This is a genomic window from Bradyrhizobium sp. LTSP857 (assembly GCF_000938285.1).
Classification (GTDB): domain Bacteria; phylum Pseudomonadota; class Alphaproteobacteria; order Rhizobiales; family Xanthobacteraceae; genus Bradyrhizobium.
In genome coordinates, this window is the sequence record NZ_JYMS01000027.1 from 91,068 (window position 1) to 146,951 (window position 55,884).

Below are 55,884 nucleotides of genomic sequence, written 5' to 3' on the forward strand. Positions count from 1 at the left end.
CGGAGCTCGCCGTCAGCGTCGGCGTCCGCGTCGATCTGCCGTCGGATATGCGCCGCCAATTGCTGCGCTCGGCGACGGATGCCGTGCGCACGAGATTGCTGTCGCGCGCGCCGCCGCATCTGTTCGAGGAAATCCAGGGCGCGATCGCCGCCGTCACCGTCGGCGTCGAGCGCGAGATGTCAGGGGTGCGCGATTTCGAGGGCGCCAAGCGGGCGATTGCGAATCTCAAGGCGGGTGGCCAGCTCAGCGAAACGACGCTGTTCGGTTTTGCCAGGCAGCGACGTTATGAAGAAACCGTGGCTGCCTTGGCGGCGCTGTCCGGATCGACCGTCGAAGTGATTCGCCCGCTGATGCAGAGCTTGCGCGAGGACGGCCTGCTCGTGCCCTGCCGCGCGGCGCAGCTCAGCTGGGAAACCACCGCCGCCGTGCTCGAAAGCCGCTTTGCGACAGGTGCGATGAAGCCAGCCGACATCGCGAGGGCGCAGGGAAATTTTGCCCGCATGACACCGGAGAACGCGCGGCGGACGCTGCGGTTCTGGCAGGTCAGGGCGTCGTAAGGCTCTCGCGACTTAAGCGCCCCGCATCCACACCCTCGGTGTCGTCCCGGCGAAGGCCGGGACCCATAACCACAGGGAGCAGTTTGACGACGACTGTCCGTTACTCTGCTTCGTTGGGACAAGCACCGCGCATCACCGAGAGATCACGCGGTATGGGTCCCGGCCTTCGCCGGGACGACGTTGGGGATGTAGCGCGTCGTAAACAACACCTGAGTTACGCAATGAGTCGTTCGCCATCGCTGCCGGTGATCCTTCGCGCCACGACACTCCCAACGCACTCGCCCGCAATCGCGACCGGCAGATAATGCTCCGTGCGCCCCTGACTCTCGCTCTCGATCAGCACATCGCGCGTCGCGTCGATTTCGGCTTGCAGCCGCTGACGCAATGCGCCTTCACCGGCAAAACGCAACCGCTTCGCCCGTTCTTTGATCTCCGGCCCCGCCACCTGCGGCATCCGCGCTGCGGGCGTGCCGGGACGCGGGGAATAGGGGAAGACATGCAGGAAGGTCAGGCCGCATTCCGCGACGAGATCCAGCGAGCGCGAGAACATTTCGTCGGTCTCGGTCGGGAAGCCCGCGATGATGTCGGCACCGAAGGCGATGTCCGGGCGCAGGCGTCGCACCTGGTCACAGAATGCAATCGCATCACCTCGCGAATGCCGCCGCTTCATGCGCTTCAAGATCATGTCGTCGCCGGATTGCAGCGACAGATGCAGATGCGGCATCAGCCGTGCATCGTCGGCAATGGCATCCAACAGGTCACTGTCTGCTTCGATCGAATCGATCGAGGAGATGCGCAGGCGCTTCAGCTCCGGCACATGCCGCAAAATCTGCTTGGTCAGCACCCCGAGCTTCGGCGCGCCCGGAAGATCGGCGCCATAGCTGGTTAGATCGACGCCTGTCAGCACGATCTCGGCGTGGCCGCGCTCCGCCAACGCCCGCACCTGATCGACCACCGCGCCCATCGGCACCGAGCGCGAATTGCCGCGGCCATAAGGAATGATGCAGAAGGTGCAGCGATGGTCGCAGCCGTTCTGCACCTGCACGAACACGCGCGGCAGGCCGGCGGCAAAGCCGTCGATGAGATGCGGCGCCATCTCCTTCACTGCCATGATGTCGCTGACGGCGACCTTCTCACTCGTACCGAGATCGAACGCATTGCGCGCCTCGCGCCACGCAGACGCGCGCATCTTGTCGTCATTGCCGACGACGCGATCGACCTCGGCCATATCGGCAAACATGCCGCTTTGCGTCTGTGCCGCGCAGCCGGTGACGACGATGCGCGCGCTCGGCCGCTCGCGCTTCAATTTGCGGATCGACTGGCGCGCCTGTGCCACCGCCTCGTTGGTGACGGCACAGCTGTTGATGACGATGGTATCGGAAAGGCCGGCGCCTTCCGCCTCGCGGCGGATGACTTCCGCCTCAAAGGCATTGAGGCGACAGCCGAAGGTGACGATGTCGACGGCCATCAGCCGACCGGCGCGAACAGCGCCGGATCGAAATTGCCCTCATATTCGAAGGTCGCCGTGCCCGTCATCAGCACGTGGTCATCGCGCTCACGCCATTCGATACCGAGCTTGCCGCCGGGCAACGTGATCTCGACGATACGGTTGGTGCGCTTCAGCCGCGCCGCGGCGACCGCGGTCGCGCAGGCCGCCGAGCCGCACGCCCTGGTCAGACCGGCGCCACGCTCCCAGGTGCGGATCGTGATGTGCTCGCGATCGACGATATGGGCGAGCGTGATGTTGGCGCGGTCCGGGAATATCGGGTGGTTCTCCAGCAACGGCCCGAAGCGTTCGAGATCATAGGCATTGACGTCGTCGACCCAGAAAATCGCATGCGGGTTGCCCATGCTCACCACGGACGGCGAATGCAGGATCGGATTGTCGATCGGCCCGATCTGCAATTCGATGTAGCGGGTATCGCGAAACTCTTCCGCCAGCGGGATATCGTGCCAGCCAAACTTGGGCGCGCCCATGTCGACGGTGTAGAGATCGGGCGCCGGACCCTGCCAGCAATTGAGAAGCCCCGCAGCGGTCTCGAAGGTCACCGCGGTCTGCCCAGTCTTCTCGAACAAGCGCCGCACCACGCAACGCATGCCGTTGCCGCAGGCGCCGGCCTCCGAGCCGTCATTGTTGTAGATGCGGATGAAGGCCTCGGTGCCGTCGAGCCGCGGCTTCTGGAGCACCATGAGCTGGTCGTAGGGCACGCCGCCTTGCGCGGACGCGACCGCGCGGGCGTCATCCGGCGTCACCGGCGAGGCGGAATCGCGCATGTCGACAACGACGATCTCGTTGCCGATGCCGTTCATCTTGGCAAATGCGTGGTTGTCCAGCGCGCTCATGAAAATTCCTGAATTTCGCCCGTCTTATATGGCGATCCTTGACGGCTTGGCCAGTGATTTGCCGCCAGGGGCCAAGAGGTCTGCCAAGACGTCTGCCATGACGCATCTGTCATGGGACGAATTCGGCGGTCGCGTGTTAGAACGGCGCAGTTCGCGCGAGGACCGGGACGCGCGGCCGAACTTAGGGGCCTTGGTGGGTTAAGGTCTTGATGGGCTTAGGCCTTCGTGAACTAAGCTTGGACTAAGACGTGGGGAGAATAGAATGAATCGTTTTTACCGTCTCGCTCTGGTCGCGCTGATCCCGGCGGCGGCCTTGTCGCTTGGAGTTTCCGGCGCTCCGGCGCAGACTCCGAGCCCGGCGCCCGCCGCATCGGCAAGTCCCTCGCCGGCTCCGTCGGCCTCGCCCTCCCCGGTCGCGAGCGCCTCGCCCGCGCCGGTCGCAACGCCCTCTCCTGCGGCCAGCGCCTCCCCCGCCCCTGCAGCATCGCCCTCGCCCGCAGCCAGCGCCTCACCAAGCCCGGCGGCACCGCCCCCCGCTGCGGCAGCGACGCCTGCACCGGTGCAGACCGCCGATCCCTTCGGCCTGGAGACCACGCTCGAGCCCAAGAAGGTCGTGATGGTCAAGGGCACCGCCAATTGGGATTCAGCCTTCGACACGCTGATCGACGCCTTCAAGGCGCTGAACACGCTGCTGGACAAGCAGGGTATCAAGCACGCCGGCAATTCGATGATCGTCTACACATCGACGGACGACACCGGCTTCACCTTCCTTGCCGAGATCCCGATCGAGCAGGATCCGAAAAACCTGCCCAAGGACATGAGCGTCGGCAAATCGCCGGAGGGCAAGGCGCTGAAATTCGTCCATCGCGGCTCCTACGACAACATGGACAACACCTATGAGGCGATCACCAATCACCTCGACGACAAGAAGCTGGAAGCCAAGGACACCTTCATCGAGGAGTACCTCACCGATCCCCTGAAGACGGCCGAGGACAAGCTCGTGATCAACGTGTTCGTGCCGCTGAAGTGAGACCGATGAAAAAGCCTGCCACCCTCGTCGCAATTTTCGCCGCCGCGCTGCTGGCAACGCCCGCGCTCGCCGACGATTTTCCGGCTGCCATCTCGGTAAGTGGCGAGGCGACCGTCTCGGCAGCACCCGATCTCGCGCAGATCGATGCAGGCGTCGCCAACGACGCCAAGACGGCCAAGGAAGCCTCCGACGCCAACAACGCCGCGATGGGCAAGGTGCTGCTGGCGCTCAAGGGCGCCGGGATCGCCGAGAAGGATTATCAGACCTCGCGATTGTCGCTTCAGCCGCAATACGGCCAGAACAAATCCACCGGCGCCACGCCGGTGGTCGGTTTCCGCGCCTCGAACCGCGTCACCGTGAAAATTCGCGACGTGACCAAGGTTGCGAGCATCATCGACACGCTGGTCGGCGCCGGCGCCAACGATATCGGCAATATTTCTTTCGAGGTGACGCAGGCCTCAAAGCTGCTCGACGACGCCCGCGAGCAGGCGGTCGTCGATGCGCGGCGCAAGGCGGAGATCTACGCCAAGGCCACCGGTGTGACGCTGGGTGCGCCGCTCAGTGTCTCGGAGGGCAACGCTCCGATGCCGTTGTTCAAGGGCCGTATGGCTGTTGCACCGATGGCCGCAGCGCCTGCAGCAGTCGCGCCGGGCGAGGAAACGCTGTCGGTGACGGTGAACGTGAGCTGGGCGATCAAGGCGGGGCAGTAGGCCGTAAGAGGCACGCTGCGCACTACAGCGATGGTGTCGTCCCGGCGAAGGCCGGGACCCATAACCACAGGGAGTGGTTTGGCGAAGACCGCCAGTTATCTCGTCACAGCGCGGTACTGCTATCGAATCATCCCCGATGGATCACGCGGTATGGGTCCCGGCCTGCGCCGGGACGACAGCGTGACTAAATCTCCACCACCTGCCCAGGCTTCATCGCCACGAACCGCTCCTGCGGAATCTTCGCAGCATCGAGCGCTTCGACCAGCGCCTTCGCCGGCGCATCGATCTCCTCATCCGTCAGCTGGAACGTCCCGTGATGATGCCCGAGCGCTTGTTGCGCGCCGCAATCGGCGAGCGCCTTCACGGCATCCTCCGGGTTCATGTGCTGATCACGCATGAACCAGCGCGGCTCGTAGGCGCCGATCGGGAGGATCGCCAGGCGTAACGGCCCATGCTTCTCGGCAACGCGGCGAAAGTGCCCACCGTCGCCATAGCCGGAATCGCAGACGACGTAGATTTTTCCCGCCGGCGTCTCCAGCACGAAACTCGCCCACAGCGCCTTATTGCGATCGAACATGCCGCGCGCCGACCAGTGCCGCGTCGGCACCAGCGTCACGGCGATACCGCCACCAAGCTCGACGCGATCATGCCAGTCGAACGCTTCCACCTTGATCGTGGAATCGGCGCTGCGCATCGTCACATCGTTGCCGAGCGGGGTGACCACGCGTGGCGAAAAGTTTTTCGCGAGCCGCGACAGCGTCGCGATGTCGAGATGATCGTAGTGCCCGTGCGAGACCAGCACGACGTCGATCTTCGGCAAATGATCGAAGGCGATGCCGGGATCGTTGTGCCGCTTCGGTCCGGCCCAGCCCACCGGCGAGACCCGCATCGACCAGACGGGATCGACGAGGAGGTTGAGGCCGCCGGCCTGGATCAGCCAGCTCGCATGGCCGACGAAGGAGAGCCGCACCTTGTCGCCATCAACGCGATCCGGCGGGGTGTCGGCATGAGGGCTCTGCGTCCAGTCCGGCCAGGCCGCACGCTTCCGTCCGCCGCCGAACTGCCAGCGAAAGACTTCGCCGAGCGATTTCGGCGGCGCGCCGTCAGGATCAAAGAAGTGCAGGCCGTCGAAATGGTCGGAGGCGGGACCGTCGTAGTTTTTCATGCGGGAGATCCAGAGGGACGGGACACCGACCAGCGCGCCCGCCCCGGCAAGCAGTCCGAAGATGCGGCGGCGGGTGATCGGCACGGGCGGGCTTCAGGGCTGGTCGGGGCGGCAAGACATCACCGCCTATATGGGCGGGGCCGCCGGAAAAGGAACCCATCGCCGGAAACGTCATGTTTTCAAGGCCTTGCCTTCCGAATCGGCTCCCGTACCCCTAACTTTCCTTGACTTTCGGCCGGGAGCGGCGTTTAACCCGCCCACTTTCTCGGAAAGGCTTTCTATTCGACCCGCCGACTGGCCCTGGAGGCCAGAGGTTAACGCCCGACAGCGCTATGCGCCCTCGGGCGTAAAGGTGTTTGGAGATTGCTATCCGACGTCGTCGGGAAACGAGGAAGTGGTCATCCCCCGCGAAGGCGGGGGATCCAGTATTCCAGAGGCATCTCGGTTTGAACCGAGAAGCCGCGGCGTACTGGATGCCCCGGTCAAGCCGGGGCATGACAGTGGTGAACGCGGCAACCCTGCGCGAGCAGAACAAGGAACAACGGCATTGTTCGACAATCTGTCGGAACGGCTTGGCGGCATTCTCGATCGTCTGACGGGGCGCGGTGCGCTGACCGAAAAGGACGTCGACGCCGCGATGCGCGAGGTGCGCCGCGCGCTGCTGGAAGCCGACGTCGCGCTCGAAGTGGTGCGCAGCTTCACCGAGCGCGTCCGCGAGCAGGCGATCGGCGCCACCGTCGTGAAGTCGGTGACGCCCGGCCAGATGGTGGTCAAGATCGTCCACGACGAGCTGATCAACACGCTCGGCGCCGAAAGCCAGACCATCGACATCAATTCCGTGCCGCCGGTTCCGATCATGATGGTCGGCCTGCAAGGCTCGGGTAAAACGACCACGACCGGAAAGCTCGCCCGCCGCCTGGTCCAGCGCGATAAGCGCAAGGTGCTGATGGCCTCGCTCGACATCTATCGCCCGGCGGCGATGGAGCAGCTGGCCGTGCTCGGGCGCGATCTCGACATTCCGACGCTGCCGATCGTCGCCGGCCAGCAGCCGGCTCAGATTGCGAAGCGCGCGCTCGAAGCCGGCAAGCTCGGCGGCTACGACGTCGTGCTGCTCGACACCGCCGGCCGCACCACGCTCGACGAAGACATGATGGCGGAGGCGGCTGCGATCAAAGCCGCCGCCAATCCGCATGAAGTGCTGCTGGTCGCCGATAGCCTCACCGGTCAGGACGCCGTCAATCTTGCCCGCGCCTTCGACGAGCGCGTCGGCCTCACCGGCATCGTCCTCACGCGCGTGGACGGCGACGGCCGCGGCGGCGCCGCGCTGTCAATGCGCGCGGTCACCGGCAAGCCGATCAAGCTGATCGGCACCGGTGAAAAGACCGATGCGCTGGAAGATTTCCATCCCGACCGTATTGCGGGGCGCATCCTCGGCATGGGCGACGTGGTGTCGCTGGTCGAACGGGCCGCCGCCAACATCGACGCCGAAAAGGCCGCGCGCACCGCCGAGCGCATGCGCAAGGGTCAGTTCGACCTCAACGACATGCGCGAACAGCTCTCGCAAATGGCGAACATGGGCGGCATCAGCGGCCTGATGGGCATGATGCCCGGCATCGCCAAGATGAAGAACCAGATCGCGGCCGCAGGGATCGATGACAAGATCCTGAAGCGCCAGGTCGCGGTGATCGATTCCATGACGCGCGACGAGCGGCGTCATCCCGACCTGCTCAAGGCCAGCCGCAAGAAGCGCATCGCAGCCGGAAGCGGCCAGAGCGTCGAGCAGGTCAACAAGCTGCTCAAGATGCACCGGAACATGGCCGACATGATGAAGGCGATGGGTTCGGGCAAGCGTGGCCCGCTCGCCGGCATCGCGCAGGCGATGGGCTTTGGCGGCGGCATGAAGCCTCCCTCACCGGAAGAGATGAAGGCACTGCAGGACAAGATGCAGGGCGGCGGTGGACAGGGTCTGCCCAGCCTGCCGAAGGATCTGCCGGCGGGTCTGCGCACAGGTCTGCCCAACGTTCCCGGACTGACCGGGCTGAGCGGCAAGCCGATGCTGCCGGGCCTCGGCGGATTTCCGGGCAAGAAGAAATGAGGAATTCGTCGCGGAGGATCGCAAGCATCCTGCGCAACGCGGAATACCAATCAACCGAACAAACCGTATTTTGAAGGAGAACTAAATGTCCGTCGTTATCCGCCTCGCTCGTGCAGGCACCAAGAAGCGCCCCGTTTATCACGTCGTCGTCGCCGATTCGCGCTTTCCCCGCGATGGCCGCTTCATCGAGCGTCTGGGCTACTTCAACCCGCTGCTGCCGAAGGACAACGAGACCCGGCTGAAGCTCGACATGGACAAGGTGAAGGCCTGGCTCGCCAAGGGCGCGCAGCCGTCGGACCGCGTGTCGCGCTTCCTCGACGCCGCCGGCGTCAAGAAGCGCGAAGCGCGCAACAACCCGGAAAAGGCCGTGCCGCGCAAGGAGCGCAAGGCGCAGGCCGAAGCCGCCGCGAAGGGTTAAGGCGAGAAGATGCCGGCGCTGATCTGCGTCGCGCGGATCGGCGCCGCGCATGGTGTGCGCGGCGCGGTCAAATTGTGGACCTTCACCGAAGATCCCCTGGCCGTGCGGCGCTACGGTCCGCTTCTGTCCAAGGACGGCAAGCGCCAGTTCGAGGTAGCAACGGCGCGCGAGGCCAAGGATCATCTGGTCGCGACGTTCAAGGGCGTCACGACCCGCGATGAAGCCGAACGCCTCAACGGCATCGAGCTCTACGTCGCGCGCGACAAACTGCCCGCGACCGACGATGACGAATATTACCACGCCGATCTGATCGGGCTCGCCGCCGTCACCACGGCGGGCGACGCCCTTGGCCGCGTACTCGCGATCCATAATTTCGGTGCCGGCAACATCATCGAGATCGCCCCGCCGAAGGGACCGACGCTGCTGCTGCCGTTCACCAATGCGGTGGTGCCCGAGGTCGATATCGCCGGCGAGCGCGTCGTGATCGCGCTGCCGCAGGAGATCGAAGGCGAAGAGCGTTAGCCCCGCCCGCGCTCAACCCGTCTGCCGACCTTGCTGCTCGAGCCAGTCGCAAAACACCGCGCGATGCGGATCATCGTCGCGCCCTTCCGGGAAGTACGCAAAATAGCTGCGGGCCGGCAGTCTGATGTTCGGAAACGGCGTCACCAGACGCCCGGCTGCGAGATCGTCGGCGATCAACGCCGTCGGTCCCATGGCCACACCGAGGCCGTCGAGCGCGGCCTGAAGCGTCAGATAGAAATGATCGAATGTCAGCGAGGACGCCGGCTCCAGTGCTGACTCGCCTGCATCAGCCAGCCAGTCGCGCCACAGTCGCGGCATTGATGTGACGTGCAGCAACGTATGCCGGCTGAGATCAGCGACCTCCGTCAGTGGCAATTGCGCGAGCAGAGCGGGACTGCACACCGGAAGCCGTTGCTCCGAGAGCAGGAAGCGCGATGCAAAGCCGTGAAAGGTGTCGGGGCCGCCGCGGATCACCACGTCGAAGAGTTCGGGCAAGGCATCCACCTGATCATTCGACGTCGACAGCCGCACCTCGATATCGGGATGCTCGGCGCGAAACCTGGTCATGCGCGGCAGGAGCCAGCGCAGACTGAATGTCGCCAGCGCATTGACGCGCAAGACCGCAGCCGGCGGGTCGCCGCGGCGCTTGCGATGCTGCTGCACGGCAGCCGAGATTCGATCGAGCGCGGGCGCGAACTCCGCAAGCAGGGCAGCACCGGCCGGCGTCAGCACCACCCGCCGCACCGATCGCCGGAACAGCGCCGGCGGCCCGAGCCATGTCTCGAGCAGGCGGATCTGCTGGCTGACTGCGCCGTGCGTCACGCCAAGCTCGACGGCGGCTTCCTTGAAACTGCCGAGCCGGGCGGCCGCCTCAAAGGCGCGGACGGCATTCAGCGGCGGCAGGCTGCGGCGGGGAACGAACATTGGGACATACAAGAGAATTTCTAGCGCATGACCCGACTATTACTCGTTTGTGACAGATTTTTAAAGGCCGCATAATGAGCACCAAAGCACTCACATAGCTCCATCTTTTGACAAAGCTGGGACCTGCGCCGTGGCCATCCTGCCTTTAGGTTTTCTGTCGCAAACGCAAACGACTGCCCGCGACGGGGAGGCAGCAATGCACAACAAGGCCCGCCGCACCCTCGCGGCAACCGGCATCAACCACGCCCTTCACGACGGCTTCACCGACCTGATCTACGTGCTGCTGCCGGTCTGGCAGACCGAGTTCGCCCTCAGCTACGGACTGCTGGCGGTGATGCGCGGGCTCTATTCCGGCGCGATGGCCGCGCTGCAAATCCCAGTCGGCCGCCTGGCCGAGCGGGTCGATGGAAAGATCCTGCTTGCGCTTGGCACGATGCTGGCCGCGCTCGGCTATGTCCTGGCCGGACTGTCCGGCAGTGTCGTGGGATTGGGCCTCGCGCTCCTGGTGTCAGGCGCCGGCTCCAGCACCCAGCATCCGCTCGCATCCGCCGCTGTGTCGCGCGCCTATGGCAAGGCGGCGCGCGGACCGCTCGGCATCTATAATTTCAGCGGCGATCTCGGCAAGGCGACGCTGCCGCCGCTCATCGCGATGCTGCTGGTGATCATGTCGTGGCGGCACGCGCTGTTGCTGGTCGCACTGGCGGGCCTGTTGGTTGCGCTCTGCCTGGCCGTGCTTATGCCGGCCGTCGGCAAGGGCTTTGCGCAAAAACCAGCGGTCACGACACAGAGCGCGCAGGCCGGCCGCGGCGGCTTCTCCTGGCTGCTCGCCATCGGGATTCTCGACAGCGCGGTGCGGATGGGCTTTCTCACCTTCCTGCCCTTCCTGCTGCGCGACAAGGGCGCCTCGCTGCCGACGAGCGGCTTCGCGCTCGCGCTGGTCTTCATCGGCGGCGCCGCCGGCAAGTTCACGTGCGGCTGGCTGGGCGAACGCGTCGGCACAATCCGCACCGTGCTTATCACCGAGGGCGGCACGGCAGCGCTGATCCTCGCCGTGCTCGCTTTGCCGTTGGTGCCAGCAATCATCGTGCTGCCGTTGCTCGGCGTGATGCTCAACGGCACATCCTCGGTGCTCTATGGGACGGTCCCCGAGCTCACATCGCCTGACCGCACCGAACGCGCCTTCGCGCTGTTCTACACCGGCACGATCGGATCGGGCGCGACCGCGCCGGTGCTCTACGGGCTGCTCGGCGACGCCGTCGGTCCGGTACTGGCAACGATAGCGACGGCCGTCACCGCCCTTGCCATATGTCCGCTCGCGCTTCTGCTGGCATCGCATCTCACCGACAGCCGGCGGGCCTGACCAATCCGAGGTCTCGACCTCCCGGCCGCAATGCCCTAACCAGCGGCCATGACGACTTCCTCACCCTGGCGCGCGACGGTGCTGACGCTGTTTCCGGAGATGTTTCCGGGGCCGCTTGGCGTGAGCCTGGCTGGGCGGGCACTGGCCTCGGGGCTCTGGCAGCTCGAGGCCCGAGACATCCGGGCCTCTGCGACCGACCGCCACCGCAGCGTCGACGACACCCCGGCCGGCGGTGGGCCGGGCATGGTGCTGCGGGCCGACGTTTTGGCTGCGGCCGTCGACGCGGCTGAAATCGGCTCGGATCGGCCGAAACTTCTCATGAGCCCGCGCGGTCGGCCATTGACCCAGGCCCGCGTCATTGAGCTGGCCCAGGGCCCCGGCCCCCTGATCGTCTGCGGGCGATTTGAGGGGATCGACCAGCGGGTGATTGATGCCCGCGGCCTGGAGGAGGTCTCGATCGGCGATTACGTGCTGTCCGGGGGTGAAATCGCCGCGCTGGCGTTGGTTGACGCCTGCGTCCGGCTGCTGCCGGGAGTGATGGGCAAGGAGGCCTCGGGAACCGAGGAAAGCTTCTCGGACGGCCTCCTCGAATACCCCCAATATACCCGCCCGCAGCTGTTCGAGGGGGTTCCGATCCCCGAGATCCTGACCTCCGGCGATCATGCCAAGGTCGCGGCCTGGCGACGGGCGGAATCCGAGGCCCTGACGGCGGCCCGGCGACCGGATTTGTGGGCCAAGATCCCGAGCAAGGTCCCGAATCGGCCCGGACGCCGAAAAACGCCAAAAAGCACGACAGACGGGTGACAAACGCTCCGGCTTGCCTTATAGCAGCGCCAAATCCGCAATAGCTGGATAAACGAATTTCGCGCAGCCCCCGTTTTCCAAGGCTGGGCGCGCCGATGGAGATTTACCCATGAACCTGATTCAACAGCTCGAAAAAGAGCAGTTCGACAAGCTCTCCGCCACCAAGGTCATTCCGGAGTTCGGTCCCGGCGACACCGTGATCGTCAACGTGAAGGTCGTCGAAGGCGACCGCACCCGCGTGCAGGCCTATGAAGGCGTCTGCATCGGCCGTTCCGGCGGTGGCCTCAACGAGAGCTTCACCGTGCGCAAGATTTCGTACGGCGAGGGCGTCGAGCGCGTGTTCCCGGTGATGTCGCCGATGATCGACTCGATCAAGGTGGTGCGCCGCGGCAAGGTGCGTCGCGCCAAGCTCTATTACCTCCGCCAGCTGCGCGGCAAGTCGGCCCGTATCGTCGAGAAGACCGAGCACGCCAAGGCCGTCAACGAGTAAGCTCCGCTTACAGACGAGTTTCGAACAGCGCGGGGCCAACACCCCGCGCTTTTTTGTTGCCTCAGCCGTGCGCGTCAAAGCCCTCGCGCTTCCAAATCTCCCTGCTATATATTCCTGGAATGTTTCCAGATCTGACCAGCTTCGCGACCATCAAGCGCATCGTCATCGACGATCGCTCGCGGCTGCCTGGCCGGTTCTTCGGACGCTTCGCGACCTCGGCAACGTCAGAGCTTAGTCCCGCAGCTTAAAGGCTGCGCTGAAGACGATTTTGTTGCCCCGCGCGCCACCCGCGCTCATCGCTACCACGCATTGTTTGGAGCTTAAGCTCATGTCCAAGCCCACCACATTGTACGACAAGATCTGGAACGACCATCTGGTGCACGAGGCCGATGACGGCACCTGCCTGCTCTACATCGATCGCCACCTGGTGCACGAGGTCACCTCGCCGCAGGCGTTCGAAGGTCTGCGCGCCACGGGCCGCAAGGTGCACGCGCCCGAGAAGACGCTGGCCGTCGTCGACCACAACATCCCGACCACCGACCGCTCGAAGCCGAACCCGGATCCTGAAAGCATCGAGCAGATGCGCGTGATGGCGGAGAACGCCAAGGAATTCGGCATCGAGTATTTTAACGAGTTCGACAAGCGCCAGGGCATCGTCCACGTCATCGGCCCCGAGCAGGGCTTTACCCTGCCCGGCACCACCATCGTCTGCGGTGACAGCCACACCTCGACGCATGGCGCGTTCGGCGCGCTCGCGCACGGCATTGGCACCTCCGAGGTCGAGCACGTGCTGGCGACGCAGACGCTGATCCAGAAGAAGGCGAAGAACATGCGCGTCAGCGTCGACGGCAAATTGCCGGAGGGCGTAACGGGCAAAGACATCATCCTCGCCATCATCGGCGAGATCGGCACCGCGGGTGGCACCGGCTACGTGCTGGAATACGCCGGCGATGCGATCCGCGCGCTGTCGATGGAAGGCCGCATGACGGTCTGCAACATGTCGATCGAAGGCGGCGCACGCGCCGGTCTCGTCGCGCCGGACCAGAAGGCGTTCGACTTCCTGCGCGATCGGCCGAAGTCGCCGAAGGGCGCGGCCTGGGACGCGGCGATGCGCTATTGGGAGAAACTCAGCTCCGACGAGGGCGCGCATTTCGACCACGAGCTGCGGCTCGATGCTGCAAAACTTCCGCCGATCGTGACGTGGGGCACAAGCCCCGAGGACGTCATCTCGGTGACCGGCTTCGTGCCTGATCCGGACAAGATCGCGGACGAGGCCAAGCGTCTCTCCAAGCATCGCGCGCTGAAATATATGGGCCTGACCGCGGGCACAAAGATCACCGACATCAAGCTCGATCGCATCTTCATCGGCTCCTGCACCAACGGCCGCATCGAGGACTTACGCGCCGCCGCCAAGATCGCGGAAGGCAAGCAGGTCGCAGGCAGCGTCAACGCCATGGTCGTGCCGGGCTCCGGCATCGTGAAGGAGCAGGCGGAGGCTGAAGGTCTGGACAAGATCTTCATCAAGGCCGGCTTCGAATGGCGCGAGCCCGGTTGCTCGATGTGCCTTGCGATGAACCCGGACAAGCTGGCCCCGGAAGAGCGCTGCGCCTCGACCTCGAACCGCAACTTCGAGGGCCGCCAGGGCTTCAAGGGCCGCACGCATCTGGTGTCGCCGGCGATGGCGGCGGCCGCCGCGATCGCAGGTCACTTCGTCGACGTGCGGGAGTGGCGCTGAGTCACTCGCTGCAATTTGAGCTAAAGCGGCAAAAGGCCGTTAAGCGGCATCGCCCACATTGCGTCCTCGCGACCGTTTCGCGAGGACGCGCGCCATGACCAACAAGCCTGAATATGTCGATCTGATCAGCGCTGCGACCCGCCAGCACCGGCGGCGCGCAACGCCGCTGCGCATCGTCGCCGAGCCTGAGATCGAAGAGACCTCGCGACTCAGCCGCTGGCCGCCGGCGATGTTCAAGCAGTGGAAGCTCGAGAATTTGATGCCGTGGAAATCGGCGTCGTGGAAGCTGAAGGATTGGCTCTGAGCCACGCGATGAACAAAGGGCGCCCTTGAGGCGCCCTTTTCATTTCAACCGATGAAGCTCCGCTTACCAATAGCGGTACGGATGATGCCAGCGGTGCCAATGATGCCAGTGGCAGATTCGGCGCGGGCCGTAATAGGTCCAGATGATCCGGCAGCGGCGCGGATGGTGGTAACTGGGATAGTAGCCGCCGTAGAAGCGCCGATGGAAGTGGCGATGCCCGTAGTAAGCGGGGCGATAGCCACCGTAGCGATGAAATCCGCCATAGTGGTGAAATCCGCCGTAGCGATAGCCGCCACCATGAAAGGCCGGCGCGGCGCGGAAACCGCCACCATGAAAACCACCGCCATGGAAGCCGCCGAAATGTCCGCCGCCACCATGGAAGCCACCACCGCCGCCGTGAAAGCCTCCGCCACCGTGGAAACCTCCACCTCCACCATGTCCGCCGCCACCACCACCGCCGCCGTGACGAACCTGCGTGATCATGTCGTCAGTCGTGGCTTTTGCCGCCGGCAACGCCGTCGGATTGATGGGTGTCATCGCTTCAGCGCGGCGCGCAGTCCCGGCCGACAGCATCAGCGTGGCAACGGCCGCAATCCCGAACAAGCGCATCGGGCTTGTCCCGAGACCCAAAATCCTCAGCATCGAATTCTCCCTGAATCTGAACAGCGGAGTTGCGACGCTGGTTTCCACCTCGCGTCATCCCTGCTCATGTGCGGTCGCTCCCAAGATTAAATTAGGGACAGCGACGTGAATGCCTCATGAATGAACAACGGCCGCGCGCCCCGCGCGTGACGTCACCACCACGGCCCGAAGCCGAGCACGAAAGGTGCGGGCACGCGGTAAGGATAAGGCCGGTAATAGACGGGCCGCGCGTAATAGTGAGGATCATGGCGCGGATAGGACCGCGCAATGTCGTCATGTCGCGCGTGTCGCCGCACATCGAAGATCGCGCGCCCCGCCGAGGCATCCGGCGTCGCCACCATCTGCGCACAGGAAGCGTGAGGCAGACTTGCAGCGAGCCCGACAACCACGGCCAAGACAATCCATTTCGGCATGACGACCTCCACAACCCTCAGCATGCGGGCTTTGCGAGGCTATCTGCAAGTTAAAACAGGCCCGGAATCCGGGCCTGTTCGTATCCAGCCTTCGTTCACCAACGACGGTGATGCCAGCGGTGCCCGCGCCAATGATGACGGCGCCAATGCCAACGAACTTCGGTCGTTGGTGCAACTTCATCCTGCACCGATTGCGCGGCACCGGGATTGATCAGCGACACTGCCTGCGCACGCTCGACTGGCGCCGCGATGACGAACAACGCACCGGCGGCTACAAGGCCGAACACTTTCAAGGACTGCATTTGGTTGGATCTCCTGACATCGTTTGCGGTGCACGCACTGATCAGACGTCGCGGCACGGGCGCGACAGAGAGCCGAACCTGGAACCATGGGCCTGAATCTGATATGGATGAACGCGCCCCGGGTTTGAATGCACAGAACGCGGGCAAGTTCCTGAGCATCGGCGCAACATTTCATGCGCCACCAAAACCAGCCGTCAGCGACGCACGTATCTTCTTGTCGAGCGAATGCAGGAGATGGTCATGGCACAGTTTCGAGCATTGCGAATATCCAGCCTCGCGATCACGGCGAGCGTTCTGCTCGGCGCGAGCTCAGCCCTTGCCTCGCAGGGGCCGGGCGTCGAAGGCGGCACTGCAAGCCCGCTGACGCAGCTGGTGATGGCGATCCTGGTCTATGGCGCGTCCGCGCTCATCGTCGGCGCCGGACTGATCGGCGCGCTGCGCAGGCATTGAACGAAGCGTCAGCCGCGGCGCCAGTAGCAGCTCATACGCGGCACGATCACCGTGCCGCTCGGCCTATATTCCTGCACATAGGTCGCGTTGCACTCGCGGACCGCATCGGGGCCGGGGTTGTAGCGCGGATAGACACCGTCCGGGCTGTAATAGGGCGTGACGCGCAAGCGCGTCTGGGGCCGCTTGCGCGGCGGCGGGGCATCGGGCGAGCCAGCCTGGGCTATACGAACTTCGGTGCCAGCCGTCTGGGCCTCCGCGGGGACGCAAAACTGCGAAAACAACCCCATGCACAGTAGCGTCAGCGCTGTTTTCGCTCGCATTTTACCGCCCACCTGAAAGGTCCCGTTCGAGGCCCACGCTCCCCGTTTTGGCGGCGCCCGTCAACCTCGCCGCGCTTATAAAGCCAGATGCATCAGCGGGAAAGCCGCGCTAAGAGGGGCCCATGTGGACGGAATTGAAAGCGCCCTCGCTAGCCGAGATGGAAGTGACGGCGTACGACATCTTCGAGCGGCTGCCAGCGGAGTTTCGCAGCCTCTGTGAGGGCGTGATCATCCGCGTCGACGACTTCCCCACCGAGGAGGTTTTGGACGAGATGGAATGCGAGAGCGAGTTCGACCTGCTCGGCCTGTTCCAGGGCGTCGGCCTGCCCCAGCAAAGCTTCGGCGATGTGGCGCGGCTGCCCAACATGGTCTGGCTCTACCGCCGGCCGATCCTGGACTATTGGGCCGAGCACGACGAGAGCCTCGGCCACATCGTCCGCCACGTCCTGATCCACGAGATCGGCCACCATTTCGGCCTCTCGGACGACGATATGGCCGCGATTGAGGCGCAAGCAGACTAGATCTGCCGAATTCGGCCTAGGATTCGGGCCCCGATCGCGATAAATACGCGGTCCCTAACCACCCTCGGGAAGCGCAACCATGGACAAGTTCACCACGCTGGAAGGCGTCGCGGCGCCGCTGAAGATCATCAATGTCGACACCGACATGATCATTCCGAAGCAGTACCTCAAGACCATCAAGCGCACCGGCCTTGGCAAGGGGCTCTTCTCCGAGCAGCGCTACAAGGACGACGGCAGCGAGAATCCGGATTTCGTGCTCAACCAGCCGGCCTATCGCAAGACGAAGGTGCTGGTCGCCGGCGACAATTTCGGCTGCGGCTCGAGCCGCGAGCACGCGCCCTGGGCGCTGCTCGATTTCGGCATCCGCTGCGTGATCTCAACCTCGTTCGGCGACATCTTCTACAACAACTGCTTCAAGAATGGCATTCTGCCGATCCGCGTCTCCCAGGAAGACCTCGACAAGCTGTTCGACGACGCCGAGCGCGGCGCCAACGCGACGCTGACGATCGACCTGCCGAACCAGGAGATCCGCGGTCCCGACGGCGGCACGGTCAAGTTCGAGATCGACCCGTTCCGCAAGCACTGCCTGGTCAACGGCCTCGACGACATCGGGCTGACGATGGAGAAGAAGGCCTCGATCGACACCTATGAGGAGAAGCTCAAGACCGAGCGCGCCTGGGCCTAAGCTCGACTTTTCGTTCAAGCCCCGGCGTCATCGGCGCCGGGGCTTTTTCTTTGCCTTCGATTTCCCTTATAGCTGACACCGATGCTGCCCGAGATCGTCACCTTCTGGCATGGCCCGATGGACGCACTGCGCCAGACCTGTCTGCGCTCGCAGCTTGCGGCCGGCCACAAGGTCACGGTCTACAGCTTCGACACGATTCCCGGCCTGCCCGCGGGCGTCGGCAACTCAGATGCCGAGGCGATCCTGCCGCATGCGTTCTCCGAACGGCTGCGGCCGCCGCAGCCGGACGGCAGCTGGCGCGACTGGACCACGCTTCAGTTCAGCGACTTCTTCCGCATGAAGCTGATGGCGAAGAGCCTCGGTCTCTGGCTCGATGCCGACGTACTGCTGCTCAAGCCCGCAACGATCGACCCGGCAAAACCCTACTTCGCCTGGGAGCGGCCGCGTCAGCTCGGCAACTCCGTGATCTATCTGCCGCCCGAGCACGGCATCGTCACCGCGTTCGAAGATCTGATGGAGCAGGAAGAGCTGACGCCAAACTGGCTGTCGCTGCGCCATCGCATCACCTTTGCGATGCGCCGCCTGCGCGGCGGTTCGAACCGCCTCTCGGATATTCGTGTTGCGATCTTCGGGCCGGCGGCGCTGACCGCACTCGCCCGCCGCACCGGCGAATTGCAGAACGCCCTGCCGAAGCAGTCGTTCTACGCCGTGCATGCCGAGCCAAAACTTTTCTTCGATCCCTCGAGCTATCTCGGCCTCGTCACCGACCCCGAGATCATCGGCCTGCACATCTCGCCCAAGGGGCGCGGCGGCGAGAAGCCGATCCCAGGCAGCCTGTATGCTTGGGCGGCGGAGCGGTTTGGTTAGGTCTCTTGCCCCGGACGCAGCGCAGCGCGAAGCGGTGCGATGCTGAGCCGGGGCCCAGTATTGCGGCGAGATGGGTCCCGGCTCTGCGGGGCGGCACTTCGCGCCGCACCGCGTCCGGGACAAGAGAGCATTTTGATCCAGCGCAACGCACATCTGCACCACTGCGCTCTAATTCGGCTCCAATCGCACGCGCCCAATGAAGCTTCGAGTCCTTGGCCGCCTGGCTAAAGCAGCGCCGCGAGATGAACGAGATGGGGCAGCTCGATCGCGCCGACCTCGCGCCGAGCTGAGGTCCAGAGCCTTCTATGTACGGCGGGACTTCAAGCGATCGAAGCACTTCTTCGCGATCGTGTCCGACAACGTCTCTCTGATCGCGCGGCCACGGGCGAGCCTCCAGCCCGCGCGCCAACCATCAAAAAAGCCGATAACGGACGCAACGAGCACGACGATGACCACGCCAAGAGCGATGAGAATCGTGACTGCAATAACGACCGGATTTTGGGTTGTTGAGGTGCTGGGCTCAAGAAACCAACTGAGAGCCGCGGCGAGCAGCAACATCACCATGACGGCCGGCAACGCCATAATTTGATAGGCAAACACAAAAGGAAATGTTGAGGCCATCGCCAGCGACATCGGCCATGCCGAAGAGCGTGTTCGCGGAGCCAGGAACATGAGACCTGCCGCGCACCAAATGATACATGCCACCAGGATCCACATAGCCAGCGCGGACATGTAGAGCACTATCTGCATACATCGGCGCCTTAATTTCCGATCGCAAGACTGACCGCAACGTCCTCACCCGTTCGCGCAAGTCTACGAACACGCGTCCTCTCAACCGCCGATGAAACTGCGCGAATCAAATCTATCACTTCAGGCGCCAGTTTGGTCGCATTCACGACCTTGATCACGTAGGGAGGCTTGAGCGCGTTAATGCCGCCTGCGACCATGGAGTCCACGAAAGCAACCACGTTTGAACCATGCCATTCCGGCGCTCCCAACGCCGCCTTGAGCGCTGACACAAAATCAGGAGGCGTTCTCCAATTGGAAGCGTCGAGCTCTATGGTGCGCATAGCAATACGATCAGCCTCCTCAGTTGGCCGCGCCTCAGCCCTTCCCCATCGCCGCAATCGCATCCGCAATCTCGATCGTGCGCTTTGCCATGTCGGCGTGCAGCCGCTCCACCATTGCGCCGTCGAGCCGGATCGCGCCGCGCGAGACGTTCTCCGGCAATTCGAACGCTGCAATGATCTTTCGGGCGCGGGCGACTTCCTCTTCCGGCGGCGTGAAGATCGCGTTGCAGGCCTCGATCTGCGAGGGGTGGATCAGGGTCTTGCCGTCAAAGCCGAGGTCGCGGCCTTGCGCGCATTCGGTGGCAAAACCGTCCGGATTGTTGATGTCGCTGTAGGGGCCGTCGAGGATTTCGAGGCCGTGGGCGCGCGTCGCCAGGATGCAGTGGGTGATCATCGGGATCATCGCGGCGCGACCGGGCAGCATCTTGATCCGCGTTTCGCGCGAGATGTCATTCGGGCCGAACACGAAGCCTGACAGTCGCGTCTTGGGATCACGACCGGCCTCGGCCAGCTCCTCGGCATGCAGCACAGCGCGCGCGGTCTCGATCATGGCCCAGACCTTTACGGTCGGCGCGGCGCCGAGATCGGCGAGGTGACGCCCGATCGTCTGGAGGTCCTCAATGCTTGAGACTTTTGGAACCAGGATGCCATCCGGCGAGGCCTTGGCGGCCATCGCGACGTCATCGGCCCACCAGGGCGCGTCGAGACCGTTGGTCCGGATCAAGATCTCCCGCTTGCCAAACCCCTTGGCCGCGATCGCGGCGGCGATCTGGTCGCGCGCGACCGCCTTCGCATCGGGGGCGACGGAATCTTCCAGATCCAGGATCAGGCCGTCAGCGGCCAGGTTGCGCGCTTTTTCCAGCGCACGGGGGTTGGAGCCGGGCATGAACAGGTGGCTGCGGCGCGGGCGGGTCATGCAAGCGTTCCTTCCGGTTTCCTCGTCTCTATTCTGACCGAAGCCGATAGCATCTGGCTTGCCTATTCGAAAGGCTTGTTCGTCCCTCTGGTCTATGGTTAGGCATAGGCCATGATCACATTCCCTGAGCACTTGCTGGAAGGCTACAAGGCCTTCGCCACCCAGCGGCTGCCGACCGAGCAGAGCCGCTATCGCGAGCTGTCGGTGAAGGGGCAGTTCCCGGAAGTGATGGTGATCGGCTGCTGCGACAGCCGCGTCTCGCCCGAAGTGATCTTCGATGTCGGGCCGGGCGAGTTGTTCGTTGTCCGCAACATCGCCAATCTGGTGCCGGTTTATCAGCCCGACGGCAACGCGCATGGCGTCTCGGCCGCGCTGGAATATGCCGTGACGGTGCTGAAGGTGAAGCACATCGTCGTGCTCGGCCACGCGCAATGCGGCGGCATCCGCGCCTTTGTCGACAAGATCGAGCCGCTCACGCCCGGCGATTTCATCGGCAAATGGATGCAGATGTTCATCAAGCCGGGTGAAGTGGTCGAGCAGCGCGAGCGCGAGACCATGGCGCAATTCGTCGAGCGCATCGAGAAGGCCGCGGTGTTCCGCAGCCTGGAAAACCTGATGACGTTCCCGTTCGTGCAGAAGGCCGTGGACTCAGGCCAGATGCAGACCCACGGCGCCTATTTCGGCGTCGCGGAGGGATCGCTGTTCGTGCTGGACAAGGTCGCGAAGGAATTCAAGAGCGTGCGCGACGCGGCGTGAATTCGTAGGGTGGGCAAAGGCGCAACGCGCCGTGCCCACCGTCTTCTTCAATTGAAACGCAGGTGGTGGGCACGCTTCGCTTTGCCCACCCTACGACAGCGGAGTTACGCCGCCTTCTTCTTCGCGCTGATCAGCTTGCGGTTGATCAGGACTTCCGCGATCTGGATCGCGTTGAGTGCGGCACCCTTGCGCAGATTGTCGGACACGCACCACAGCACCAGGCCGTTCTCCACGGTCGCATCCTCGCGAATGCGGCTGATATAGGTGGCGTCCTCGCCGGCTGCTTCATACGGCGTGGCGTAGCCGCCGGGCTCGTGCTTGTCGATGACGAGACAGCCGGGCGCCTTACGCAGGATGTCACGCGCTTCGTCGACGGTGATTGGATTCTCGAACTCGATGTTGACGGCTTCGGAGTGGCCGACGAACACCGGCACGCGCACGCAGGTCGCGGAGAGCTTGATCTTGGGATCAAGAATCTTCTTGGTCTCCATCATCATCTTCCACTCTTCCTTGGTGTAGCCGTCCTCCATGAAGACGTCGATCTGGGGAATGACGTTGAAGGCGATGCGCGCGGGGAATTTCTTGTTAACCAGCTCCTGGTTGGTGTAGACGGCCTTGGTCTGCGAGAACAGTTCGTCCATCGCGTCCTTGCCGGCGCCCGACACCGATTGATAGGTCGAAACCACGACGCGCTTGATGGTCGCCTTGTCATGCAAGGGCTTCAGCGCGACCACGAGCTGCGCGGTCGAGCAGTTCGGGTTGGCGATGATGTTCTTCTTCTTGAAGCCCGCCGCCGCATCCGCATTCACTTCCGGCACGATCAGCGGCACATCCGGATCCATGCGCCAGGCCGACGAATTGTCGATCACGACCGTGCCGGCGGCGCCGATCTTCGGCGACCATTCCCTCGACACGTCGCCGCCTGCCGACATCAGGCAGATGTCGACATCGGAGAAATCAAAGTGTTCGAGCGCCTTACACTTCAGGGTGCGGTCGCCATAGGAGACCTCGACGCCCATGCTGCGGCGTGAGGCCAATGCCACGACCTCGTCCGCGGGAAATTTGCGCTCATCGAGAATGTTGAGCATTTCCCGTCCGACATTGCCGGTCGCGCCGACGACTGCGACTTTGTAACCCATCGTTCACTCTCCGATGAAAAAGCTCGTTCCTGAAGCTGACGCTTAAACAGGAAGAGCAGCGCTTCTATGCGAGAACCGGCCTCAAGACAACGTTGGACCATGCCCGAAGGCCGTGGATGCAGTCGCCTGAGGCCAGCACGGCCGCAACCCCCGCCCAGATCCATCTTGCGCTCGCCAATTTCGCCGACGAGGTCGTCGGCACGCTGGCGCGCCTGTTCCTCTATGTGGGTGTGTTGGTGCTGTTTGCCATCCTTGGCCTTGCGGCGCTCGGCCAGCTGCCGGACCTCCGCGACGATGAGCCCGCGCAGAAACCCAGCTGGAGCGAGGCCTCCCATTCGCATCCGGCCTTCGCCGTCGGTCGAGCAGATTCATCAGAAAAAACAGCCTCTTACATCATCCTCAGGCACCCCGAAGGCGGCCGCATGGACGTGATGCGCTGGACCGGCGAGGCCGACAAGCCTGTCGCCGAGCTTGAAATCTACCGGGAAGGCGCCGAATTCGATGTGGCTCGCCCGGCGACCGCGGATTTGGCCATCCGGATGGGCTTGGACGCGGGTGCCTTGCTTGAGCAGGCCGGCCTGATCGACACGAAATTCGGACCCGTCGTGCTGTTCCGTCCCAGCGTCACCGCGAAGGGGACCCAGGCCTGCCTCGGCTATCTCAAGCGCAACGAGGAGCCCGCGCTCCAGATCTCCGGCTTCTCCTGCCAGGGCGACACGCTGCCCGCCCAGCGCGCGGCGATCGCCTGCACGCTGAACCGGCTGACGCAGCTCGCCTCGGGCAACGACCCGAAGCTGGCAGAATTGTTCGCCCATGCCGAGCTCAAGCGCCGCGCATGCGACCCGGCGGGGTCGTCTGACTGGTTGCTGGGCGCCGCGAACGCGCAATTGCGCGGGGCGCTCTAGATCGCCATCCAGCTCAAGTGGCTGGTTTGCATGCAACTTTTGACCGCACCCCTCATTATTCCGACGTGGTGTGACCCAATAGACCTAGTTGCAGCCACCCCGGCCGGGCTAGTATGGGCGTGAAATCGATTGGCGGCTTGCCGCTGAAGGGGACGTGATGAGCTCGAAATTCTCCGCGACTAATCTGGCGACCTGGCTTGCGGCGGGCGCCGTCATCGCCATGAGTCTCGCGACGCCGGCTTCGGCCGATACCAAGAAGCCGCGCACCGACGATCGCGGCCGGACCTATTACGGACCGAGCGGTCCCAACGCAGTCTATCAGCAGGGCCGCACCCGCCTCTATGTGAGCAAGCGCTCCTGGCTCGACGGCGGCACCGAGGTCAATCCGGGCGACCGCAAGTTCTCCGACTACGCGTTCCCGCCGGCCGTCGGCTATCCGTCGTTCGCCCGCGAGAACAACAACCGCCCGATCGATCGCCAGCCGCTCCCCACGCCGGCCGACCTCGGCGGCTATCCGCAGAATTTCCCGCTGTACTGAGGCGGACGCGACCTATCGAATCAAAATGGCCGGGCTCGCGCCCGGCCATTTTTGTTGGCGCCGTAGGGTGGGCAAAGGCGCCCTTGCGCCGTGCCCACGATCTCTCTCGATCGCGAAAAATGCGTGGGCACGCTTGCGCTTTGCCCACCCTACGATTCCTGTTCTACGCGTTGGCCGCCGGGTCATAACGCCTGCAAAATTCCTCGATCGCCTCGGAGCGGAAATCGCCGAGGCGATCGAAGATCAGCTCGTCTGGCCAATCCCACCAGGCAATGCGGCGCAGGCTTGCCGCGACCGAATCGTCAAAGCGCTTGCGGATGGCACGCGCGGGAACGCCGCCGACAATCGTGTAGGGCTCAACGCTGCGGCTGACGACCGCGCCAGCGGCGATCACCGCGCCGTCGCCAACCGTCACGCCCGGCAGCAGGATCGCAGCGTGTCCGATCCAGACATCGTTGCCGACGATCACCCGATCACCGCGGCGATCCGCAAAGAAGTCGCGATCGCGCGTCGCTGTCGCGTCGTAGTATTCGGGACAATAGGTGAAGCGGTGCTGCGACGGCCGGCCCATCGGATGGTTCGGCGCGCCGATCCGCACCGAGTTGGCGATGGCCGTGAACTTCCCGATTCCCGCGTCGGCGACCTCGCAATTCTCGCCGAGATAGGAGTAGTCGCCCAGCGCGGAATATTCGATCCGCGTGTTGGACAGGATTTCGCAACGCCGCCCGATCTGCGCCTCGCGCAGGCGCGCCGTTTCATGAATGATTGTTTCCGCGAGTTTGGGGCGGGGTTTATCCATGATGTAGCTCCGAGAGCAGGTGCCGTAGGGTGGGCAAAGGCGCAACGCGCGGTGCCCACCATCTCTATCCAATAGCTTGGAAGTGGTGGGCACGCTTCGCTTTGCCCACCCTACGATTGCGGTGCAAGCCTTACGCGTGCAGCTTCTGCAATTCCTTCAAGATCGCTTCGCCCATCTGCGTGGTCGAGGCAGCTTTGGTGCCTTCCGACTTGATGTCGGCGGTGCGCAGGCCGCTCGCGAGCACAGCGGCGATCGCAGCATCGACCTTGTCGGCGAGCGCGCCCATGTCGAAGGAATAGCGCAGCGCCATGCCGAACGACGAGATCATCGCGATCGGATTGGCGAGGCCCTGGCCGGCGATATCAGGCGCCGAGCCGTGCACGGGCTCGTACAGCGCCTTGCGCTTCTTGCTCTTGACGTCGACTTCGCCGAGCGAGGCCGAGGGCAGCATGCCGAGCGAACCCGTGAGCATCGCCGCGATGTCGGACAGCATGTCGCCGAACAGATTGTCGGTGACGATGACGTCGAACTGCTTCGGCGCCTTCACCAGCATCATGCCGCCGGAATCGGCGAGCTGATGCTCGAGCGTCACGTCCGGGTATTCGCGCTTGTGGATCTGGGTCATGACCTCGTTCCAGAGCACGCCCGACTTCATGACATTGCGCTTCTCCATCGACGTCACCTTGTTCTTGCGCTTCCGGGCAAGCTCGAAGGCGACGCGGCCGATGCGCTCGATCTCATAGGTGTCGTAGACTTGGGTATCGATGGCGCGCTTCTGGCCGTTGCCGAGATCGGTGATGGTCTTGGGCTCGCCGAAATAGACGCCGCCGGTGAGCTCACGCACGATGACGATGTCGAGGCCTTCGACGGCCTCGCGCTTCAGGCTGGAGGCATCGGCCAGCGCCGGATAGCACACGGCCGGACGGAGATTGGCGAACAAAGCAAGATCTTTGCGCAGGCGCAGCAGACCTGCTTCGGGGCGCACCTCGTAGGGCACCGCATCCCACTTCGGGCCGCCGACCGCGCCGAAGATGATGGCGTCGGCGGCAAGCGCCTTGGCCATGTCGCCCTCGGAGATCGACACCTTGTGGGCGTCATAGGCAGATCCGCCGACGAGCCCGGTGTCGGTCTCGAACTTGGCGATTCCGGCCGTATTGAGCCAGTCGATCAGCCGCTTCACCTCGCCCATCACCTCGGGGCCGATACCGTCACCGGGGAGCAGCAGCAGTTTGTGGGTCGCCATGGTCGTTTCCTCCGAGATCGAATTCGGCGGGAGTGCTAGAGCGGCGTTGCGCGCTTGGCAAGACACCATTGCCGGGGCGCGGCTGTGCAAGGGGAGCGGGGCCTGCCACACTGCGCACGCCGGAGTACCCCTTGCACGCCGCTCAAGACCGCCGTCCCCTCTCTGACGCGCACCCCGCGCGACTGATCCTGATCCTGTCGCTGGCGGCGACGGTCGGGCTCGGCATCGGCCGCTTTGCCTATGCGCTGGTGCTGCCGGACATGCGGGAGAGCCTCGGCTGGTCCTACTCGGCGGCCGGTTTCATGAACACCATCAACGCCGTCGGCTACCTCGTGGGCGCGCTTGCTGCGTCCCGGCTGATCCGGCGCGTCGGCTGGTCGGCGGCCATCCGCGGCGGAACCCTGGCCTGCCTCGCCGCGCTCGCCACTTGCGCGCTGACCGGGAATTTTGCCGCGCTGAGCCTGGCGCGGCTGGTGCTGGGCATCGGCGCTGCGGCCGGCTTCGTCGCCGGCGGCGCGCTGGCTGCCAACATCGCGCAGTCGCATCCCGAGCGGGCCAATTTCCTGCTCAGCCTGTTCTATGCCGGCCCCGGCGTCGGCATCCTCGCCTCCGGGCTGATTGCGCCCTTCACGCTGCAATGGTTCGGGCCGGGCTCGTGGTGGATCGTGTGGTGGGCGCTGACGCTGCTCTCGGCCGCAATGACCGTGCCGCTGTTCGTGATCCGCATCGAGAGCAGTGCGCGCTTCGCGGAAGCCAGCCACGCCGCCTTCGCGCTTCCGCCGGTGCTGATCTATCTCGCCGCCTATTTCCTGTTTGGCGCGGGCTACATCGCCTACATGACCTTCATGATCGCTTATGTACGCGACGGCGGCGGCGATGCGACGGCACAGGCTGCGTTCTGGGGCCTGATCGGCGCCAGCGCCTTCGTCACGCCTTGGGTCTGGCGCCGCGTGCTCGCGCTCGATCGCGGTGGCCTGGCGACCGCCATCATCCTCGGCACCAACGCGATCGGCGCCGGCCTGCCGATGCTCGGACATTCGACGGCGTGGCTTGCGGTCTCCGCGGTGGTGTTCGGTGTCGCCTTCTTCGCGGTCGTCAATTCAACCACCGCCTTCGTCCGCTTCAACTATCCGCATGAGGAATGGCCGACCGCGATCGCCGCGATGACGGTCTCGTTCGGCGTCGGGCAGACGTTGGGACCGATCGTGGTCGGCGCGATCACGGACGCGCTGGGGAGTTTGTCCTATGCGCTGAATGTGTCGGCTGCGTTGCTGGCGTTGGGAGCGGTGCTATCGTTGCTTCAACGGAAGGTGGGGCCGAAGGGCTCAGTGTCGTAGGGTGGGCAAAGGCGCGTAGCGCCGTGCCCACCATCGTTCATCAACGCGATGCCGAATTGGTGGGCACGCTTCGCTTTGCCCACCCTACAAGTTCGGAGCTCAACTCCCGCTAAACGAATTATACCCCTGGTCTTCCCAATAGCCGCCCTTGTAGTCGTTGGTGACTTCCATCGACATCACGTATTTCGGGTTCTTGAAGCCGAGCTTGGTCGGCACGCGGATCTTCATCGGGAAGCCGTAGGTGCGGGGCAGGATGTCGTTGGCGTATTTGAACGTCATCTGGGTCTGCGGATGCAGCGCGGTGCGCATGTCGAGCGGTGAGTTGTAGCCGTCCTTGTCGGCGCACTGGAACCAGACATATTTCGCGCGGGTGTCGGCGCCGATCAGCTTGAGGAAATCGCGCAAGGGCGTGCCGGTCCAGCTGCCGATCGCGCTCCAGCCTTCGACGCAGATGTGTCGGGTGATTTGCGTGAACTGCGGCAGCTTGTACAGCTCCGGAAGCGTCCACGACTTCTTGTTGTCGACGAGGCCGCGCACCTCGAGCTTCCAGGCTTCGCCATCGACCTCGGGCGCGTCGTCGAGATCGTAATAGGCGTTGAACGGGAACGGTTTTGTAATCGCGCTCTCGGGGAAAGTCGGCGCCAGCGCGTCGGGATTGAAGATGAAGGACTGCACCGCATCGTTGAACTTCGAGATTTTTGCCAACAGCGCATCGGCTGACGACGAGTCGACCACGTCGCAGCCGGTCAACAGCGTCAGCGCGCCGAGGCTGGCGCCGCCCGCGATGAAGCGGCGGCGGGTGACGTCCGGCATCGTCTTGATGGAATCCTTGATCAGCAGCCGCTTGTCGACGCCGGGGATCAGGAATGAACGTTTCGTCATGACTTCCTCCCTCTCAGCGGCCAATGATCATCGCACGCAGGCTCTTCGGCACCAGCAGCGCGAGCAGAACGTGAATGACAAGGAAGGCGCAGATCGCGGCCATGCAGAAGAAATGGACGTAGCGCGCGGTCGGATAGTCGCCGAACAGCGTCACCAGCCAATGCAGCTGCACGGGCTTCCACATCGACAAGCCCGACAGCACGATCAACACGCCAACCACGATGATGCCGGCATAGAGCACGCGCTGCACAGAATTGTAGACGCTGAGGTCGTCATGGCTGAGCTTGAAGGTCAGCGCCGCCTTGACGTCGTGGATCACGCCCGCCGGCGTGATCGGCAGCAGCTTCTTAGCGAAGCGGCCGGTGGCAAAACCGGTAATGAGATAGGCGAGGCCATTAACCATCAGCAGCCACATCGCCGCGAAATGCCAGAGCAGGCCGCCGCCGAGCCAACCGCCAAGCGTGTACTCGCGCGGAAAACTGAAGCCGAACAGCGGCGAGGCGTTGTAGATCTGCCAGCCCGACAGGATCATCAGGACCATGGCGACCGCGTTGATCCAGTGCATGACCCGGACCCAGACCGGCTGGATCACTTTGCCCGGGGTGGCCCTGACCTGCTGGTCGGATACGGTGAGGCTCGACATGGTGGTTCCGTCCTGTGAGATCGCGTTGACCATTATACGCCAGCGGCTCGGCGTTCGTTACATCAGCGCTTTCGCGAATCTGGCGCGCAGCTTCTCACAATAAAGCGAGCCGGGGGTACCCCCGACTCGCCTTGCCGTTCTTCCCTGCTCAGGGGGACTAAACAGGGTTCCGCGGTGTTACGTCGCCGGCATCAGCACGGTATCGACCACATGGATCACGCCGTTCGACTGGTTGACGTTGGAGATCGTCACCATCGAGGTGCCGCCCTTGGCATCGACGATCCAGACCTTGCCGTCCTGCTTCTTGACGGTGAGCTCCTCGCCCTCGACGGTCTTCAGCTTCTTGCCGTCGGTGAGGTCGGAGGCCTCGAGCTTGCCGGCCACCACATGGTAGGTGAGGATCTTGGTCAGGGTCGCCTTATTCTCAGGCTTGACCAGGGTGTCAACGGTGCCGGCCGGCAGCTTGCCGAAGGCGGCGTTGGTCGGCGCGAACACCGTGAACGGGCCCTTGCCTTCCAGCGTCGGGACGAGGCCGGCCGCCTTCACCGCTGCCACCAGCGTGGTGTGATCCTTCGAGTTGACCGCGTTCTGGACGATGTTCTTCGACGGGAACATCGCGGCGCCGCCAACCATGACGGTCTTTTCCTCGGCGCGGGCGGGCGCGACGACGGTCGCGGTGATGGCCAGCGCGCTGAAGGCTGCGGCGGTGAGATAGGCAATGCGCTTCGACATGGAGAAACTCCCGATTGAATTGTGACCGGCGATTGCCGGCGTTTGCGTTGGGCAACAACGGCGCCTGCGACAGTTTGACGTGAAGCAGTCACGCGTCGTTGGTCCGAACTACGGGACGGTTTGCGAAGCGGTTTCGGGGAATAACTTATTGTGATGCGTGAAACTATACGCGGGATGCTGCGTGGGGTGCGCGAGCGCGCCTCACGCTCCACTGTCGTCCCGGCGAAGGCCGGGACCCATACTCCCGAAAAGCAGTCGTAGCGCGAGACAGGTAACCACGAGTCTTCGCCAAACTACTTCCTGTGGTTATGGGTCCCGGCCTTCGCCGGGACGACGAGTTGAGATTGTCGCGCGTGCTAAGACTCAATCCCTGTTGTGCGGCGTCTGAATGAATCCGCGATTATGCGTCGGGCTGATCAGTAGTTCGTTGATGCAGACGCGTGGCGGCATGCTGGCGATGAAGGCGATGGTCCGGCCGAGATCCTCGGATTGCAGCATCTTGGCCTGCTCCTCCTCGCTCGGCACCACCGGGCGCAGCTTGAGGATCGGCGTCGCCACCTCGCCCGGCATGAGACAGCAGGCGCGCAGACCGTTGACGCATTCGTCCATGTTGAAGGAATGGGTCAGCGCCAGCACCGCATGTTTGGTGGTGGTATAGGCCGGGCCCGGCATCTTTGAGACATGGCGGCCGGCCCAGGACGAGACGTTGATGATCGAGCCGTCCTGCTGTTTGCGCATCGTCGGCAGCACCGCGCGCATGCAATAGAGCACGCCGTTGAGATTGACCTGGACGAGCTTGTCCCAGCCCTCCAGTTCCATGTCCTTCCAGCTCCGCTTGGGGACATTGATGCCGGCGTTGTTCACCAGAAGGTCGATCCGGCCGTGCTTCGCGACGATTTGATCGGCCGCCTTCTGGGCGTCGGCGGCGACCGCCACGTCCAGCGCGATCGCCTCGGCGGCCCCGCCGGCCTTGGCGATCTTCGCAGCCACGGTATCCAGAGCGTCCTTGCGCCGGCCGGAGACCACCACCGTCCAGCCATCGGCTGCGAGCGCCTCAGCACCGGCCTCCCCGATCCCGCTGCCGCCGCCCGTGACCCAGGCCACGCGTTTCCCATTTTTGGTCATGCCAACTGTCTCCGTTGCTTCTGCGGGGCGGTTTTTGCTAATCCAGCCCTCGGTTTTGACCGGCTGAGCGGTCGAGGAAATCTTGCATGAACCAAGCTGCCAACGCCAATTTGTTTTCCCGCCTGTTCGACGGCCTGGACAGCCCTGCGCGCCTCGCGATCGAGACCCATGACGGCGCGCATATCAGCTATGGCGATCTGATCGCGCGGGCCGGGCAAATGGCGAATGTGCTGGTCGCACGCGGCGTCAAGCCTGGCGACCGCGTCGCCGTGCAGGTCGAGAAATCGGTCGCGAATATCGTGCTGTATCTCGCCACGGTGCGGGCCGGCGCGGTCTATCTGCCGCTCAACACCGCCTATACGCTGAACGAGCTCGACTACTTCATCGGCGACGCCGAGCCGTCGCTGGTGGTCTGCGATCCCTCCAAGGCGGAGGGCCTCACCGCCATCGCCGCCAAGGTGAAGGCCAAGGTCGAGACGCTCGGGCCTGACGGCAAGGGCTCGCTGACCGAAGCCGCCGAGAAGGCGAGCAGCGAATTCGCGACCGTCTCGCGGGCGAACGACGATCTCGCCGCGATCCTCTACACGTCCGGCACCACCGGCCGCTCCAAGGGCGCGATGCTCACCCACGACAATCTGGCGTCGAACTCGCTGAGCCTAGTCGGCTACTGGCGCTTCACCGACAAGGACGTGCTGATCCACGCGCTGCCGATCTATCATACCCATGGCCTGTTCGTGGCGACCAACGTGACGCTGTTTTCGCGCGCGTCGATGATCTTCCTGCCGAAGCTCGATTCAGATCTCATCATCAAGCTGATGGCGCGCGCCACGGTGCTGATGGGCGTTCCGACGTTCTACACGCGCTTGCTGCAAAATCCCGCGCTGTCGCGCGAGACCACGAAGCATATGCGCCTCTTCATCTCGGGCTCGGCACCGCTGCTGGCCGAAACCCATCGCGAATGGTCGGCGCGCACGGGCCACGCGGTGCTCGAGCGCTACGGCATGACCGAGACCAACATGAACACGTCGAACCCGTATGACGGCGAGCGCGTCCCCGGCGCAGTCGGCTTTCCCCTGCCCGGCGTTTCCGTGCGCGTGACCGATCCGGAGACGGGCAAGGAATTGCCGCGCGACGAGATCGGCATGATCGAGGTCAAGGGCCCGAACGTGTTCAAAGGCTATTGGCGCATGCCGGAGAAGACCAAGGCGGAATTCCGCTCCGACGGCTTCTTCATCACCGGCGATCTCGGCAAGATCGACGGCAAGGGCTACATCCACATTCTCGGCCGCGGCAAGGATCTCGTGATCTCCGGCGGCTTCAACGTCTATCCGAAGGAGATCGAGAGCGAGATCGACGCCATGCCCGGCGTGGTCGAATCCGCCGTGATCGGCGTGCCGCATGCCGATTTCGGCGAAGGCGTCACCGCGGTGCTGGTCTGCAGCAAGGGCACCGATGTGACTGAAGCCGCGGTGCTCAAGGCACTCGACGGGCGGCTGGCCAAATTCAAGATGCCCAAGCGGGTCTTCGTCGTCGACGAGCTGCCCCGCAACACCATGGGCAAGGTGCAGAAGAACGTGCTGCGGGATACGTACAAGGATATTTTCGCGAAGAAATAGCGGCGACTTAGCCGCACGACCGCGCCACATCCTCGCAGTCGTCCTGGCGAAAGCCAGGACCCATTGCCCCAGGGAGAAGTTTGGCGCGAAGCTGGTGACCACGAGTCATCGCAAAACCACTCCCTGGGGCAATGGGTCCTGGATCGGCGCTCGCTACGCGAGCTTGTCCAGGACGACGATGGAGTTAGCATTGCGAGCACTCTCATCACCGTCATTGCGAGGAGCCCTTGCGACGAAGCAATCCAGACTGCGACCGCGGAAAGATTCTGGATTGCTTCGCTGCGCGCGCAATGACGGAGTTTGTGGCGCTTACTGCCCGCCTAGCAGGCTCATCACGAAGCGGCTGCCGACGATGAAGAGATAGCAGCCGAACGCCATCTCCAGCGTGCGCTTCGACATCGCGTGCGCCGCCCTCACTCCGAGCGGTGCAGTGACAAGGCTCATCGGCATCACCAGCACGGCGCCGATCAGCGAGACATAGCCAAGCGCGAACGGGACCTGCAGCGCGGCGACGCCGGGATAGGTCGCGGCCGCGGGCCAACCTGCATAGACGTAGCCGAGCGCACCCGGGATCGAGATCAGCACGGCGAGCGCTGATGAGGTCGCGACCGCCTGGTGGATCGGCCGGCCGTAAAACGTCATCAGCAGGTTCGAGAACAGGCCGCCACCGATGCCCATCAGCGTCGACAGGATGCCGACACAGAAGCCGTAGACGCGCATCAGCGGCCCCTTCGGCAGATCGTCGCCGAGCTTCCAGCTCTCGCGCGCGAAGATCAGTCGCACGGCGGCGGAATAGGCGACGCAGACGAAGACGATCTTGAACAGCCGCTCCGGCGCGTAGCGCGCGACCACGCTGCCGACGACGACGCCGATCAGGATCGGCAGCCACCACACGCGCAGAATCGACATGTCGACAGCGCCGCGTTTGTAATGCGCCTGGAACGAGCGGATCGAGGTCGGGATGATCACGGCGAGCGAGGTGCCGACGCAGAGCGGCATCCGCACCTCGAGCGGCACGCCGGCGATGCGGAAGCATTCGTAAAACACCGGCACGAGAATCGCGCCGCCACCGATGCCGAATACGCCGGCCAGAAATCCGGACAGCGCCCCGACTGCGATCAGCAGTAGCGCGAGCTCGACGAGCTCGTTGATATCAAGACCTGCAATCACCCGGATCTGCCCCGACAACTGGCCGCAACCTTTCCGATTCGTTCGTTCGGAATGAGCTGCGGAGCAAGCTGTAGGCGATCCGATTTGCGTGGTCGACACGCCACCCCTCCCGGCTGGGGTGGAATGCAAGGTGCGCATATCCGCCGCCTGACGGAAAATCGGTGCGCTAGGCGGAAATTGGAGAAGGCGCATCGGCCAACCGCGCCGCCGTGGGCGCCATGAACTGACTGGTTCGAACGGCGGCAGCCGGTCGGTGGCTTAGAGCCGTTCCAATAGTGATTTCAATGCGCCTCGGCCGTCGCCACAAAAGATGAATTACTGTTCTATCCTTGGTCGGTGCACCATCGCTCTGGTATACCAAGCCTCTGATTGGCCTGTTGCATCAACGGCGTAGTGCTGAACGCCGGTTCGATTTATGACGATTTGGAGATTGCGCAGGTGAAATCGACTCCGTAAATAGAGCCGACCTTTCGCGATCCCCGCGCGCCCTCTGCTGGGCCGCCATAAACATCAAAGCCCATGACCGCACGGATCGAACGACCGCTTTCACCACACATGCAAGTCTACCGCTGGACGCTGACGATGGCGCTGTCCATCGTCCACCGCGCCACCGGGATCGCCCTTTATGTCGGAACCCTGCTGCTGGTCTGGTGGCTGGTCGCGGCGGCCTCGGGACCTGCCGCCTACGCCAACGTCCAGGCCTTCACCGGCAGCATCATCGGACGCCTGATCGTGTTCGGCTACACCTGGGCGCTGATGCACCATATGCTCAGCGGCATCCGGCACTTCGTGTGGGACCTTGGCTATGGCTTCAAGGCCAATGAGCGCGAGGCCCTGACCTGGGGCGCGCTGATCGGCGGCATCGTGCTGACGGTGCTGATCTGGATCATCGCCTTCGCGATCGGAGGTGGACGATGAGCGCACCCGATACGCCAAAGCGCAGCATGCGCACCCCGCTCGGCCGCGTCCGCAATCTCGGCGCCGCCCATTCCGGCACGTCCGACTTCTGGCGCCAGCGCATCACCGCCGTCGCCATGACGCTGCTGATGATCCCGGCGCTGGTCATCGTCATGATGCTTCTCCGCAGCAACCATGCCGGCGCCGGGCAGATTCTCAGCTCGCCTCCTGTCGCCTTGATCCTTCTGCTCTTCATCGCTGCCAGCACCTGGCACATGAAGATCGGCATGCAGGTCGTGATCGAGGACTACGTCCATAACGAGAAGCTGAAGCTCGTCTCGATCATGCTCAACAATTTCTTCTCGGTCGCCGTAGCGCTCGCCTCGGCCTACGCGATCCTGAAGCTTTCATCCGGAGTGTAAGCCATGGCCACAGCAGCGAATGGCAAGGGCAACGGCGCACCCGCCACCAACGGAAAAGCCTATCCGATCGAAGACCACACCTATGATGTCGTCGTGGTCGGTGCCGGCGGCGCGGGCCTGCGCGCCGTGGTCGGCTGCAGCGAAGCGGGCCTCCGCACGGCCTGTATCACAAAAGTGTTTCCGACCCGCTCGCACACCGTCGCGGCGCAGGGCGGCATCTCGGCCTCGCTCGGCAATATGCACAAGGACGATTGGCGCTGGCACATGTACGACACCGTGAAGGGGTCGGACTGGCTCGGCGACCAGGACGCGATCGAATACATGGTGCGCAACGCGCCCGAAGCGGTCTACGAGCTCGAGCATTGGGGCGTGCCGTTCTCGCGCACCGAGGACGGCAAGATCTACCAGCGCCCGTTCGGCGGCATGACGCTGGACTACGGCAAGGGCCAGGCGCAGCGCACCTGCGCCGCTGCCGACCGCACCGGCCACGCCATGCTGCACACGATGTACGGCCAGTCGCTGCGACACGCGGCCGAGTTCTTCATCGAGTTCTTCGCCATCGATTTGATCATGGACGACCAGGGCACCTGCCGCGGCGTCGTCGCGCTCAAGCTCGATGACGGCACGCTGCATCGTTTCCGTGCCCAGACTGTGATTCTCGCGACCGGCGGCTACGGCCGCGCCTATGCCTCCTGCACCTCGGCGCACACTTGCACCGGTGACGGCGGCGGCATGGTGCTGCGCGCCGGCCTGCCGATGCAGGACATGGAGTTCGTGCAGTTCCACCCGACCGGCATCTACGGCTCGGGCTGCCTCGTCACCGAAGGTGCGCGCGGCGAAGGCGGCTATCTCGTCAACTCCGAGGGCGAACGCTTCATGGAGCGTTATGCGCCGTCGGCGAAGGACCTCGCCTCACGCGACGTGGTCTCGCGCGCGATGACCATCGAGATCCGCGAAGGGCGCGGCGTCGGCAAGAAGAAGGACCATATCTTCCTGCATCTCGACCATCTCGATCCCGCGGTGCTGGCCGAGCGGCTGCCGGGCATCTCCGAATCCGCCAAGATCTTCGCCAATGTCGACGTGACGCGCGAGCCGATCCCGATCGTGCCGACCGTGCACTACAACATGGGTGGCATCCCGACGAATTATCACGGCGAAGTCCTGACCAAGAAGGACGGCGACGACAACGCCATCATCCCCGGCCTGATGGCGATCGGCGAAGCAGCCTGCGTCTCCGTGCACGGCGCCAACCGCCTCGGCTCCAACTCGCTGATCGACCTCGTCGTGTTCGGCCGCGCGGCTGCGCTACGCCTTGCCGAGAAGCTTACGCCCAACGCCAGCCAGCCGGAGCTGCCGGCGAATTCGTCCGACCTCGCGCTCGGCCGCCTCGACCATTACCGCTACGCCTCCGGTGGCACGCCGACCGCAAAGCTGCGTGAAGGCATGCAGCACGTGATGCAGAACAACTGCGCGGTGTTCCGCACCGGCGATATCCTGACCGAAGGCCAGAATCTGATCGAGAAGGTCCACAGCGGGATCACCGACATCGCTGTGTCCGACCGTTCGCTGGTGTGGAATTCCGACCTGATCGAGACGCTCGAGTTCGACAATTTGATCTCGCAGGCCGTGGTGACGATGGACTCCGCCGCCAACCGCACCGAGAGCCGCGGCGCGCATGCGCGCGAAGACTTTTCCGCGCGCGACGACAAGAACTGGATGAAGCACACGCTGGCCTGGCTGGACGATTCCGGCAAGGTCAAGATCGAGTACCGCCCCGTTCACGACTACACCATGACCAACGACGTGCAGTACATCCCGCCGAAAGCGCGCGTGTACTGAGCGAACAGCGAAGGCCTTAATCGAAATGGTTGAATTCGCACTTCCGAAGAACTCCAAGATCACCGGCGGCAAGACCTGGCCGAAGCCCGCGGGCGCGACAGAAGTTCGCGAATTCCGCGTCTATCGCTGGAATCCGGACGACGGCAAGAATCCGAGCGTCGACACCTATTACATCGATACCCATGATTGCGGTCCGATGGTGCTGGACGGCCTGATCTGGATCAAGAACCACATCGACCCGTCGCTGACCTTCCGCCGCTCCTGCCGCGAAGGCGTCTGCGGCTCCTGCGCCATGAACATCGACGGCCAGAACACGCTCGCGTGCACCCGCTCGATGCACGACGTCAAGGACGGCGCGGTGAAGATCAATCCGCTGCCGCACCAGCCGGTGGTGAAGGATCTCGTTCCCGACCTCACCAATTTCTACGCGCAGTACGCCTCCATCGAGCCGTGGCTGAAGACGACCTCGCCGACACCGCAGAAGGAATGGCGCCAGAGCCATGAGGACCGCGAGAAGCTCGATGGGCTCTACGAGTGCATTCTCTGCGCCTGCTGCTCGACCTCGTGCCCGAGCTATTGGTGGAACAGCGACCGCTATCTCGGCCCCGCCGCCCTGCTCCAGGCCAACCGCTGGGTCTCCGACTCCCGCGACGAGGCGACCGGCGAGCGGCTCGACAATCTCGAGGACCCGTTCAGGCTCTATCGCTGCCACACCATCATGAACTGCTCCAAGGCCTGCCCGAAGGGCCTGAACCCGGCGGAAGCTATCGCCGAGCTCAAGCTCAAGATGGTCGAGCGGCAGATCTAGGCGTCATTTGTGCTGCGACCCCGGCCTGAGCGGCCGGGGCATTCCACCGCCGGCGCCAATTTAAGTAGAATTTTTCACTAACCCGCGCAGCGAGCGATCCTGCGGACCGCAACCTCCGGTTCTCGCCATAAGCCGCTTCCTTCCCGGCGCGAAATTCAAGTAAGCTCGCCGGTCTGGGACCGGAGCGACTGTGCAGGGCGCGCAACGCAACTCGCTGAGACATTTGCAGTGGATGATGGCTGCATCCCTGGCGCTGCCGATTGCGCTGTTCGCCATCGCCTCCACGATCTCCTACACCTCCACACTGGACATCGCCGACCGCGAGATCGAGCGCACGCTCGATGTCGCGCATGAGCATGCGCTCAAGGTGTTCGAGACCATCGACCGCAGCCTCGCCGAGCTCAACGAAGTCGTGCGCAGCCTTCCCGACGACAACATTCGCGCGCGCGAACCTGTGCTGCACCAGCGCCTGAAGCAGCTGAGCGACTCCCTGCCGCAGCTCAAATCGGCCTGGATCTTCGATGCGGACGGAAAGGCCCTGGTCAACAGCCTTGCTTCACCGCCGCAGGACCTGAGTTTCGCGGACCGCGATTATTTCTACGCCCATGTCGACCAGACCATCGGCACCTTCATCGGCGCCTCGCTGACGCCGCGGCCGCCCTATCAGGGTGCGCGCTTCTTCGGCGTGAGCCGCCGCCGCGATGCTGAGGACGGCAGCTTCATCGGCGTGATCCAGGCCTCCGTCCTCCCGGAATATTTCGAGAGCTTCTACGCCAGGATCGGCTCCGATCCCGGCAGCTTCTTCGCGATGGGACGCACCGACGGCACGCTGCTGGCGCATTTCCCGCGGCTCGACCGCGACCTCCGGCTCGATCCGAACGGGCCGGTCGGCCGGAACATCGCAGCCCACCCGGATCACGGCCTCATCACCATCGCCTGGCCGTCGGACGGGATCGAGCGGCGCATCGGCTACCGGCGCATCGCCGAATACCCGATCTATATCAGCGCAGGGCTGGAGACGTCGGCGATCCGCGCGCGCTGGCTCGCCACCATGAGCCAGCATCTGGTGTTCGGCGTTCCCGCCACCGCGCTGCTGTTTGTTCTGCTGGCCTTCGCATTCCGGCGCACGCAGCATCTCCAGACGGAGGCCGCAAGGCGGCGCGAGGCCGAGGAGGCACTCAAGCACAGCCAGCGCCTGGAGGCGCTGGGACAGCTCACCGGCGGCGTCGCGCATGACTTCAACAACCTCCTGACCGTGATCCGCGCCTCCGTCGATCTGTTGAACCGGCCGCAACTGAGCGAGGAGCGGCGGCAGCGCTACATCACCGCCATCGCGGACGCGGTCGCGCGGGCGGCCAAGCTGACCTCGCAGCTGCTGGCCTTTGCGCGGCGGCAGACCCTGAAGCCCGAAGTGTTCGACGTCGGCGAGCGCTTGCAATCGTTGCACGACATGCTGGCCACGCTGCTCGGACCGGCGATCGAGATCGTCATGCGACTGCCGGCGGAGTCCTGCCTCGTCAATGCCGATGCCGGCCAGTTCGAAACGGCGCTGATCAACATGGCGACCAATGCGCGCGATGCCATGCAGGGCAAGGGCCGGATCGTCTTCACGGTTCAGGCCGCGACGAATGTTCCGGATACGCTGGCTCATCTCACCCGCAGTCATAGCTTGGGTAGTCATGGCTCGGGTAGTCATGGCTTCGTCAGCATTGCCGTCGGCGACACCGGCATCGGCATTCCCGCAGGCCGATTGGGGCGCATCTTCGAACCGTTCTTCACCACCAAGCAGGTCGGCCAGGGCACTGGCCTCGGCCTGTCGCAGGTGTTCGGCTTCGCGCGACAATCCGGCGGCGAGGTGACGGTGACGAGTGAAGTCGGCCAGGGCAGCACCTTCTCGCTCTATCTGCCGCGCGTGCCGCCGGATCTCTTGCCGCGGAGTCAGGCGCCGACCACGGCGCCGGCGGTGGCCGGCAGCGGCATGTCGGTTCTGGTGGTCGAGGACAATATCGAGCTCGGCAATTTCGCCGCCGACGGGCTGACCGAGCTCGGCTACAGCATCACGCTGATCGACAATGCCACCGACGCGCTCGCCGAGTTGCTCGTCGATGCGGATCGGTTCGACGTCGTGTTCTCGGACGTGGTGATGCCTGATATGACCGGGCTCGATCTCGCGCAGGCGATCCGCGATCGCAGCATTGGCGTGCCGGTCGTGCTGACCACGGGTTACAGCGAGGCACTGTCACAGGAAGGCAGCCTCGGCTTCGACCTCGTGCAAAAGCCCTATTCCATCGACGAACTGTCGCGCGTGCTGCACCGGGCGGCGCGGCTACGGCGGGTTCGCGACGGCGCCGCCGAATGAACCACGGCACCGGAACTCGCGGGAACCGTTTGATTTCTTTTGCGTTATCCGGCCATGCAAAAGCCGGCCGGAAAAAATGAGCAGGGCAGGAAGCCGCCCATTGTCGAAATCACTGGCGAGAATGGCGAGGACGTCGCTCCGCCGCCGCCCGAACTGGTCGAGCCCGATCCCGAGCTATCGCCTGAAGAGGCCGAGCAGGCGCGCAAAGACTATCTGCTGACGCGCTTCTGGATCAGCGCCCGCGGCTTCTGGGGCCGCAAGGGAGACCGGCTGGCGTGGCCCTACTCGATCGGCCTCGGTGTGCTGATCGTCCTCACCGTCGGCTTCCAGTACGGCATCAATGTCTGGAATCGCGCGATCTTCGACGCGATCGAGAAGCGCGATGCGACGGCCGTCTTCCATCTCTCCGCGGTGTTCTTCCCGCTCGCGATCGGCAGCATCGTGCTCGGCGTGGCGCAGGTGTTTTCGCGCATGGGCATCCAGCGGCGCTGGCGCGCCTGGCTCACGGCGAGCGTGCTGACGCGGTGGCTCGGTCATGGCCGCTACTATCAGCTCAACCTCGTCAGCGGCGATCACAAGAATCCGGAATACCGGATCGCCGAGGATCTCCGCATCGCGACGGATTCGCCGGTCGATTTTCTCGCCGGCGTGACCTCGGCGTTGCTGTCGGCGGCAACCTTCATCGTCGTGCTCTGGACCATCGGTGGCGCGCTCACCGTCACGCTCGGCGGCTCGGCGATCACCATTCCCGGCTTCCTTGTGATCGCCGCGATCCTTTACGCCGCGATCGCCTCCGGCTCGATCCTGGTGATCGGCCGGCGCTTCGTGCAGATCTCCGAGGACAAGAACCAGGCCGAGGCCGATTTCCGCTACACGCTGACGCGCGTGCGCGAGAACGGCGAGAGCATCGCGCTGCTCGGCGGCGAGGAGGAAGAACGCGGCGGCATCGATCGCAACTTCACCAACGTGCTGCGGCAATGGGCGCGGCTCGCCGGCCAGCACATGCGCACCACGCTGGTGTCGCAGGGATCGAGCCTGGTGGCTCCCGTGGTCCCTCTCTTGCTCTGCGCGCCAAAATTCCTCGACGGCAGCATGTCGCTCGGACAGGTGATGCAGGCGGCATCCGCCTTCACCATCGTGCAGAGCGCGTTCGGCTGGCTGGTCGACAATTATCCGCGGCTCGCCGACTGGAACGCCTGCGCGCGCCGCATCGCCTCGCTGATGATGTCGCTCGACGGCCTCGAGCGCGCCGAGCAGGGCGACGGCCTCGGCCGCATCAAACGCGGCGAGACCAGCAATGACGCCATGCTGGAGCTGAACGATCTCTCGGTCACGCTCGACGACGGCACCGCCGTGGTCGGCGAGACCGAGGTGGTGGTCGCGCCCGGCGAGCGCCTGCTGGTCGCCGGCGAATCCGGCACCGGCAAGAGTACACTGGTGCGCGCCATCGCAGGGCTATGGCCGTGGGGCGGCGGCAGCGTCAATTTTCATCCCGACCGGCGGCTGTTCATGCTGCCGCAGCGCCCTTACGTGCCGTCCGGCAGCTTGCGCCGTGCGGTCGCCTATCCCGGTGCCGAGGATGACTGGAGCGTGGAAGAGATCGGCGAGGCCCTGCACAAGGTCGGCCTCGACCATCTCAAGGAGAAGATCGCGGAGGAAGCGCCATGGGACCAGACCCTGTCCGGCGGCGAGAAGCAGCGTCTCGCCTTTGCGCGGCTGTTGCTGCACAACCCCGACATCGTCGTGCTTGATGAAGCGACCTCGGCGCTCGACGAGAAGAGCCAGGACAAGATGATGAAGATGGTCACCGACGAGCTGCCCAAGGCGACCATCGTCAGCGTCGCGCATCGTGTCGAGCTGGAGGCCTTCCATAGCCGCAAGATCGTGCTGGAGCGCCGCAAGGGCGGCGCAAAACTCGTCAGCGACATCGACCTGATCCCGCGTAAGGGCAAGCGCAAGCTGCTCGGCCGCTTCCTGCGCCAGCGCAAGCCGGCGCCGAAGAAGGCGGCGTGAGGCGTTGTATCTCTCTCCTCGTCGTCCCGGCGAAGGCCGGGACCCATACCGCGTGATGTATCGTGGGAAGGTGGTGCACGTACCGCGGCAAACCATTTAACTGCTAGTCTTCGCCAAAATCCTCCCTGTGGTTATGGGTCCCGGCCTTCGCCGGGACGACATCGAGATTGTGGTTCGGATCGAGCGTTGGAGTCCCCGGTAAAACCGGCTATGCATGCGCCGCTTGCAACGAGGATCCTTGGCTTGACGCCCGACAACGCCCCATCGTCCGCGCCGTTCGGCGCGTTCGCACCGAACACGGCGCAGGCCGCGATCATTCGCCTCGCACAGCGATCGGGGCTGAAGCGCGGCGCATTCCGGCCCTGGATGTCGCGGCTGGTCAATCTGCTGCGCGGCGGTCCGATCGACGTGCAATATCAGGGCGCCTCGTTCCGCTTCTATCACCAGGGCAGCGCGACCGAGCGCGGCGCGCTGTTCAATCCCGACTATAATCTCGATGAGCTCGACTTCCTGCGTCAGTACACGAAAGCGGGCGGCGTGTTCGTCGATGTCGGCGCCAATGTCGGCACCTTTGCGCTGGTGATGGCTCGGCAGGTCGGGCCCGCGGGCAAGGTGGTCGCGATCGAGCCGCATCCGATGACCTTTGGACGGCTCTCGTTTAATCACGGCGCGTCGAAAGCGACCCAGGTGCGCCTGGTGCAGGCGGCTGCGGGCGACAGCGACGGCGAGCTGATGATCGAGACCGATGGCGTCAATCTCGGCGCTACGCACGTCGTGACTGGCGCGGCCAGCGCCGATGCCATCAAGGTCCCGTCGCTGCGGCTGACACGCATCCTCGACGAGACTGGTGTCACGCAAGTCGATGCGCTCAAGATCGACGTCGAGGGTTTTGAGGACCGCGTGCTGATCGGCTTCTTCCGCGATGCGCCGCCCTCTTTGTGGCCGCGCGCGGTTGTCATCGAGCATCTGTCACAAGACGAATGGCGGGACGATTGTATTGCAGACATGGTCGCGCGCGGCTTTGCTGTTGCGCGCAAGACGCGGAGCAATACGTTCCTGTCACGCTGACGACGACGAACAACGGAGGTTGCGATGATCGATCATATGGGCTTCTCCGTCTCGGACTATGAGCACGCCAAAGCGTTCTACACCCGGGCGCTGGCGCCGCTCGGCTACAGCCTGATCAAGGAAGTGACGCAAGAGCAGACCGGGCACGATCCGGCCGCGGGCTTCGGCGCCGACGGCAAGCCGGATTTCTGGATCGGCGGCGAAGGCGCGCTCAACAAGCCGGTGCATGTCGCGATCCTGGCGAAGGACCGCGCCACAGTCGAGGCCTTCTACAAGGCGGCGATGGCGGCCGGCGGACGCGACAACGGACCACCCGGCATCCGCGCGCATTATCATTCGAACTATTACGGCGCGTTCGTGCTCGATCCCGACGGCCACAATATCGAAGCCGTCTGCCACGCGCCCGAATAAGACGGCGACACGAGACGGAACATCGGCGCGGCATCATCGTTGTCGTTCTCCCGACAACTGATCTCGATGATGCCGATGCCGATCGAACCGCCCGAGATACCGCCGTCGACACCCGGCACGCCCACCGAACCGCCGCCCGGAATTCCGCCGGGCAATCCGCAGCCTGAAATTGCGCCGCCGGTGCGCGAGCCCGGCGAATCACCACGGCCCGACGAATTGCCGGGCCATATGCCTGAAGAGATTCCATCGCGAGGCCCGACTGGTCCTCTCACACCGAATCCAGCGACGGATGCCAATTCGCCGCAGGATCACACATCGGGCGAAGCATCACATGTGAGGCGATTGCAACCTGCCTCTGAATGCGCAATGAACGTCGCCAGCGTGACGTGATTTGCGTGCAGAAATAAATCGGGCCGCGACCTCTTCGCCCGCCACAATGCGGCCCAACGCGTAGCTGTTGATCCCAACACTTCGTCAAAGAACCTTCCGGGGAAGTTCACCATCATGACCAATCTTCGTTTCGTGCTGCTCGCCACGACGGCTCTGACCGCGATGCAATTCGCAAGCTCCGCATCACATGCGCAAAGCGCGCCGCTCGTGGTCGCGCAGGCCCAGCCAGAGACGGGCCCTGACGGAAAACCGAAGCAGCCTCCGAAGGAAGCGCCAAAGGCACCTCCGCCGGCCGCGCGCCCGGCAGCGCCGCCTCCGCCACCGCCTGCGGCTCCCGCACGCCCGACCGCACCGCCGCCGACGGCAGCACCTCCGCATCCTCCCGCAGCGCCCCCGCCGGCTGCCGCGCCGGCACGTCCGACGCCACCGCCGCCGCCGGCTCCGACTCATCAGGCACCTCCGCCGCCTCCGCCACCACCTGCTGCGCCCAAGGCACCGACGCCGCCTCCGGCCGCGGCCCCGCAGCAGCACGCGCCGACACCGCCACCCGCGGCACCAGCACGTCCTGCCACCACGCCGACGCCTCCGCCGCCCGCAGCCACGCCTCCTGCAGCGGCCCCTACGGCGCGACCTCTCCCGACGGCGCCAGCCCCAACGGCAACGCCCGCTCCGACGCCTGCGGCTCCCGCAGCTCGCCCGGCGACACCTGCTGCCCCGTCCGCCACACCCGCGACGCCGGCCCCCGGCAGTACGCCTGGCGCGCCGCCGCCTGGACGTCCCGGCGCTCCTCCGGCTGCTGGATCGCAAGCTCCCGGCGCAACCCCAGCTCCTGGTGGCGCGATGACGCCGCCTCCCGGACGTCAGGGCGGCACGACGCCCGCTGGCGCGCCGGCTGCTGCCGGAACGCCTCCGGCAGGCACACCGCCTGCAGCACCGCAGGCAGGCGTCCCGGCCCGACCACCCGCGCCGCCCGCCGGCGCCGCAGCGCCATCTGTTGTCCCTGGTTCGGCGGCGGCCGCGGTTCCGGCCAACAGGGCTCAGAACGCCCCGCCGACAGTCAGTTCGGCCTTCCGCGCCGCGCCTACGACCACCACACCGCTGCCGCCACCGCCGCGCCCACAGCAGCGTGACCTGACGCCGATTGCGATCGGCGCAGGCGTCGTCGCCGGTGTCGTGATCGGCGCCACCATCGCCGACATGCACAACCAGCGCCGTGAGGTCGTCGAGGGCGGCCGCACCGTCTACACCGAGCCGGACCGCATCATCATCCGCGATCCGGGCGGACAGGCCTATGTCCGCGGCAACGATCTCTATCGCTTCCGCTATGGCGCCCGCGACATCCGCACCGACACCGTCGGCGGCGAAACCCGCACCGTCGTGATCCGTCCTGACGGGAGTCAAATCATCACAGTGGTCGGTGCGGACGGATCGCTGCTGCGCCGAATCCGCCGGGACCCCCGCGGGCAGGAGCTCGTCATCATCGACAACAGCTATCGCGATCCGCGCGCGGTCGGCGGCTTCTATGTCGACGTGCCGCCGCCGGTGGTCAACATCCCCTATGATCGCTACATCGTTGACGCCGAGGAGGCTTCGCCGCAGGTGATCTACGAGACGATGGCAGCGCCGCCCGTACAACGAATCGACCGGCGCTACTCGCTCGACGAGATCCGCTACAGCCCCAACGTTCGCATGCAGATGCCGAGCATCGACGTCAACACGATCACCTTCGAGCTGGGATCGTGGACCATCCCGCCGGACCAGGCTGCGCGGCTGCAGGCGATCGCCGACGGCCTCAACCAGGCGATCCAGCGCAACCCACGCGAGGTGTTCCTGATCGAGGGCCACACCGACGCGACCGGCAACGACGTCGACAATCTGTCACTGTCGGACCGGCGCGCGCAGTCCGCGGCCGAATTGCTGACGCAGCAGTTCAATGTGCCCGCTGAGAACCTGACGTCGCAGGGTTACGGCGAGCAGTATCTGAAGGAGCAGACGCAAGGACCGAGCCGGATCAACCGGCGCGTCACCGTGCGCCGCATCACGCCGCTGCTCAACGGCGGCCAGGCCTCGCTGCCGCCGCCCCCGCCCGGCACCACGCCGCCGCGCTGAGGCGAAGTCCACAAATGCAAAATGGCCGGGAGCGATCCCGGCCATTTTTGTTTGAGGCGATTGCACGCGAGGCGGCGACACGGCGCGAACTCGTAGGGTGGGCAAAGGCGCGTTCGCGCCGTGCCCACCATCACTGCCGTCGTAGAAAGATGGTGGGCACGCTTCCGCCTTCGCTCTTCGAGCTACGGCGGACAAGTCGCTTTGCCCACCCTACGATTTCAGCCCTTGTCGTTCTCGAGCTTGAAAATCTGCGAGCCTTCGCTGCCCGAGAGCAGTCCGGTGTCGGTGTAAAGCTTCAGCTTCGTCCGCGTGTCGGCGATGTCGAGGTTGCGCATGGTGAGCTGGCCGATGCGGTCGGCCGGCGTGAAGGCGGCGTCCTCCACCTTCTCCATGCTGAGCCGCTCCGGCGCGTAGGTCAGGTTGGGGCTTTCCGTGTTCAGCAGCGAATAATCGTTGCCGCGGCGCAGCTCAAGCGTGACCTCGCCGGTGACGGCGCGCGCGACCCAGCGCTGTGCGGTCTCGCGCAGCATCAAGGCCTGCGAGTCGAACCAGCGGCCCTGATACAGCAGGCGGCCGAGGCGCATGCCGCTGATGCGGTACTGCTCGATGGTGTCTTCGTTGTGAATGCCGGTGACGAGGCGCTCATAGGCAATGTGCAGCAGCGCCATGCCGGGCGCCTCGTAGATGCCGCGGCTCTTGGCCTCGATGATGCGGTTCTCGATCTGGTCGCTCATGCCGAGGCCGTGGCGGCCACCGATGGCGTTGGCCTCGAGGAACAGCGCGACGGGATCGGTAAAGGTCTGGCCGTTCAGCGCCGTCGGCTGGCCTTCCTCGAAGCGCACCACGACCTTCTCGGCCTTGACGTTGCAGTCGTCGCGCCAGAACGGCACGCCCATAATCGGGTTGACGATCTTGATGCCGCTGTCGAGGCTTTCGAGGTCCTTGGCCTCGTGGGTGGCACCGAGCAGGTTGCTGTCCGTCGAGTACGCCTTCTCGGCGCTCATCTTGTAGGCAAAGCCCTGGGCAGTCATGAACGCCGACATTTCAGCGCGGCCGCCGAGCTCGTCGATGAACTGCTGATCGAGCCAGGGCTTGTAGATGCGCAGGCCCGGATTGGTCAAAAGGCCGTAGCGGTAGAAGCGCTCGATGTCGTTGCCCTTGAATGTCGAGCCGTCGCCCCAGATGTTGACGCCGTCCTCCTTCATGGCCGCAACCAGCATCGTGCCGGTGACGGCGCGCCCCAATGGCGTGGTGTTGAAATAGGTGATGCCGCCGGTCGAGATGTGGAAGGCGCCGGACTGGATCGCCGCGATACCTTCATGGACCAGTTGCGTGCGGCAATCGACGAGCACCGCTTTCTCCGCGCCAAACTCCATCGCCTTGCGCGGGATCTCGTTGTAGTCGGCTTCGTCCGGCTGGCCGAGATTGGCGGTATAGGCGTAGCAACGCGCGCCCTTCTGCTTCATCCAGAGCAGCGCCGCGCTGGTGTCGAGGCCGCCGGAAAAAGCGATGCCGACTTTCTCACCCTTGGGCAGGCTTTTCAGGATCGTGGTCATGGGGCTTCCAATCGGGTCTCAAGGGGCGGATGGCGGGTGTGGTTTGACCGCGCGAATATCAAATTTTGAGAGCCGGGGCACGCGTTTAATGGCGCCCCGGCAGACTCACACGGATGGCGCGGCGCCTGTTTTGCCACCGAACAGGCGCTGGCGGAGCCGGTAAGCGGGCCAGTTCAGCCGGGTCAGGGCGGCATCGACCGCCTCGTCCGAGAAGCGGGTCCGCGGCCAGCGGTAAATCAGCGCGTAGGCAAACCAGATCACGATGAAGGTGACGAGGCCGGCGATCGAGACATCGGTGAAGAAGTGTCCGCCAAAGGCCATGCGGAGCCCGCTGGTCACCAGACCAAAGACAACCGCGCCGGCATAGGCGAGCGGCCGCCATGCCGGCGGGGCCAGCGCGGCCGGCGCCAGCGTCCAGAACGCGGTCGCGCCCTCGCCGGAGAAGAACGAGCAGTTGCGCGCGCAATCGCCGCGCGGATCCCACCACGGCACGAATTGCTGATCACCGGCGAACTCTGTCACCACCACCGGCCGTGGTCGGCCCCAATAGGTCTTGAAGGTGAGATTGGTGAGAATGCCGGCCGACATGATGATCGTGACAAGCAGGAACACGATCGCGCGCCCCGACACCATCAGCGGCCGGTCGGGCCGGATCATCTTGACCACGAGCGCGATCAGCGGAGGCAGCACGAATGCCCAGGCAACCCACATTGCCGCGTCACGCGCAACACCGGCCCAGCCGATCAACTTGAGCGGAAACGTCTTCGTATCGGGGTCGAAGAACAGCGCGGCAAGTTTTAGATCGAGCTCGGGATAGAGGCCGAAGACGACGCCGATCACGAGCCACAGCGCCAGGGCGATGAAGAGTCCAGTACGGTTCATGGCGCGCGGTTTAGCGGAGTGGGGAGGGGATGAAAACCCCGGAATCGGTCGCGGCTGGCGCGGCAAGCCATAACGAAATTGTCAAAGCACGATGCCTCCACAACGTCGTCCCGGCGAAGGCCGGGACCCATAGCCACAGGGAGACGTTTGGCGAAGACTCGTCGTCCGGTACCGCTATCGAGCCTCTATGGATAGACCTCTCGGTATGGGTCCCGGCCTTCGCCGGGACGACACTGAGTATGTGGTCTTTGCTCCAGAGCAGCCGCGTACCGTCACGGTGCATCGGGCCGCGACTGCAGCGGCAGCGGCGGGGGTGGATTGCGCGGGGGCGGCGGATTGCGCCAGGCGCCGGCGTTGCGGCCGGCGATCAGCCAGTAGACCACGCCGGCGACGATGCCCGCACCGGTCATGATCTCGAGGTGACGCCGCACGATGCCTTCGAATTGCAGCGTATCGGAGTGAAAGGGAACGAGGCCGAGATAGCAGGCCAGCCCGACCAAGCCGCCGGCGACGGCATAAGCCAGCGCGCTGCGGATGTAGAGCGCTTCAGTGATCGCGACGATCACCGCCGCCGGCACCAGCGCAAAGCCCGAGACGAAGATGAAGCCGAAGCCAAGCAGGATATCGATCGTGCCCTGATCGACGGGGCCGGCGCCGAGATCGGAGAATTCCGGAAACAGCAGCGCGCCGACCACGATGATGCCGCCGACGAAGCAGGCGGCGAGGAAGCCGATGAAGATGACGACGAGGCGGCCGATCAGGGACATGACGGGAAAGCCAGCTTCGCCGTCATTGCGAACGCAGCGAAGCAATCCTGACTGTCTCTTCGCTTCGCTCGCAATGACGAGGATGCGACAGCGCGGGCACGCATCGTTAATCCGTCATCGCCATGGCGCGTAGCGCCTGGCGTTCGCGGACGGACAGTTTTTCAGTCTCCGACTTGAGCTGGCCGCAGGCGGCGAGGATGTCGCGGCCACGCGGGGTGCGCACCGGCGAGGAATAACCGGCGTTGAAGATGTATTCGGAGAATTTTTCGATCTGGTCCCAGTCCGAACATTCATAGGCCGTGCCGGGCCAGGGATTGAACGGGATCAGGTTGATTTTGGCGTGGATGCCCTTGAGCATCTTCACCAGGAGCTTGGCATCATCGAGCGAATCGTTGACGCCCTTGAGCATCACATATTCGAAGGTGATGCGGCGGGCGTTCGACGCGCCGGGGTAATCGCGGCAAGCCTGCAACAATTCAGCAATCGGATATTTGCGGTTGAGCGGCACCAGCTCGTTGCGCAATTCGTCGCGCACCGCATGCAGCGAGATCGCGAGCATCACGCCGATCTCGTCGCCGGCGCGCACGATGTTCGGCACCACGCCGGAGGTCGACAGTGTGATGCGGCGGCGGGAGATGCCGATGCCTTCATTGTCGCCGACGATCAAAAGCGCGTCGCGCACCGCGTCGAAATTGTACAGCGGCTCGCCCATGCCCATCATCACGATATTGGTGACGCGACGCGTGCCGTCCTCGCGATCGGCCCAATCATTCAGGCGATCGCGCGCCACCATCACCTGACCGACGATCTCGCCGGCAGTGAGATTGCGTACCAGACGCTGGGTGCCGGTGTGACAGAACGAGCAGTTCAGCGTGCAGCCGACCTGGGAAGAAACACACAGCGTGCCGCGATCATTCTCGGGAATGTAGACGCATTCGACTTCGTGCGCCCTCTCGACATTGTCGCCGCTCGGCAGCCGCAGCAGCCATTTGCGGGTGCCGTCGTTTGAGATCTGCTCGGCGACGACCTCGGGCCGGTCGACGGTGAAATGCTGGGCGAGATCGCCGCGAATGCCCTTGGAGACCGAGGTCATCTCGTCGAAATTCTGGGCGCCGCGGAAATACATCCAGTGCCACAGCTGCTGCACCCGCATCTTGCGCTGCGCAGGAGCGACGCCGATCTCGCCGAGACGATCGGCAAGCTCGTTGCGCGACAAGCCGATCAGCGACGGCTTTGCCGGCGGCACATAGACTTCGAGTGGGGTCTTCTCCACCAATGTTGCGTTGTGCGGCTCGGTCGTCGGTTGCATTGAATGGCCTAGTGTCACCGGTGTCTAAATTCGTCATGCCCAGCATGACCGTTCGAAGGACGGCGTCGCCGTGACGACAGAAAATCTGGAACCGCCCCTATATAGCAACCGGAACACCCGATTGCGACCGTGGCTGTTGCCTAGCCTTAAAGGCTTAAGCCTACGCCCTTAACGCCGGCAATCCTGCGAAATCCGGTCCAGCGCCTGGGCGAGGCCCTTCAGCGAGAAGGTGTCGGTCGTCTCCGTCCCCTTGGCCGAGACGCCCTTGACCACGAGATCGGCGGATTTGCGCATGGCTTCGACCATCCGCTCCTCCTCGGCCGCGTTCTTGATCCAGAGGCCGTCACCCTGGGTGTACATCGCGAAGGCGGCGCCGCCGACCTCGACCGACGATTCCGAGCCCGGCTTCAGCGCATAGCCGATCATCACCGAGACTTCGTTGTTCACCTTTTCCGCCGGCCGGGTCGAGACGAAGGCATAGGCGGGGTCACGCGGCCGATTCGGCGGATTGGTCTTGGACGACGAGGGCTTTGCCAGCGCGAAGCAGACTTTCTTACCATTGGGGGTCGCCGAATAGGCGCCCCAGGTGCCGAACTGGCCGATCAGGGTCGGGTCCGCACCGCCCGCAACCGCAGCGGGAACCGCCGCCGGCTTGCTCTCGGGTTTGGCGGCCGTCTTGGCAGCCGGAGCGGCCGGTTTTGCCGCGGCCTTCGGCGCCGGTTGCGGCGTCTGCGCTCGCGCGGAATCACTGATTCCACACGCCGTCACACCAATCATCAAAGCCAAAAATAGCGCCCGCCACATGCTGGAGTGGTTCCCTCAATATTGTGACTGGAAGATGGCCCGGCCGCGTTTTGTCCCCGAGCAGGGATAGCCGGGAAAGCCCAATTTGGGAAGGCAGTTAGCGGGACGACGCGGCTGGCGCTCGACTAGCTTTTGGCGCGCGCGGCACGCTGCTCGGCCCATTGCGCGTCGGTCCAGCGCAACAGATCCTCGGCGCCGGAACTGCGCAAATGCGCGCCGCCGTCGATCACCACCATCTCGCCATTGATGTAGCCGGCGCGATCCGAGACCAGGAAACTGGCGAGATCGGCAAGCTCGCTGTGCTCGCCGGTGCGGCCGAGCGGGTTGCGCGCGGTCCAGCCTTCGTCGCGGCCCTCGGGACGGAGCTGCCCGGATGCGCCGGCGGTCGGGAACGGGCCCGGCGCGATCGCGACGGTGCGGATGCCCTTCGGCCCCCATTCCACCGCGAGGCTCTTGGTCATCGCCAGCACCGCCGACTTCGCCATCGCGGACGGAACGGTGAAGGCGCGGCCGGTGATGGTCGACGTCGAGAGGATCGAGAGCACGACGCCCTTATGGCCGCCCTCGATCCAGCGCTGGCCGGCGGCGAGCGTGCAATACATCGCGCCATGCAGCGTCGGCGCCAAGATCGCATCCGCGGCACGGAACGACAGATGCTCGCTCTGTGCGATGAAGGTCGCGGCAGCATTGTTGACGAGAATGTCGAGCGGCCCTTCGCGCCAGATCGCGTCCATCATGCCGTCGACGGCGGCACCGTCGCGGATATCGCAGGCGATCGCGGTGACCTTGCCGCCGGTCTCTCCGCGCATCTCGGCTGCCGCGGTCTCCAACCGATCGAGCTTGCGGCCGCAGATGACGAGCTCCGCGCCAAGCGAAAGGAAGCGCCGCCCCATCGCGGCGCCGAGGCCCGAGCCGCCGCCGGTGACGAGGATGCGCTTGTCCTTGAGCAAACCTGTTTCAAACATCGTTTGAATCCTCCCTTTTCTTCTTACTTCGTCATTGTGAGCCAACGGGTCCGCGCGACGCGCGGCCCGATGACAGGCTCCGCGAAGCAATCCAGAGTCCGTCCTGCGGAAATAGCCTGGATTGCTTCGCTGCACTCGCAATAACGCGAGGATAGGCTTGCGCATCGCTTTGGGCAAAGAAACCGGATTGTCGCCCGTGCTTAAATCCGGCAGAAACAGCCAACTATAATTCTGCCTCGAAACGCCAAGTGCTCTCAAGAAGGTGTCGCCATGAAAGCCATCCTCTGCTCGCAATATTGCCAGCCCGACGATCTCGTGCTCGCGGACATACCGGATCCGGTAGCGGGTCCCGGCGAAGCCGTGATCACGATCAAGGCCGCGGCGCTGAACTTCTTCGACATCCTGATGATTCAGGGCAAGTACCAGATCAAGCCGCCGTTCCCGTTCTCGCCGGCCGCCGAAGTTGCCGGCGTGATCGAGAGCATCGGCCCCGGCGTGACTGAGGTGAAGGTCGGCGATCGCGTCGTCGCGTCCTGCGGCCACAACGGTGCGCGCGAAAAGATCGCGTTGCCCGCAGCCTCGATCGTGAAAATCCCCGACAATCTCGATTATGACCGCGCGGCCGGCATCATCATCATCTACGGCACGGCGCTGCATGCGCTGGAAGATCGCGCGAGCCCTAAGCCGGGCGAGACGCTCGCCGTGCTCGGTGCTGCCGGCGGCACGGGCCTGGCTGCCTGCGAGCTCGGCAAGCTGATGGGCCTGAAGGTGATCGCCTGCGCCTCGTCGGACGAGAAGCTTGAGTTTGCGAAGGCGCATGGCGCCGAGCTGACGCTGAACTACGGCAAGGAAGATTTGAAAGAGGGCCTGCGCAAGCTCACCGGCGGCAAGGGCGTCGACATCATCTTCGATCCGGTTGGTGGTACGTATGCCGAGCAGGCGTTGCGCTCGATCGCCTGGGAAGGCCGCTTCCTGGTGATCGGCTTTGCCGCCGGCGACATTCCGAAGATGCCGCTGAACCTCGCGCTGCTGAAGGGCTGCGACATCCGCGGCGTGTTCTGGGGCGCCTGGACAAGGCTCAACCCGGCAAAGAACCGCGCCAATCTCGAGAAGCTCGTGCAGTGGACGGCCGAAGGAAGAATCTCCTCGCATGTCGACCGCACCTTCCCGTTGGCGCAGACGGCGGATGCATTGAAGGTGCTCGCAGGACGTCAGGCCATGGGCAAAGTGATTTTGCATCCGTAATCGCGGTGCTGCTTCTACACACTCAACTGTCATCGCCCGCGAAAGCGGGCGATCCAGTATTCCAGAGACAGTGCGAGGATACGGAGAAGCCGCGGCGTACTGGATTCCCCGCCTTCGCGGGGAATGACAGCGAGCGCGGGACACGCGGTGTGTCCACCACCGCACGGTAAAAACGCCGTCAACCATGGCCGCCAAAATTGCGGTGCATTCCGCGGGCTCGCCCCAATCAAACCCAAATATCTCCCGATTCGCGCCAACCGCCGTCGTTTTTTGGGCTGATTCAAATTGCGATTTACCGGTTCCATTTTGCGGGGCGCTCCTGGACAACAACAACAAGACTGAAGCCTGGAAGGCCCTCGCGTTGCGTCAGTAATGGGGAGCATCACCATGGAGACGACGGCGTACCGTCCGTCCAGGGAGTCGAGGGCGTTCGACTCCGATCGATCTGCATCACATCCGTCCACCGCGTCTTACATCCGTGCGCACGCCGAGCGTGCCGGTCTTTCGCACGACGATCCAGTTCCACTCTTCCTGTCCGATCCGCTCGGCGCGCCCGACCCGCGGGAATATGCGCCGCGGGAGTTGCGCCTGGGGTCCCGACTGGTCCCACGCATTCTCGCCGGCGTTCTGGCGATATCCACCATGGCAATCCTGGTCGGGCTATTTCAGCCCGATCTTCGCAGCCTCGTCACCGCCAATGCCGGTGGCGCGACGAGCACAGCTGCTGATCAGCCTGTGGCTCCGCCGAGCGCACCAATTGCACGGCAGGCTCCGATCAAGGACCCGGCCCGCGTGACCAACACGAGGCTGGCGAGCGCCGACGCGCAGGACCTTCCAGCACCGTCGACGCCAAGCCGCGAAGCGATCGCGACCGCCTACCAGATTGCGCTGCAAGCCCAGGCGCCTGTGACCGCGCCCGTGCCCGTCGCCGTGCAGCCTGCGCCGCCTCAACCTGCACCGCCTCAGCCTGCGAGAGCGCTAGACGCCGACACGCTGGCAGGACTGATGACGCGCGCGAAGAGCCTGATCGGCGTTGGCGATATCGCCGCCGCGCGCCTGCTGCTCGAACGCGCGGCCAATGCGCAAGATGCAACGGCAACACTTTTGCTGGCCCAGACCTATGATCCGGCAGTGCTCCGCACCAGGGATTCGCGAAGCGTCAACGCCGACGCGACCGCGGCACGCGACTGGTACCAGAGAGCCGCAGCCCTCGGATCCGCAGACGCGCAGCAGCGCCTCGCTCAGCTCTCGAACTAGAACTTATCAGGGGACATCATGCGTAACGCTTTGAGAATGGCGCTTGCCGCCATCATGACCATCTGTGCCTTCGCGGCACGCGCCGAGCAGACCGAATATGATCCGGCCAAGGTCTCGGACAGCCTGAAGGCCATCTTCCAATTCGGCTCGACCTCGACCAAGCAGGCGCTGAACGCCAACACCGTCACGCTGATGACCGGCACGATCGGCGGCACCTATGTGCAATTCGGCGCCGACCTCGCTTCCGTGCTCGACGACGGCAACAAGATCCGCGTGCTGCCGATCGTCGGCCGCGGCTCGGTGCAGAGCGTTGCCGACATCCTGTTTTTGCAAGGCGTCGATCTCGGAATCGTGCGGGCCGACACGCTCGACTATCTCGAACGAAAAGGCTTCGCCAACGACATCAAGCGGCAATTCACCTACGTGACCAAGCTCTACAACGAAGAGATGCAGGTGATCGCACCGAAATCGGTCGCGACGCTGAAAGACCTCGAAGGCAAGACGGTGAGCGTCGACCTGCCCAACGGCGGCACCTTCGTCACCGCGCTCACCGTGTTCGAACGGCTCGGGATCAAGGCGAAATTCGTCTATGTCGAGCAGCGCATCGCAATGGAGAAGCTGAAGGCCGGCGAGATCGACGCCGTGATCGTGGTCGGCGGCAAACCTTACAAATCGGTCTCGACCTTCGGCAATGACGGCCGCTTCCACCTCGCCCGCGTGGATTATGCAAAGCCGCTCCAGAGCGACTATCTGCCGGCGACGCTGACCGCCAAGGACTATCCGAACCTGATCAAGGACGGCGAGAGCGTGGACACCATCGCGGTGCCGGCGGTGCTCGCGGCGTATAATTGGGCGCCCAACACCGAGCGCTACCGCAAGCTTGCGCTGTTCGTGGACGCGTTCTTCACCAAATTCCCGGCACTTCAGAACCCGCCCTTCCATCCGAAATGGAAGGAGGTTTCGCTGGCGGCACCTCTGGCGGGCTGGAGCAGATTGCCGGTGGCGCAGCAATGGCTCGACCGGCACGGCGTCGAGCCGGTGACGCAGCAACGCTTCGAGGCGTTCCTGAAGCAGAGTCCCACGGCCGGAAAAGTTTCCGACGCCGACAGGGAGACGCTGTTCAGGCAATTCCAGGCGTGGGATGCGGACAAGGCACGGGCGGAGAAGAAGTAGCGGGCGACCACACGCTCGCTGTCGTCGCCCGGCTTGACCGGGCGATCCAGTACTCCGTGACGCCCGTTATTGAATCGAGAAG

The 55,884-nt window shown here is 64.4% G+C and carries 57 protein-coding genes and 1 pseudogene (1 of these 58 cut by a window edge); 33 read left to right on the top strand and 25 right to left on the bottom strand.

The genetic code is table 11. The annotated features are described in order from the left end of the window. Positions 1-557: the 3' portion of a DUF2336 domain-containing protein gene (locus UP06_RS17825; RefSeq protein ID WP_045004402.1), read on the top strand. The gene continues 553 nt to the left of window position 1, outside the view; 557 of the gene's 1,110 nt are visible here — the last part of the coding sequence; its start codon lies beyond the left edge, outside the window; its stop codon occupies positions 555-557. Positions 558-771: 214 nt separating this feature from the next. Here the strand turns inward: UP06_RS17825 and mtaB are convergent, their stop codons facing one another. Then, positions 772-2,025 carry a tRNA (N(6)-L-threonylcarbamoyladenosine(37)-C(2))-methylthiotransferase MtaB gene (gene mtaB / locus UP06_RS17830; RefSeq protein WP_045004404.1) on the bottom strand — a complete coding sequence of 418 codons (1,254 nt, stop codon included), beginning with the start codon at positions 2,023-2,025 and terminating at the stop codon, positions 772-774. Next, positions 2,025-2,900: a diaminopimelate epimerase gene (dapF, locus tag UP06_RS17835; protein WP_045004406.1), complete on the bottom strand. Its 876-nt coding sequence runs from the start codon at positions 2,898-2,900 to the stop codon at positions 2,025-2,027. Before dapF ends, mtaB begins: the two co-directional genes overlap by 1 nt. A 262-nt stretch (positions 2,901-3,162) precedes the next feature. Between dapF and UP06_RS39955 the strand changes: the two genes are divergently transcribed. Beyond that, entirely contained in the window at positions 3,163-3,930 is a 768-nt protein-coding gene (locus UP06_RS39955) for a GyrI-like domain-containing protein (RefSeq protein WP_082081469.1), read from the top strand. 5 nt (positions 3,931-3,935) lie between these two features. Further along, on the top strand, positions 3,936-4,640 hold the full coding sequence (locus UP06_RS17850) for an SIMPL domain-containing protein (protein WP_045004409.1): 705 nt from the start codon (positions 3,936-3,938) through the stop codon (positions 4,638-4,640). Positions 4,641-4,824: 184 nt separating this feature from the next. On the opposite strand, the gene UP06_RS17855 is transcribed toward UP06_RS17850, so the two are convergent. Then, entirely contained in the window at positions 4,825-5,889 is a 1,065-nt protein-coding gene (locus tag UP06_RS17855) for an MBL fold metallo-hydrolase (RefSeq protein WP_045004411.1), read from the bottom strand. A gap of 463 nt (positions 5,890-6,352) precedes the next feature. Here UP06_RS17855 and ffh point away from each other — a divergent pair, with 463 nt between their 5' ends. From ffh to rimM, 3 genes are all read left to right on the top strand, one after another. Then, the gene (gene ffh, locus UP06_RS17860; protein WP_045004413.1) at positions 6,353-7,900 is read left to right on the top strand and encodes a signal recognition particle protein; all 1,548 of its coding nucleotides are present in this window, start codon (positions 6,353-6,355) and stop codon (positions 7,898-7,900) included. 85 nt (positions 7,901-7,985) lie between these two features. Beyond that, positions 7,986-8,318 (top strand): 30S ribosomal protein S16, encoded by a 333-nt coding sequence (rpsP, locus tag UP06_RS17865; protein ID WP_014438992.1) that lies wholly within the window; start codon positions 7,986-7,988, stop codon positions 8,316-8,318. Positions 8,319-8,327: 9 nt separating this feature from the next. After that, on the top strand, positions 8,328-8,840 hold the full coding sequence (rimM, locus tag UP06_RS17870) for a ribosome maturation factor RimM (RefSeq protein ID WP_045004416.1): 513 nt from the start codon (positions 8,328-8,330) through the stop codon (positions 8,838-8,840). A 12-nt stretch (positions 8,841-8,852) separates the two neighbouring features. On the opposite strand, the gene UP06_RS17875 is transcribed toward rimM, so the two are convergent. After that, positions 8,853-9,764: a LysR substrate-binding domain-containing protein gene (locus UP06_RS17875; RefSeq protein ID WP_045004418.1), complete on the bottom strand. Its 912-nt coding sequence runs from the start codon at positions 9,762-9,764 to the stop codon at positions 8,853-8,855. Positions 9,765-9,960: 196 nt separating this feature from the next. Here UP06_RS17875 and UP06_RS17880 point away from each other — a divergent pair, with 196 nt between their 5' ends. From UP06_RS17880 to UP06_RS17900, 5 genes are all read left to right on the top strand, one after another. After that, a complete protein-coding gene (locus UP06_RS17880; protein WP_045004420.1) occupies positions 9,961-11,124 on the top strand; it encodes an MFS transporter in 1,164 nt (387 codons plus the stop codon). Between the two features lie 48 nt (positions 11,125-11,172). After that, entirely contained in the window at positions 11,173-11,928 is a 756-nt protein-coding gene (gene trmD, locus UP06_RS17885; protein WP_045004422.1) for a tRNA (guanosine(37)-N1)-methyltransferase TrmD, read from the top strand. Positions 11,929-12,037: 109 nt separating this feature from the next. Further along, positions 12,038-12,418 (top strand): 50S ribosomal protein L19, encoded by a 381-nt coding sequence (rplS, locus tag UP06_RS17890; RefSeq protein ID WP_045004424.1) that lies wholly within the window; start codon positions 12,038-12,040, stop codon positions 12,416-12,418. Between the two features lie 328 nt (positions 12,419-12,746). Beyond that, complete coding sequence (gene leuC / locus UP06_RS17895) at positions 12,747-14,153, top strand: 3-isopropylmalate dehydratase large subunit (protein WP_045004426.1); 1,407 nt, start codon at positions 12,747-12,749, stop codon at positions 14,151-14,153. A 94-nt stretch (positions 14,154-14,247) separates the two neighbouring features. Beyond that, positions 14,248-14,457, top strand: coding sequence for a hypothetical protein (locus UP06_RS17900; RefSeq protein WP_045004427.1), 210 nt, complete (start codon positions 14,248-14,250; stop codon positions 14,455-14,457). A 63-nt stretch (positions 14,458-14,520) separates the two neighbouring features. Here the strand turns inward: UP06_RS17900 and UP06_RS17905 are convergent, their stop codons facing one another. The 3 genes from UP06_RS17905 to UP06_RS17915 all read right to left on the bottom strand — a co-directional run bounded on the left by UP06_RS17905 (position 14,521) and on the right by UP06_RS17915 (position 15,814). Continuing rightward, positions 14,521-15,099: a hypothetical protein gene (locus UP06_RS17905; protein WP_045004429.1), complete on the bottom strand. Its 579-nt coding sequence runs from the start codon at positions 15,097-15,099 to the stop codon at positions 14,521-14,523. Positions 15,100-15,251: 152 nt separating this feature from the next. Continuing rightward, positions 15,252-15,512: a hypothetical protein gene (locus UP06_RS17910; protein WP_045004986.1), complete on the bottom strand. Its 261-nt coding sequence runs from the start codon at positions 15,510-15,512 to the stop codon at positions 15,252-15,254. Between the two features lie 95 nt (positions 15,513-15,607). Further along, on the bottom strand, positions 15,608-15,814 hold the full coding sequence (locus tag UP06_RS17915) for a hypothetical protein (protein WP_045004431.1): 207 nt from the start codon (positions 15,812-15,814) through the stop codon (positions 15,608-15,610). A 240-nt stretch (positions 15,815-16,054) separates the two neighbouring features. Between UP06_RS17915 and UP06_RS17920 the strand changes: the two genes are divergently transcribed. After that, on the top strand, positions 16,055-16,264 hold the full coding sequence (locus UP06_RS17920; protein WP_245305500.1) for a hypothetical protein: 210 nt from the start codon (positions 16,055-16,057) through the stop codon (positions 16,262-16,264). Positions 16,265-16,272: 8 nt separating this feature from the next. On the opposite strand, the gene UP06_RS17925 is transcribed toward UP06_RS17920, so the two are convergent. After that, positions 16,273-16,551 (bottom strand): hypothetical protein, encoded by a 279-nt coding sequence (locus UP06_RS17925; RefSeq protein WP_045004433.1) that lies wholly within the window; start codon positions 16,549-16,551, stop codon positions 16,273-16,275. 155 nt (positions 16,552-16,706) lie between these two features. On the opposite strand from UP06_RS17925, the gene UP06_RS17930 reads away from it, so the two are divergent. The 3 genes from UP06_RS17930 (at position 16,707) to UP06_RS17940 (ending at position 18,657) form a co-directional block, all read left to right on the top strand. Next, a complete protein-coding gene (locus UP06_RS17930; RefSeq protein ID WP_045004434.1) occupies positions 16,707-17,105 on the top strand; it encodes a metallopeptidase family protein in 399 nt (132 codons plus the stop codon). 79 nt (positions 17,106-17,184) lie between these two features. Continuing rightward, positions 17,185-17,790 (top strand): 3-isopropylmalate dehydratase small subunit, encoded by a 606-nt coding sequence (gene leuD / locus UP06_RS17935; protein WP_045004436.1) that lies wholly within the window; start codon positions 17,185-17,187, stop codon positions 17,788-17,790. A gap of 81 nt (positions 17,791-17,871) precedes the next feature. Then, positions 17,872-18,657, top strand: a complete 786-nt coding sequence (locus UP06_RS17940) for a glycosyltransferase family 32 protein (RefSeq protein WP_045004438.1) — start codon at positions 17,872-17,874, stop codon at positions 18,655-18,657. Positions 18,658-18,960: 303 nt separating this feature from the next. Here the strand turns inward: UP06_RS17940 and UP06_RS17945 are convergent, their stop codons facing one another. The 3 genes from UP06_RS17945 to UP06_RS17955 are packed head-to-tail and all read right to left on the bottom strand — an operon-like array spanning position 18,961 to position 20,643. Then, a complete protein-coding gene (locus tag UP06_RS17945; protein WP_045004440.1) occupies positions 18,961-19,407 on the bottom strand; it encodes a hypothetical protein in 447 nt (148 codons plus the stop codon). A gap of 11 nt (positions 19,408-19,418) precedes the next feature. Next, complete coding sequence (locus UP06_RS17950) at positions 19,419-19,727, bottom strand: barstar family protein (RefSeq protein WP_045004441.1); 309 nt, start codon at positions 19,725-19,727, stop codon at positions 19,419-19,421. Positions 19,728-19,761: 34 nt separating this feature from the next. Further along, positions 19,762-20,643: an HpcH/HpaI aldolase/citrate lyase family protein gene (locus tag UP06_RS17955; RefSeq protein WP_045004442.1), complete on the bottom strand. Its 882-nt coding sequence runs from the start codon at positions 20,641-20,643 to the stop codon at positions 19,762-19,764. A 111-nt stretch (positions 20,644-20,754) separates the two neighbouring features. On the opposite strand from UP06_RS17955, the gene UP06_RS17960 reads away from it, so the two are divergent. Further along, positions 20,755-21,399 (top strand): carbonic anhydrase, encoded by a 645-nt coding sequence (locus tag UP06_RS17960; protein ID WP_045004443.1) that lies wholly within the window; start codon positions 20,755-20,757, stop codon positions 21,397-21,399. 104 nt (positions 21,400-21,503) lie between these two features. Here UP06_RS17960 and UP06_RS17965 read toward each other — a convergent pair whose 3' ends face one another. Then, complete coding sequence (locus tag UP06_RS17965) at positions 21,504-22,538, bottom strand: aspartate-semialdehyde dehydrogenase (protein WP_045004444.1); 1,035 nt, start codon at positions 22,536-22,538, stop codon at positions 21,504-21,506. 116 nt (positions 22,539-22,654) lie between these two features. On the opposite strand from UP06_RS17965, the gene UP06_RS17970 reads away from it, so the two are divergent. Beyond that, positions 22,655-23,443 (top strand): hypothetical protein, encoded by a 789-nt coding sequence (locus UP06_RS17970; protein WP_045004445.1) that lies wholly within the window; start codon positions 22,655-22,657, stop codon positions 23,441-23,443. Positions 23,444-23,600: 157 nt separating this feature from the next. Beyond that, entirely contained in the window at positions 23,601-23,981 is a 381-nt protein-coding gene (locus tag UP06_RS17975) for a hypothetical protein (protein WP_045004447.1), read from the top strand. A 163-nt stretch (positions 23,982-24,144) separates the two neighbouring features. On the opposite strand, the gene UP06_RS17980 is transcribed toward UP06_RS17975, so the two are convergent. After that, positions 24,145-24,780: a DapH/DapD/GlmU-related protein gene (locus UP06_RS17980; protein ID WP_045004449.1), complete on the bottom strand. Its 636-nt coding sequence runs from the start codon at positions 24,778-24,780 to the stop codon at positions 24,145-24,147. Between the two features lie 130 nt (positions 24,781-24,910). Further along, complete coding sequence (gene leuB / locus UP06_RS17985; protein WP_045004451.1) at positions 24,911-26,023, bottom strand: 3-isopropylmalate dehydrogenase; 1,113 nt, start codon at positions 26,021-26,023, stop codon at positions 24,911-24,913. Between the two features lie 131 nt (positions 26,024-26,154). Between leuB and UP06_RS17990 the strand changes: the two genes are divergently transcribed. Next, complete coding sequence (locus UP06_RS17990; RefSeq protein ID WP_045004453.1) at positions 26,155-27,360, top strand: YbfB/YjiJ family MFS transporter; 1,206 nt, start codon at positions 26,155-26,157, stop codon at positions 27,358-27,360. 99 nt (positions 27,361-27,459) lie between these two features. Here UP06_RS17990 and UP06_RS17995 read toward each other — a convergent pair whose 3' ends face one another. The 4 genes from UP06_RS17995 to UP06_RS18010 form a co-directional block, all read right to left on the bottom strand. Beyond that, positions 27,460-28,242: a molybdopterin-binding protein gene (locus UP06_RS17995; protein ID WP_045004455.1), complete on the bottom strand. Its 783-nt coding sequence runs from the start codon at positions 28,240-28,242 to the stop codon at positions 27,460-27,462. A 13-nt stretch (positions 28,243-28,255) separates the two neighbouring features. Then, complete coding sequence (locus UP06_RS18000; RefSeq protein ID WP_045004988.1) at positions 28,256-28,885, bottom strand: cytochrome b/b6 domain-containing protein; 630 nt, start codon at positions 28,883-28,885, stop codon at positions 28,256-28,258. A 177-nt stretch (positions 28,886-29,062) separates the two neighbouring features. Further along, positions 29,063-29,617: a fasciclin domain-containing protein gene (locus tag UP06_RS18005; protein ID WP_045004457.1), complete on the bottom strand. Its 555-nt coding sequence runs from the start codon at positions 29,615-29,617 to the stop codon at positions 29,063-29,065. A gap of 363 nt (positions 29,618-29,980) precedes the next feature. Further along, a complete protein-coding gene (locus tag UP06_RS18010) occupies positions 29,981-30,742 on the bottom strand; it encodes an SDR family oxidoreductase (protein ID WP_045004459.1) in 762 nt (253 codons plus the stop codon). An 86-nt stretch (positions 30,743-30,828) separates the two neighbouring features. On the opposite strand from UP06_RS18010, the gene UP06_RS18015 reads away from it, so the two are divergent. Next, a complete protein-coding gene (locus UP06_RS18015) occupies positions 30,829-32,358 on the top strand; it encodes a malonate--CoA ligase (protein WP_045004461.1) in 1,530 nt (509 codons plus the stop codon). A 309-nt stretch (positions 32,359-32,667) separates the two neighbouring features. On the opposite strand, the gene UP06_RS18025 is transcribed toward UP06_RS18015, so the two are convergent. Next, positions 32,668-33,528 (bottom strand): sulfite exporter TauE/SafE family protein, encoded by an 861-nt coding sequence (locus tag UP06_RS18025; RefSeq protein WP_045004989.1) that lies wholly within the window; start codon positions 33,526-33,528, stop codon positions 32,668-32,670. A gap of 519 nt (positions 33,529-34,047) precedes the next feature. Between UP06_RS18025 and sdhC the strand changes: the two genes are divergently transcribed. From sdhC to UP06_RS39960, 10 genes and pseudogenes are all read left to right on the top strand, one after another. Then, entirely contained in the window at positions 34,048-34,446 is a 399-nt protein-coding gene (gene sdhC, locus UP06_RS18030; protein ID WP_045004464.1) for a succinate dehydrogenase, cytochrome b556 subunit, read from the top strand. Beyond that, on the top strand, positions 34,443-34,847 hold the full coding sequence (gene sdhD / locus UP06_RS18035) for a succinate dehydrogenase, hydrophobic membrane anchor protein (protein WP_045004466.1): 405 nt from the start codon (positions 34,443-34,445) through the stop codon (positions 34,845-34,847). Before sdhC ends, sdhD begins: the two co-directional genes overlap by 4 nt. Before the next feature lie 3 nt (positions 34,848-34,850). Then, positions 34,851-36,686: a succinate dehydrogenase flavoprotein subunit gene (gene sdhA, locus UP06_RS18040; protein ID WP_045004467.1), complete on the top strand. Its 1,836-nt coding sequence runs from the start codon at positions 34,851-34,853 to the stop codon at positions 36,684-36,686. 25 nt (positions 36,687-36,711) lie between these two features. Beyond that, the gene (locus tag UP06_RS18045) at positions 36,712-37,494 is read left to right on the top strand and encodes a succinate dehydrogenase iron-sulfur subunit (protein WP_045004469.1); all 783 of its coding nucleotides are present in this window, start codon (positions 36,712-36,714) and stop codon (positions 37,492-37,494) included. A 190-nt stretch (positions 37,495-37,684) separates the two neighbouring features. Beyond that, positions 37,685-39,853, top strand: coding sequence for a hybrid sensor histidine kinase/response regulator family protein (locus tag UP06_RS18050; protein WP_045004470.1), 2,169 nt, complete (start codon positions 37,685-37,687; stop codon positions 39,851-39,853). 54 nt (positions 39,854-39,907) lie between these two features. Further along, positions 39,908-41,866, top strand: a complete 1,959-nt coding sequence (locus tag UP06_RS18055) for an ABC transporter ATP-binding protein/permease (protein ID WP_045004471.1) — start codon at positions 39,908-39,910, stop codon at positions 41,864-41,866. 243 nt (positions 41,867-42,109) lie between these two features. After that, positions 42,110-42,934, top strand: coding sequence for an FkbM family methyltransferase (locus UP06_RS18060; RefSeq protein ID WP_045004990.1), 825 nt, complete (start codon positions 42,110-42,112; stop codon positions 42,932-42,934). A gap of 24 nt (positions 42,935-42,958) precedes the next feature. After that, positions 42,959-43,345 (top strand): VOC family protein, encoded by a 387-nt coding sequence (locus UP06_RS18065; RefSeq protein WP_045004472.1) that lies wholly within the window; start codon positions 42,959-42,961, stop codon positions 43,343-43,345. 75 nt (positions 43,346-43,420) lie between these two features. Next, positions 43,421-43,654: pseudogene (locus UP06_RS42125) on the top strand (hypothetical protein); the annotation flags it as partial. A 195-nt stretch (positions 43,655-43,849) separates the two neighbouring features. Beyond that, complete coding sequence (locus UP06_RS39960; protein WP_082081470.1) at positions 43,850-45,844, top strand: OmpA family protein; 1,995 nt, start codon at positions 43,850-43,852, stop codon at positions 45,842-45,844. A 218-nt stretch (positions 45,845-46,062) separates the two neighbouring features. Here UP06_RS39960 and argG read toward each other — a convergent pair whose 3' ends face one another. From argG to UP06_RS18115, 6 genes are all read right to left on the bottom strand, one after another. Continuing rightward, on the bottom strand, positions 46,063-47,400 hold the full coding sequence (argG, locus tag UP06_RS18085) for an argininosuccinate synthase (RefSeq protein WP_045004473.1): 1,338 nt from the start codon (positions 47,398-47,400) through the stop codon (positions 46,063-46,065). Between the two features lie 105 nt (positions 47,401-47,505). Continuing rightward, positions 47,506-48,282 carry a phosphatase PAP2 family protein gene (locus UP06_RS18090; protein ID WP_045004475.1) on the bottom strand — a complete coding sequence of 259 codons (777 nt, stop codon included), beginning with the start codon at positions 48,280-48,282 and terminating at the stop codon, positions 47,506-47,508. Positions 48,283-48,554: 272 nt separating this feature from the next. After that, positions 48,555-49,049 carry a hypothetical protein gene (locus tag UP06_RS18100; protein ID WP_045004478.1) on the bottom strand — a complete coding sequence of 165 codons (495 nt, stop codon included), beginning with the start codon at positions 49,047-49,049 and terminating at the stop codon, positions 48,555-48,557. A gap of 106 nt (positions 49,050-49,155) precedes the next feature. Continuing rightward, complete coding sequence (gene rlmN, locus UP06_RS18105; protein WP_045004479.1) at positions 49,156-50,358, bottom strand: dual-specificity RNA methyltransferase RlmN; 1,203 nt, start codon at positions 50,356-50,358, stop codon at positions 49,156-49,158. Between the two features lie 168 nt (positions 50,359-50,526). After that, on the bottom strand, positions 50,527-51,162 hold the full coding sequence (locus UP06_RS18110) for an invasion associated locus B family protein (protein WP_045004481.1): 636 nt from the start codon (positions 51,160-51,162) through the stop codon (positions 50,527-50,529). 125 nt (positions 51,163-51,287) lie between these two features. Then, positions 51,288-52,127: an SDR family oxidoreductase gene (locus tag UP06_RS18115; protein WP_045004994.1), complete on the bottom strand. Its 840-nt coding sequence runs from the start codon at positions 52,125-52,127 to the stop codon at positions 51,288-51,290. Positions 52,128-52,397: 270 nt separating this feature from the next. On the opposite strand from UP06_RS18115, the gene UP06_RS18120 reads away from it, so the two are divergent. The 3 genes from UP06_RS18120 (at position 52,398) to UP06_RS18130 (ending at position 55,802) form a co-directional block, all read left to right on the top strand. Then, positions 52,398-53,372 carry an NADPH:quinone oxidoreductase family protein gene (locus UP06_RS18120; protein WP_045004483.1) on the top strand — a complete coding sequence of 325 codons (975 nt, stop codon included), beginning with the start codon at positions 52,398-52,400 and terminating at the stop codon, positions 53,370-53,372. Positions 53,373-53,759: 387 nt separating this feature from the next. Continuing rightward, positions 53,760-54,629, top strand: coding sequence for an SEL1-like repeat protein (locus UP06_RS18125; RefSeq protein ID WP_045004485.1), 870 nt, complete (start codon positions 53,760-53,762; stop codon positions 54,627-54,629). A gap of 18 nt (positions 54,630-54,647) precedes the next feature. Beyond that, entirely contained in the window at positions 54,648-55,802 is a 1,155-nt protein-coding gene (locus tag UP06_RS18130; protein WP_045004488.1) for a TAXI family TRAP transporter solute-binding subunit, read from the top strand. Positions 55,803-55,884: the final 82 nt, after the last annotated feature.

Coding starts and splice junctions, on each gene's coding strand:
- mtaB (WP_045004404.1), bottom strand. CDS start 2,025: ATGGCCGTCGACATCGTCACCTTCGGCTGTCGCCTCAATGCCTTTGAG.
- dapF (WP_045004406.1), bottom strand. CDS start 2,900: ATGAGCGCGCTGGACAACCACGCATTTGCCAAGATGAACGGCATCGGC.
- UP06_RS39955 (WP_082081469.1), top strand. CDS start 3,163: ATGAATCGTTTTTACCGTCTCGCTCTGGTCGCGCTGATCCCGGCGGCG.
- UP06_RS17850 (WP_045004409.1), top strand. CDS start 3,936: ATGAAAAAGCCTGCCACCCTCGTCGCAATTTTCGCCGCCGCGCTGCTG.
- rpsP (WP_014438992.1), top strand. CDS start 7,986: ATGTCCGTCGTTATCCGCCTCGCTCGTGCAGGCACCAAGAAGCGCCCC.
- rimM (WP_045004416.1), top strand. CDS start 8,328: ATGCCGGCGCTGATCTGCGTCGCGCGGATCGGCGCCGCGCATGGTGTG.
- UP06_RS17875 (WP_045004418.1), bottom strand. CDS start 9,764: ATGTTCGTTCCCCGCCGCAGCCTGCCGCCGCTGAATGCCGTCCGCGCC.
- UP06_RS17880 (WP_045004420.1), top strand. CDS start 9,961: ATGCACAACAAGGCCCGCCGCACCCTCGCGGCAACCGGCATCAACCAC.
- trmD (WP_045004422.1), top strand. CDS start 11,173: ATGACGACTTCCTCACCCTGGCGCGCGACGGTGCTGACGCTGTTTCCG.
- rplS (WP_045004424.1), top strand. CDS start 12,038: ATGAACCTGATTCAACAGCTCGAAAAAGAGCAGTTCGACAAGCTCTCC.
- leuC (WP_045004426.1), top strand. CDS start 12,747: ATGTCCAAGCCCACCACATTGTACGACAAGATCTGGAACGACCATCTG.
- UP06_RS17900 (WP_045004427.1), top strand. CDS start 14,248: ATGACCAACAAGCCTGAATATGTCGATCTGATCAGCGCTGCGACCCGC.
- UP06_RS17905 (WP_045004429.1), bottom strand. CDS start 15,099: ATGCTGAGGATTTTGGGTCTCGGGACAAGCCCGATGCGCTTGTTCGGG.
- UP06_RS17910 (WP_045004986.1), bottom strand. CDS start 15,512: ATGCCGAAATGGATTGTCTTGGCCGTGGTTGTCGGGCTCGCTGCAAGT.
- UP06_RS17915 (WP_045004431.1), bottom strand. CDS start 15,814: ATGCAGTCCTTGAAAGTGTTCGGCCTTGTAGCCGCCGGTGCGTTGTTC.
- UP06_RS17920 (WP_245305500.1), top strand. CDS start 16,055: ATGGCACAGTTTCGAGCATTGCGAATATCCAGCCTCGCGATCACGGCG.
- UP06_RS17925 (WP_045004433.1), bottom strand. CDS start 16,551: ATGGGGTTGTTTTCGCAGTTTTGCGTCCCCGCGGAGGCCCAGACGGCT.
- UP06_RS17930 (WP_045004434.1), top strand. CDS start 16,707: ATGTGGACGGAATTGAAAGCGCCCTCGCTAGCCGAGATGGAAGTGACG.
- leuD (WP_045004436.1), top strand. CDS start 17,185: ATGGACAAGTTCACCACGCTGGAAGGCGTCGCGGCGCCGCTGAAGATC.
- UP06_RS17940 (WP_045004438.1), top strand. CDS start 17,872: ATGCTGCCCGAGATCGTCACCTTCTGGCATGGCCCGATGGACGCACTG.
- UP06_RS17945 (WP_045004440.1), bottom strand. CDS start 19,407: ATGCAGATAGTGCTCTACATGTCCGCGCTGGCTATGTGGATCCTGGTG.
- UP06_RS17950 (WP_045004441.1), bottom strand. CDS start 19,727: ATGCGCACCATAGAGCTCGACGCTTCCAATTGGAGAACGCCTCCTGAT.
- UP06_RS17955 (WP_045004442.1), bottom strand. CDS start 20,643: ATGACCCGCCCGCGCCGCAGCCACCTGTTCATGCCCGGCTCCAACCCC.
- UP06_RS17960 (WP_045004443.1), top strand. CDS start 20,755: ATGATCACATTCCCTGAGCACTTGCTGGAAGGCTACAAGGCCTTCGCC.
- UP06_RS17965 (WP_045004444.1), bottom strand. CDS start 22,538: ATGGGTTACAAAGTCGCAGTCGTCGGCGCGACCGGCAATGTCGGACGG.
- UP06_RS17970 (WP_045004445.1), top strand. CDS start 22,655: ATGCAGTCGCCTGAGGCCAGCACGGCCGCAACCCCCGCCCAGATCCAT.
- UP06_RS17975 (WP_045004447.1), top strand. CDS start 23,601: ATGAGCTCGAAATTCTCCGCGACTAATCTGGCGACCTGGCTTGCGGCG.
- UP06_RS17980 (WP_045004449.1), bottom strand. CDS start 24,780: ATGGATAAACCCCGCCCCAAACTCGCGGAAACAATCATTCATGAAACG.
- leuB (WP_045004451.1), bottom strand. CDS start 26,023: ATGGCGACCCACAAACTGCTGCTGCTCCCCGGTGACGGTATCGGCCCC.
- UP06_RS17995 (WP_045004455.1), bottom strand. CDS start 28,242: ATGACGAAACGTTCATTCCTGATCCCCGGCGTCGACAAGCGGCTGCTG.
- UP06_RS18000 (WP_045004988.1), bottom strand. CDS start 28,885: ATGTCGAGCCTCACCGTATCCGACCAGCAGGTCAGGGCCACCCCGGGC.
- UP06_RS18005 (WP_045004457.1), bottom strand. CDS start 29,617: ATGTCGAAGCGCATTGCCTATCTCACCGCCGCAGCCTTCAGCGCGCTG.
- UP06_RS18010 (WP_045004459.1), bottom strand. CDS start 30,742: ATGACCAAAAATGGGAAACGCGTGGCCTGGGTCACGGGCGGCGGCAGC.
- UP06_RS18015 (WP_045004461.1), top strand. CDS start 30,829: ATGAACCAAGCTGCCAACGCCAATTTGTTTTCCCGCCTGTTCGACGGC.
- sdhC (WP_045004464.1), top strand. CDS start 34,048: ATGACCGCACGGATCGAACGACCGCTTTCACCACACATGCAAGTCTAC.
- sdhD (WP_045004466.1), top strand. CDS start 34,443: ATGAGCGCACCCGATACGCCAAAGCGCAGCATGCGCACCCCGCTCGGC.
- sdhA (WP_045004467.1), top strand. CDS start 34,851: ATGGCCACAGCAGCGAATGGCAAGGGCAACGGCGCACCCGCCACCAAC.
- UP06_RS18045 (WP_045004469.1), top strand. CDS start 36,712: ATGGTTGAATTCGCACTTCCGAAGAACTCCAAGATCACCGGCGGCAAG.
- UP06_RS18055 (WP_045004471.1), top strand. CDS start 39,908: ATGCAAAAGCCGGCCGGAAAAAATGAGCAGGGCAGGAAGCCGCCCATT.
- UP06_RS18065 (WP_045004472.1), top strand. CDS start 42,959: ATGATCGATCATATGGGCTTCTCCGTCTCGGACTATGAGCACGCCAAA.
- UP06_RS39960 (WP_082081470.1), top strand. CDS start 43,850: ATGACCAATCTTCGTTTCGTGCTGCTCGCCACGACGGCTCTGACCGCG.
- argG (WP_045004473.1), bottom strand. CDS start 47,400: ATGACCACGATCCTGAAAAGCCTGCCCAAGGGTGAGAAAGTCGGCATC.
- UP06_RS18090 (WP_045004475.1), bottom strand. CDS start 48,282: ATGAACCGTACTGGACTCTTCATCGCCCTGGCGCTGTGGCTCGTGATC.
- UP06_RS18100 (WP_045004478.1), bottom strand. CDS start 49,049: ATGTCCCTGATCGGCCGCCTCGTCGTCATCTTCATCGGCTTCCTCGCC.
- rlmN (WP_045004479.1), bottom strand. CDS start 50,358: ATGCAACCGACGACCGAGCCGCACAACGCAACATTGGTGGAGAAGACC.
- UP06_RS18110 (WP_045004481.1), bottom strand. CDS start 51,162: ATGTGGCGGGCGCTATTTTTGGCTTTGATGATTGGTGTGACGGCGTGT.
- UP06_RS18115 (WP_045004994.1), bottom strand. CDS start 52,127: ATGTTTGAAACAGGTTTGCTCAAGGACAAGCGCATCCTCGTCACCGGC.
- UP06_RS18120 (WP_045004483.1), top strand. CDS start 52,398: ATGAAAGCCATCCTCTGCTCGCAATATTGCCAGCCCGACGATCTCGTG.
- UP06_RS18125 (WP_045004485.1), top strand. CDS start 53,760: ATGGAGACGACGGCGTACCGTCCGTCCAGGGAGTCGAGGGCGTTCGAC.
- UP06_RS18130 (WP_045004488.1), top strand. CDS start 54,648: ATGCGTAACGCTTTGAGAATGGCGCTTGCCGCCATCATGACCATCTGT.